The 57,671-nt window shown below is 65.2% G+C and carries 44 protein-coding genes and 1 pseudogene (2 of these 45 running past the window's edge); 24 read left to right on the top strand and 21 right to left on the bottom strand.

Going from position 1 to position 57,671, the window contains the following annotated elements; translation table 11 throughout:
• The 8 genes from ACV229_RS17350 to ACV229_RS17385 form a co-directional block, all read left to right on the top strand.
• Positions 1 to 158: the 3' portion of a hypothetical protein gene (locus ACV229_RS17350; RefSeq protein WP_448084333.1), read on the top strand. 115 nt of this gene lie to the left of the window's left edge; 158 of the gene's 273 nt are visible here — the last part of the coding sequence; its start codon lies beyond the left edge, outside the window; it ends in the stop codon at positions 156 to 158.
• 486 nt (positions 159 to 644) lie between these two features.
• Entirely contained in the window at positions 645 to 1,319 is a 675-nt protein-coding gene (locus ACV229_RS17355) for a response regulator (RefSeq protein WP_448084334.1), read from the top strand.
• A gap of 174 nt (positions 1,320 to 1,493) precedes the next feature.
• Entirely contained in the window at positions 1,494 to 4,559 is a 3,066-nt protein-coding gene (locus tag ACV229_RS17360) for an ATP-binding protein (RefSeq protein WP_448084335.1), read from the top strand.
• Between the two features lie 664 nt (positions 4,560 to 5,223).
• Positions 5,224 to 5,766 (top strand): fimbrial protein, encoded by a 543-nt coding sequence (locus ACV229_RS17365; RefSeq protein ID WP_448084336.1) that lies wholly within the window; start codon positions 5,224 to 5,226, stop codon positions 5,764 to 5,766.
• Between the two features lie 119 nt (positions 5,767 to 5,885).
• Positions 5,886 to 6,623 (top strand): fimbria/pilus periplasmic chaperone, encoded by a 738-nt coding sequence (locus ACV229_RS17370; RefSeq protein ID WP_448084337.1) that lies wholly within the window; start codon positions 5,886 to 5,888, stop codon positions 6,621 to 6,623.
• Between the two features lie 189 nt (positions 6,624 to 6,812).
• Complete coding sequence (locus tag ACV229_RS17375; RefSeq protein WP_448084338.1) at positions 6,813 to 9,428, top strand: fimbria/pilus outer membrane usher protein; 2,616 nt, start codon at positions 6,813 to 6,815, stop codon at positions 9,426 to 9,428.
• A gap of 236 nt (positions 9,429 to 9,664) precedes the next feature.
• A complete protein-coding gene (locus ACV229_RS17380) occupies positions 9,665 to 10,576 on the top strand; it encodes a fimbrial protein (protein ID WP_448084339.1) in 912 nt (303 codons plus the stop codon).
• A gap of 950 nt (positions 10,577 to 11,526) precedes the next feature.
• On the top strand, positions 11,527 to 11,817 hold the full coding sequence (locus tag ACV229_RS17385; protein WP_448084388.1) for a transposase: 291 nt from the start codon (positions 11,527 to 11,529) through the stop codon (positions 11,815 to 11,817).
• Positions 11,818 to 12,074: 257 nt separating this feature from the next.
• Here ACV229_RS17385 and ACV229_RS17390 read toward each other — a convergent pair.
• From ACV229_RS17390 to ACV229_RS17435, 10 genes and pseudogenes are all read right to left on the bottom strand, one after another.
• Positions 12,075 to 13,067: pseudogene (locus tag ACV229_RS17390) on the bottom strand (acyltransferase family protein).
• Complete coding sequence (locus tag ACV229_RS17395) at positions 13,060 to 14,199, bottom strand: hypothetical protein (protein WP_448084340.1); 1,140 nt, start codon at positions 14,197 to 14,199, stop codon at positions 13,060 to 13,062. The pseudogene ACV229_RS17390 and the gene ACV229_RS17395 overlap by 8 nt, the downstream one beginning before the upstream one ends.
• A complete protein-coding gene (locus ACV229_RS17400; RefSeq protein ID WP_448084341.1) occupies positions 14,189 to 15,472 on the bottom strand; it encodes a lipopolysaccharide biosynthesis protein in 1,284 nt (427 codons plus the stop codon). The genes ACV229_RS17395 and ACV229_RS17400 overlap by 11 nt, the downstream gene beginning before the upstream one ends.
• Before the next feature lie 16 nt (positions 15,473 to 15,488).
• Complete coding sequence (locus tag ACV229_RS17405; RefSeq protein ID WP_448084342.1) at positions 15,489 to 16,643, bottom strand: polysaccharide pyruvyl transferase family protein; 1,155 nt, start codon at positions 16,641 to 16,643, stop codon at positions 15,489 to 15,491.
• Positions 16,640 to 17,896, bottom strand: coding sequence for a glycosyltransferase (locus ACV229_RS17410; protein WP_448084343.1), 1,257 nt, complete (start codon positions 17,894 to 17,896; stop codon positions 16,640 to 16,642). The genes ACV229_RS17405 and ACV229_RS17410 overlap by 4 nt, the downstream gene beginning before the upstream one ends.
• The gene (locus ACV229_RS17415) at positions 17,893 to 20,193 is read right to left on the bottom strand and encodes a polysaccharide biosynthesis tyrosine autokinase (RefSeq protein WP_448084344.1); all 2,301 of its coding nucleotides are present in this window, start codon (positions 20,191 to 20,193) and stop codon (positions 17,893 to 17,895) included. Before ACV229_RS17415 ends, ACV229_RS17410 begins: the two co-directional genes overlap by 4 nt.
• A gap of 4 nt (positions 20,194 to 20,197) precedes the next feature.
• A complete protein-coding gene (locus ACV229_RS17420) occupies positions 20,198 to 20,686 on the bottom strand; it encodes a low molecular weight protein-tyrosine-phosphatase (protein ID WP_448084345.1) in 489 nt (162 codons plus the stop codon).
• Positions 20,683 to 21,825: a polysaccharide biosynthesis/export family protein gene (locus ACV229_RS17425; RefSeq protein ID WP_448084346.1), complete on the bottom strand. Its 1,143-nt coding sequence runs from the start codon at positions 21,823 to 21,825 to the stop codon at positions 20,683 to 20,685. The genes ACV229_RS17420 and ACV229_RS17425 overlap by 4 nt, the downstream gene beginning before the upstream one ends.
• A gap of 64 nt (positions 21,826 to 21,889) precedes the next feature.
• The gene (locus ACV229_RS17430; protein WP_448084347.1) at positions 21,890 to 23,302 is read right to left on the bottom strand and encodes an undecaprenyl-phosphate glucose phosphotransferase; all 1,413 of its coding nucleotides are present in this window, start codon (positions 23,300 to 23,302) and stop codon (positions 21,890 to 21,892) included.
• 631 nt (positions 23,303 to 23,933) lie between these two features.
• Positions 23,934 to 24,950, bottom strand: a complete 1,017-nt coding sequence (locus ACV229_RS17435; protein WP_448084348.1) for a 1-aminocyclopropane-1-carboxylate deaminase — start codon at positions 24,948 to 24,950, stop codon at positions 23,934 to 23,936.
• Between the two features lie 208 nt (positions 24,951 to 25,158).
• On the opposite strand from ACV229_RS17435, the gene ACV229_RS17440 reads away from it, so the two are divergent.
• Together ACV229_RS17440 and ACV229_RS17445 are read left to right on the top strand one after the other, a co-directional pair.
• Positions 25,159 to 25,659: an Lrp/AsnC family transcriptional regulator gene (locus ACV229_RS17440; RefSeq protein WP_448084349.1), complete on the top strand. Its 501-nt coding sequence runs from the start codon at positions 25,159 to 25,161 to the stop codon at positions 25,657 to 25,659.
• A gap of 294 nt (positions 25,660 to 25,953) precedes the next feature.
• Positions 25,954 to 26,661, top strand: a complete 708-nt coding sequence (locus ACV229_RS17445; protein WP_448084350.1) for a haloacid dehalogenase type II — start codon at positions 25,954 to 25,956, stop codon at positions 26,659 to 26,661.
• Positions 26,662 to 26,784: 123 nt separating this feature from the next.
• Here ACV229_RS17445 and mdeB read toward each other — a convergent pair whose 3' ends face one another.
• Positions 26,785 to 29,592, bottom strand: a complete 2,808-nt coding sequence (mdeB, locus tag ACV229_RS17450; RefSeq protein WP_448084351.1) for an alpha-ketoglutarate dehydrogenase — start codon at positions 29,590 to 29,592, stop codon at positions 26,785 to 26,787.
• 154 nt (positions 29,593 to 29,746) lie between these two features.
• Here mdeB and ACV229_RS17455 point away from each other — a divergent pair, with 154 nt between their 5' ends.
• Together ACV229_RS17455 and poxB are read left to right on the top strand one after the other, a co-directional pair.
• Entirely contained in the window at positions 29,747 to 30,274 is a 528-nt protein-coding gene (locus ACV229_RS17455) for an Lrp/AsnC family transcriptional regulator (protein ID WP_448084352.1), read from the top strand.
• 273 nt (positions 30,275 to 30,547) lie between these two features.
• Positions 30,548 to 32,269, top strand: a complete 1,722-nt coding sequence (poxB, locus tag ACV229_RS17460; protein WP_448084353.1) for a ubiquinone-dependent pyruvate dehydrogenase — start codon at positions 30,548 to 30,550, stop codon at positions 32,267 to 32,269.
• 98 nt (positions 32,270 to 32,367) lie between these two features.
• Here the strand turns inward: poxB and ACV229_RS17465 are convergent, their stop codons facing one another.
• On the bottom strand, positions 32,368 to 33,519 hold the full coding sequence (locus tag ACV229_RS17465; RefSeq protein ID WP_448084354.1) for a porin: 1,152 nt from the start codon (positions 33,517 to 33,519) through the stop codon (positions 32,368 to 32,370).
• A gap of 63 nt (positions 33,520 to 33,582) precedes the next feature.
• Between ACV229_RS17465 and ACV229_RS17470 the strand changes: the two genes are divergently transcribed.
• From ACV229_RS17470 to ACV229_RS17505, 8 genes are all read left to right on the top strand, one after another.
• Complete coding sequence (locus tag ACV229_RS17470) at positions 33,583 to 33,837, top strand: hypothetical protein (RefSeq protein ID WP_448084355.1); 255 nt, start codon at positions 33,583 to 33,585, stop codon at positions 33,835 to 33,837.
• Between the two features lie 282 nt (positions 33,838 to 34,119).
• A complete protein-coding gene (locus ACV229_RS17475) occupies positions 34,120 to 35,154 on the top strand; it encodes an ABC transporter substrate-binding protein (RefSeq protein ID WP_448084356.1) in 1,035 nt (344 codons plus the stop codon).
• 46 nt (positions 35,155 to 35,200) lie between these two features.
• Complete coding sequence (locus ACV229_RS17480) at positions 35,201 to 36,166, top strand: ABC transporter permease (RefSeq protein WP_448084357.1); 966 nt, start codon at positions 35,201 to 35,203, stop codon at positions 36,164 to 36,166.
• A gap of 298 nt (positions 36,167 to 36,464) precedes the next feature.
• Entirely contained in the window at positions 36,465 to 37,286 is an 822-nt protein-coding gene (locus ACV229_RS17485) for a quaternary amine ABC transporter ATP-binding protein (RefSeq protein WP_448084358.1), read from the top strand.
• A 626-nt stretch (positions 37,287 to 37,912) separates the two neighbouring features.
• Positions 37,913 to 39,169, top strand: a complete 1,257-nt coding sequence (locus ACV229_RS17490) for a hypothetical protein (protein WP_448084359.1) — start codon at positions 37,913 to 37,915, stop codon at positions 39,167 to 39,169.
• Positions 39,170 to 39,282: 113 nt separating this feature from the next.
• Positions 39,283 to 39,882 carry a hypothetical protein gene (locus tag ACV229_RS17495; protein ID WP_448084360.1) on the top strand — a complete coding sequence of 200 codons (600 nt, stop codon included), beginning with the start codon at positions 39,283 to 39,285 and terminating at the stop codon, positions 39,880 to 39,882.
• A gap of 3 nt (positions 39,883 to 39,885) precedes the next feature.
• A complete protein-coding gene (locus tag ACV229_RS17500; RefSeq protein ID WP_448084361.1) occupies positions 39,886 to 40,578 on the top strand; it encodes a C39 family peptidase in 693 nt (230 codons plus the stop codon).
• Positions 40,579 to 40,586: 8 nt separating this feature from the next.
• Complete coding sequence (locus ACV229_RS17505) at positions 40,587 to 41,126, top strand: hypothetical protein (protein WP_448084362.1); 540 nt, start codon at positions 40,587 to 40,589, stop codon at positions 41,124 to 41,126.
• Positions 41,127 to 41,137: 11 nt separating this feature from the next.
• Here the strand turns inward: ACV229_RS17505 and ACV229_RS17510 are convergent, their stop codons facing one another.
• The 5 genes from ACV229_RS17510 to aldA all read right to left on the bottom strand — a co-directional run bounded on the left by ACV229_RS17510 (position 41,138) and on the right by aldA (position 48,817).
• Positions 41,138 to 42,499, bottom strand: coding sequence for an acetate kinase (locus ACV229_RS17510; protein ID WP_448084363.1), 1,362 nt, complete (start codon positions 42,497 to 42,499; stop codon positions 41,138 to 41,140).
• Positions 42,500 to 42,997: 498 nt separating this feature from the next.
• Positions 42,998 to 44,668 (bottom strand): GMC family oxidoreductase, encoded by a 1,671-nt coding sequence (locus tag ACV229_RS17515; RefSeq protein ID WP_448084364.1) that lies wholly within the window; start codon positions 44,666 to 44,668, stop codon positions 42,998 to 43,000.
• Positions 44,669 to 44,684: 16 nt separating this feature from the next.
• Positions 44,685 to 45,902 carry a mandelate racemase/muconate lactonizing enzyme family protein gene (locus ACV229_RS17520; protein ID WP_448084365.1) on the bottom strand — a complete coding sequence of 406 codons (1,218 nt, stop codon included), beginning with the start codon at positions 45,900 to 45,902 and terminating at the stop codon, positions 44,685 to 44,687.
• The gene (locus tag ACV229_RS17525; protein WP_448084366.1) at positions 45,899 to 47,266 is read right to left on the bottom strand and encodes an MFS transporter; all 1,368 of its coding nucleotides are present in this window, start codon (positions 47,264 to 47,266) and stop codon (positions 45,899 to 45,901) included. Before ACV229_RS17525 ends, ACV229_RS17520 begins: the two co-directional genes overlap by 4 nt.
• 126 nt (positions 47,267 to 47,392) lie before the next feature.
• A complete protein-coding gene (aldA, locus tag ACV229_RS17530) occupies positions 47,393 to 48,817 on the bottom strand; it encodes an aldehyde dehydrogenase (RefSeq protein ID WP_448084367.1) in 1,425 nt (474 codons plus the stop codon).
• Between the two features lie 595 nt (positions 48,818 to 49,412).
• Between aldA and ACV229_RS17535 the strand changes: the two genes are divergently transcribed.
• From ACV229_RS17535 to ACV229_RS17545, 3 genes are read left to right on the top strand one after another with little or no spacing between them, the layout of a single operon-like run.
• Positions 49,413 to 49,889, top strand: coding sequence for a contractile injection system protein, VgrG/Pvc8 family (locus ACV229_RS17535; protein ID WP_448084368.1), 477 nt, complete (start codon positions 49,413 to 49,415; stop codon positions 49,887 to 49,889).
• On the top strand, positions 49,876 to 52,101 hold the full coding sequence (locus ACV229_RS17540) for a peptidase M23 (RefSeq protein WP_448084369.1): 2,226 nt from the start codon (positions 49,876 to 49,878) through the stop codon (positions 52,099 to 52,101). The genes ACV229_RS17535 and ACV229_RS17540 overlap by 14 nt, the downstream gene beginning before the upstream one ends.
• Before the next feature lie 16 nt (positions 52,102 to 52,117).
• On the top strand, positions 52,118 to 52,792 hold the full coding sequence (locus ACV229_RS17545) for a hypothetical protein (protein ID WP_448084370.1): 675 nt from the start codon (positions 52,118 to 52,120) through the stop codon (positions 52,790 to 52,792).
• 111 nt (positions 52,793 to 52,903) lie between these two features.
• On the opposite strand, the gene ACV229_RS17550 is transcribed toward ACV229_RS17545, so the two are convergent.
• Entirely contained in the window at positions 52,904 to 53,842 is a 939-nt protein-coding gene (locus ACV229_RS17550; RefSeq protein ID WP_448084389.1) for a LysR substrate-binding domain-containing protein, read from the bottom strand.
• A gap of 389 nt (positions 53,843 to 54,231) precedes the next feature.
• On the opposite strand from ACV229_RS17550, the gene ACV229_RS17555 reads away from it, so the two are divergent.
• On the top strand, positions 54,232 to 55,107 hold the full coding sequence (locus ACV229_RS17555) for a LysR family transcriptional regulator (protein WP_448084371.1): 876 nt from the start codon (positions 54,232 to 54,234) through the stop codon (positions 55,105 to 55,107).
• A 223-nt stretch (positions 55,108 to 55,330) separates the two neighbouring features.
• Here the strand turns inward: ACV229_RS17555 and ACV229_RS17560 are convergent, their stop codons facing one another.
• The 3 genes from ACV229_RS17560 to ACV229_RS17570 all read right to left on the bottom strand — a co-directional run.
• Positions 55,331 to 55,684, bottom strand: a complete 354-nt coding sequence (locus ACV229_RS17560; protein WP_448084372.1) for a hypothetical protein — start codon at positions 55,682 to 55,684, stop codon at positions 55,331 to 55,333.
• Positions 55,681 to 56,406: a hypothetical protein gene (locus ACV229_RS17565; protein ID WP_448084390.1), complete on the bottom strand. Its 726-nt coding sequence runs from the start codon at positions 56,404 to 56,406 to the stop codon at positions 55,681 to 55,683. The genes ACV229_RS17560 and ACV229_RS17565 overlap by 4 nt, the downstream gene beginning before the upstream one ends.
• A gap of 238 nt (positions 56,407 to 56,644) precedes the next feature.
• Positions 56,645 to 57,671 carry the 3' portion of an NAD-dependent succinate-semialdehyde dehydrogenase gene (locus ACV229_RS17570; protein WP_448084373.1) on the bottom strand. Its footprint extends 425 nt past the window's final position, so 1,027 of the gene's 1,452 nt are visible here — the last part of the coding sequence; the start codon falls outside the window, past its right edge; its stop codon occupies positions 56,645 to 56,647.

The raw sequence follows: 57,671 nt of genomic DNA on the forward strand, positions 1-57,671 counted from the left end.
TTGCGACGCTGTCCGAGAAGTCACGGAAGGAGTTTCTGACGATGATGAACGAGTATCTGCTGATGTCGCCGGCCCAGAGGCGGCGTGCGATCAACGAATGGAAAATGCGACAGGAGGGCGGCCAGCACGACGAACCCGGCGAGTCGATTCAGCGGTAGCGCGCGGCATCGGGCGTGAGCGCGTCGAGATAGCGCAGCGACCGTGTATCGCGTCGCACGGCGTACGATGTTGCGCGGGTAAGCCGAGCGGTTCAGGGGCGCCGGCCGTAAGGGCCACTGCTGTCACATACGGTCGGGTATGACTGCGGTCTTCTGCGGTCGCTCGGATTCGATCCAACGATCCAACGATCCGGCGCTCCGGCGCTCCGGCGATGCGGCGATGCGGCGCTCCGGCGATGCGGCGATGCGGCGATGCGGCGAGCCGCGAGAAGCGGGTGTCGACGCGCGCCCATCCCTTGGCGCGCGAGGTGCGCGGATCGTTGCGCGGGCAGCCAGAACGGCAAACGAAGCCGGATTTATCTTAAAATTGAGTCACTTTTATCCGGCGAGCCGATTGCGGCCGACCATCGACAGATGGCGCGAGCATGCTCCCCGTTGCGGCGGGAACCGGATGCGTGACTGAAAGCCTTGGGGAGAAACAGGAACATGGACGAATTCTCTGTGCGCGTGATGGTGGCGGACGATCATCCGGCATCCGCGCTCGGAATGTCGCAGGCGCTGCAAGGCAACAGCACGATCAAGCTGGTGGACGCCGTTTCCAACTCGACGGATCTGGTCGCGGCGCTCGACGCGCAGCCGAGCGACGTGCTCGTGCTCGACTACGTGATGCCCGGTGGCAAGTACGGCGACGGTCTCGTGTTGCTGTCGTTCCTGCAACGTCGCTACCCCGCGCTGCGTATCGTGACGATCACGATGATCGACAACCCGAGCGTGCTGCGTGCCATCCAGAAGCAGGGCGTGAGCTGCATCCTCAGCAAGTCGGACGCGATCTCGCATCTGATCGGCGCCGTGCATGCGGCGTACGTCGGCGCAAACTACATGTCGCCATTCGTCAAGCAACTGATTCAGGACGGCGATACCGTGCCCGTCGCGCGTGCGCTGACGACGCGCGAGATCGAGGTTGTCCGGCTCTTCGGCGCGGGCTATACGGTGGGCGAGATTGCCACCCAGCTGCATCGCAGCAAACAGACCATCAGTTCCCAGAAGTCGAGTGCGATGAAGAAGCTGGGGATCGTCCGCGACGCGGACCTGATTCGGTACGCGGACGAAGGCAATGTGCAGGATCCGCCCGCCTCGGGCGAACCCGCCGCACGTGACTGACGTGAACGCACCGCATGGCGCCGGCCGCGGGCAGGCGCGCGGCGCACGCGGCACGGCGCCGAGGCCGTTCCGGCGCGCACGCGTGCGGTGCGGTCGTCGTGTGTTCGGCGAGATGCCGCCAGCGCAGGCGAGTGCCGGCCTGCGCTACGCGAGGGCGAAACCACAGCGAATCGTATGCCCGACAAATTGAAAAGGCTGGCCGCGCACGCTGCCGCCGTCGGCGGCAAGTCGTTCGACCCGGGCCGGGTTCGGCGCCAGCAGCATGCGCTGCTGTATGGCGGCGGTGCGGCGATTACCGCATTCATCCTGCTGTGCGCGATGCTTGTCGTGCGGGTCGCCGTCGGCGACTACGTCGAGCAGATGCGCTCGTCGTTCCTGCGGGAGGCGGCGCAACTGCATGGCGAGTTGCAGGTGACGAAGGTGTTGTCGGCACGTCTTGCCGACAACGTGACCGAAGCCAACCGGCTCCCCGAAACCGTGCCGCCGGACGTCGTGCAGCAGTTGCTCGACAACGGTGGCCGGATGAGCTGGCCCAGGCTTGGCGAGCCCGCGGTCACCGTGTTCGCCGATATCGCGTCGGGGCAATCGCCCAACGCGTACCTGCGCCATATCGGCGCGCTCTACCGGCTGAGCAAATCCGCATCCATACCGTCGCCGCTTTCGATTGCCCCGAATTTCACGGCCTACCTGATCGGCGTGAACGGCGACTATGTGATGCTGTTCGGTGCCGAACTGGCCGGACGGGCGCCTGCACGGCTGACCGGGGCCGACCTGAAGGCGCTGACGCGCCGGCTCGCACCGGCGAATGCCGGCGACGGCGTCGTCATCGAGACGCGCGACGATCCGCTGCTCGGCAGGCCTGTCACCCGGTTCGAGCAACTGTTGCGCGACGTGGACGGAAAGCCGTTCGCATGGCTCGTCTTCAATGCTCGTCCCGAGTTCGACCGGATCGCAACGTCGCAGACGCCCGACGTTGAGAACGTGCTCGTCGACACGAGCGGGCATATCGTGATCGGACGGCCGCACGACAGCACGCTCGTCGCACGAACGCTCGAGCGCGTGCTGATTCGAAGCCCCATTCCGACCATCCCGCACAGCATCGGCGACCGGTTCGTGCTCGGCGATCGCCTGGCCGGGTCCGACCTCATTCTGATCAAGAGCTACTCGTGGCGAAGCGTGGCGATCGCCAATGCCGCGCGCATCGGCATCACATGCGGCCTGGCGCTGTTCGGCATCGCAGTGCTGTGGACCGGGATCGTCCTGTTCGACCGGCGCGTGCTGCGTCCCGCCAATCGGCGCGCGGTTCGCCTGATCGAAAGCGAGGCGCTCAACCGGACGCTGATTCGCACGGCGCCGGCCGGCCTGGCGCTGCTGTCACTCGCCGACGGCGACGCGATCGTGCGCAATGACGCGATGGCGGCCTACGACAAGGCCGTGTCGGGGCCGCCACTCGGCAAGCGACTGTGGCAGGTCTATCGCGATGCGGTGCGCGAGGGCAGCGTACGCAGGCGGGTCACGCAGGAATTCGCGATCGAGCAAGCGGACCACGGCACCGTGTATCTCGACGCGCACATGGTGCGCGCCAAGTACCGCGGCATCGACGTGCTGCTGTGCACGCTGATCGACATCACCGCGCGCAAGGAAGTGGAGGAGACGCTCCGTGAAGCGCGCGTGGCGGCCGAGGACGCGAACAAGGCCAAGTCGACGTTTCTCGCGACGATGAGCCACGAGATCCGCACGCCGCTCAACGCGATCATCGGCAATCTCGAACTGATGGCCCGCGCGTCGCTGCCGGCGGCGGAGCGGCGGCGCTTGAGGACGGTCGCGTCGTCCTCGGACACGTTGCTGCGCGTGATCAACGACGTGCTTGACCTGTCGAAGGCCGAGTCGAACCAGATGGTGCTCGAAAGCATCCCGTTCGATCTGCGCCGTGTATTGACCGATGTGACCGCGATTTTCCGGCCGCTCGCGGATGCGAAAAACCTCGGGCTTGCCTGTCGCGTCGCGCCGGAGCTGGCCGACGGCTACGTGGGCGACCCGACCCGGCTGCGTCAACTGGTGTCGAACCTCGTCAGCAACGCGATCAAGTTCACGAAGCGCGGCGGCGTGACGGTCGAGGCGCGGCTTGCGCCGGCCGGTGCGGCCGGGCGGCGCGTGGAGGTGGTCGTTCGCGATACGGGCATCGGCATTCCCGAGGACAGCATGCCGACGCTGTTCGACGTCTATATCCAGACCGACGCATCGGTCTATCGGCGCTTCGGCGGCACGGGGCTCGGGCTGCCGCTGTGCAAGCGCATCGTCACGCTGATGGGCGGTGAGCTGAGCGTCGACAGCCGTCTTGGCGAGGGCACGACGTTCACCGCCGCGTTGCCGTTGCTCGATGCGCCGCTCGGGTGGCGGGCCGACACACTGGAACTGCCGGCGTTCGCGGATGCGGTGCGCGGCTATGGATCAACGTCAGAGTCGGATGAGGAATCCGACGCGACGGCGGGTGCCGAAACGCACGCGCTGGCCGGTGAAGACGACGAACCGCTGCGCGTGCTCGTTGCCGAGGATCATCCAGCGGGCCGCGCGTTGCTGCGCGATCAGCTCGATGCATTGCGTTATGACGCCACGATCGTTTCCAACGGCGTGGAGGCGATGCGCGCGTTCTTCGAGCACTCGTTCGACGTCGTGCTGACGGATCTCGGCATGCCCGAGCTCGACGGGTTTGCGCTGGCGAATTTTCTGCGTGAGCAGGGCGCGAAGGTGCCGGTGATCGCGATGACCGCGCATGCGACCGACGAAGATCGCCGGCGCTGCGAGCGGGCCGGTGCAGTGGAGGTCGTGTTGAAGCCGTTGTCGATCGATACGCTTGAAGCGGTATTGAGCCGGCATGGCGGTCGGCGGGCGGTGGCGAGCGGTGAAGCGAAAGCGCCGGCGCATGATGGGCCGCCGGTCGTGACCGACGAGATGCGGCAGACGCTGCGCGCGGCGACGCTGCGTTCGCTGGTGGTGATCGAAGCGGCGTTGTCGGACGGTGAAATCGACTCGATCAAGGTCGAACTGCATTCGATGCGGGGCGGGTTCGCGATGGCGGGCGACGTGGCCGCGCGCGATGCTTGCGCCGAGATGGAAGTTGCCGCCAGCGAGGGGGAGGCAGACGCGCTCAGCGCGCGTTGGTCGGGCTTCCGGGATGAAATCCGGCAGGCATTGCGGCGGCTGGCTGAGCCGGGCCGTGAAACAGGAATACGCGAGTAACGTTGCTCGGTGAGAGGCCGCTTGAAACGCCGTCGAATCGCTCGCTTGTGACACATCAGTGGAACGGCGGGCGATGGCGTGATGGCCCCCGTCGTGCGATGCGCAAGCGGATGTTCTCGACAACGGCCGTGCGTGGCGCGAGATCCGGCACGGCGCCGGATGACTGACCGCACATCGTGAAAGCGGCAATCGCGTTGGCAGAGCCGGCCCTGCGTTTGCGGCCTGTCTTGATGTGGCGTGAGGTGAGCGGAATGTCGATATTTCCGTTGCCTGTTTCCGTGACGAACCCTTCCCCAAGGCGTTGGAGCCTCCACCAAATTCAGGTGGTTCGGCCGCGCCATATCCCCGCTTATTCGTAGCGCTCAACTGCTCCCGGTCCGGACAGTACAAGGTCGATTACGCCCCCCGTCCTGGGCGGCGCGTAAGAATCTGCGTTTTATCGCAATTAAATCAAAAGTAAATCAAAGTTAAATCGGAATCGATTTTTCTGATTTCGTACAAGTACGAGTTTTTTTTAGGATCTTATCGATCTTGTCCTATTAAAAAAATCAGCTGGAAAAATCAGAATTATGTCCGTGGGATCAATGTTCCACATCTTTCAGGTGTCGCTTTTATGGCGGCATGTCATTTTTAAAGCATGTTATTTTTTACGTAGGCCTACCACATGAAAAAGCAACTCCTTTCCGCACTCCTCGCTTCGGCCGGTCTGGTCATGATTGCTTCGAACGCTCATGCTGCCGATGGCACGATCACGATCAACGGTTCGATTCTGCAATCCACCTGCAAGATCAACGGTGGTGCTACCGGTGACGTGACGGTCGATCTGCCGAAGATCCGCAGCACGGCGCTGTCGTCGGTCGGCGCGGTCGCGGGTCGCACGCCGTTCACGCTGGCGCTCAGCGAATGCGGCTCGACGGGCGGCAAGGTCGGCGTGTTCTTCGAGACGGGCGCGAACGTCGACGCATCGAGCGGCCGACTGACGCTGGATGCCGCGGCAGATGCAGCCAAGGGCGTTCAGATCAACGTGCTGAATGACCAGCAACAGCAGATCAAGGTTGGCTCTGCAGGCGACCAGAATTCGCAAGTGGTCGATATTGCTGCCGACGGCACCGCCACGTTGAACTATTTCGCAGAGTACTACGCCAGCGACGCAGTGACGGCGGGTAGCGCGAACTCGAAGGTTCAATACTCGCTGACTTACCAGTAATCGAGACCGGGAGGGCCTTTCGGTCTTTGGGAAGGCCCTCCGCCAAATCGCGTCGAACCGGTTGTGGATCGACTCATTTTGTTGTGACTGTCAACTTATGAATAACCTGATCCGATCATATGAAACTTCCGAATATTTTTCGTACACTCGCGCTGACCGCTGCAGTTTTCGCGGCGCAAGCTGATGCAAGCGTGGTGATTTCCGGAACGCGCGTGATTTTCCCGGCAGCGGAACGCGAAGTGACGGTCAAAATCACGAACGACGGCAACGCGCCCGTGCTTGTTCAGACGTGGCTCGACAATGGCGACGCAAATGCGGCGCCGGAACAAATCGATGTGCCGTTCACGCTGACGCCCGCCATGTTCCGGATGGAACCCGGCAAGGGGCAATCGCTTCGTCTGATTCATACGAACGAGCCGCTTCCGAAGGACAAGGAAAGCCTGTTTTGGCTGAATGTGCTTGAAGTGCCTCCGAAGGCAGCCAACGACGATCGCAACAAGGTTCAGATCGCATTTCGTACCCGCATCAAAGTGATTTACCGTCCGGACGGCTTGCAGGGCAAGGCGGAAGACGCGCCGGCACAGGTGAAGTGGGAAGTGGTAGGCGAGAACGGAAAGTACGCGCTGAAGGCGACGAATCCAACGCAATATATCGTGAATATTGGAGAGATCGCACTTAAAGCAGATGGCCATAGTTATGAGGCCCCGGTCGGCGCCGTTTTGCCTGGTGAAACACAGATGTTTCCGATCAAAGGGCTGCACGCAGTTCCCGCGTCAGGCGCAACCGTCTCGTTCTCCAGTCTGAATGATTGGGGCGCAGGCAAGACCCACGAGCAACCGATCAAGCTCGGCAAGTAAGTAAGTCAAATCGTGCGGATCCGTCGCATCACGCAGGTGCGAAGGATCGCCACCGCACCTGGTTGAGCGCGTTGCCGCTTAAATCGAGCTGCTGAACCTGGTTATACGCATCGCATGTCGATGCGATGCCCAAGCGACTGATCAGCTTATCAATAATTTCGAAGTCCGAATTAAAATGGAGTGTCCGAAATGGTTTCGGCTGGCCATCAGAATCATGGCGCTGTCGTTGAGATGCCCCGCCTCAAGCCAATTAGCGCGTTGATGTTGTCGGGGCTCGCTGCCTGGCAAGGGCTGGCTCGTGCGGAAACGGCGTCGCCGACGGAAGTCGCGCCGATGCAACTCGCCCAAGTCGAATTCGATCCCGGCTTCCTCGGCAACGGGGCGGGCGGTCGTGTCGACCTGTCGCGGTTCGAGCGCGGAAATGCCGTGGCTCCGGGGACGTACAACGTCGACCTGTATGTCGGCGCGAAATGGGTTGGCCGGACGGACGTCTCCTTTCAGGCATCGCCACGCACGCTCGATGCGCAACCGTGTTTCGACGAACAGTTGCTGCGCCGTATCGGCCTCGACTTCAAAAAGCTTGAGCCCGGGCTCGTCAAGCAGATCACGATTGACAAGGCGTGTTTGCGGATCGGACAGCTTGTTCCGGAAGCGAGCGCGAGCTTCGACTTTGGCGAGCAGCGTCTGTCGCTGAGCATTCCGCAAGCTTCGCTGAAACGCAGCGCGCGTGGGTACGTGAGCCCGGATCAATGGAGCTCGGGCGTTACCGTCGGGATGCTCGGCTACAACGCGAACCTGTATAGCTCGAAAACGAGTGGCAACACGGCCAACACGCACGGTTACGTCGGCTTGACCACCGGCTTCAATGCGGGAAACTGGCATTTTCGCCACGACGGCGCATACACGTGGGATTCAAGAGGCGGCAGCCGCTATCAGGATATCTCGACCTATGTGCAGCGCGATCTCCCGTCATTGTCGTCGCAGCTCGTGATCGGCGAAACCAGTACGACGGGTGACTTGTTCGATTCGACGCAGTTCAGGGGCGTTCGAATTTCTACTGACGACCGGATGCTGCCCGAATCGTTGCGCGGATACGCACCGGTCGTCCGAGGTATTGCGAACAGCAATGCGAGAGTGACGATCGAGCAGAATGGCATCAAGCTTTATGAAACCACGGTGGCGCCCGGGGCTTTCGAGATCGACGATCTGTATCCGACGGGATATGGCGGCGACCTGGTCGTTTCCGTGACCGAGGCTGACGGTTCTGTCCACACGTTTTCGATTCCTTATGCGGCCGTGCCGCAGTCGTTGCGGCCGGGTATCAACCGCTACAGCTTTGTCGCCGGTACGGTGCGTGATCAGCAGGATTCAAGCAATCCGCTTTTTGCACAGGCCACATGGCAACGAGGTCTGTCGAACCTGATCACCGGATACGGCGGTGTCACGATTGCCGAAGGCTACGCGTCCGTTTTGCTGGGTGCGGCATTCAACACGTCCTTCGGCGCGATCGGCGCGGATATCACGCAGGCCAGTACGTCGATTCCCGGCATGAAGCGCTTCAATGGTTCGAGCATGCGCATCAGTTACTCGAAATCGATGCAGGCGACCGGAACGGATATCGCACTGGCCGCATATCGCTATTCGACGAGTGGCTACTTTGGCCTGAACGATGCGATGACGGCACGGCAGAGCGCGCGAGAAACGGGGACGATCGATTCGGTGTGGCGGCAGCGGAACCGCGCGTCATTGACGCTGAGTCAGAACCTTGGCGAGCGGCGGGGCAGCTTGAATGTGACGGCATCGGCGTCCAATTACTGGAACCGGTCGGGGTCCGACGTCAACTATTCGGTCGGCTATAACAATTCGTTCCGGAATATTTCCTATAACTTGTCCGCGACCAGGCAGCGAAACGTCGGCGGCCAGATGAGTACGCTCTATTACGCAAGCGTGATGATCCCGCTCGGCAAGACGAACTCGGTCAGCGTGACAGGCAACGTATCCCACGATACGAACGGCCGCACGAATGTCCAGTCGATTCTGTCCGGGTCGAGTGGCGTGGACAACAACCTGTCCTACAGCGTCGCCGCGAACCATGCTTCCGGCTCGGGCTCGTCGAGCACCGATGGCAGCGGCAGCATCGTCTATCGCGGTGCAAAGGCGGAGTTGAGCGCACGTGCGGGTGCGAGCCGCGATTACCAGCAGGGCTCGATCGGTGTGCGCGGTGCCGTTGTAGCCCATCCGGGCGGTGTCACGCTTTCGCAACCCTTGTCGGAGACGTTCGGCATCGTCGAAGCGCCGGGGGCCGATGGCGCCCGTGTGACGACAGCGTCCGGCGTGCGTATCGACAGTCGCGGCTACGCGGTCGTACCGTTCCTGACGCCCTATAGCCTCAACACGATCGAGCTTGATCCGAAGGGGTTGTCGATCGATGTCGAATTGAAGGAAACCAGCCAGCAAGTCGCACCGCGCGCGGGCGCTGTACCGCTACTCAAGTTTGGCACGTCCACGGGACGTTCGGCGATGATCCAGGCGCGATTCGCCGACGGCACGCCGCTGCCGTTTGGTGCGGCGGTGCTCGACGAAGAAGGGCGCGAGGTTGGCGTCGTCGCGCAGGCCAGCAAGATTTTTGCGCGGCAATTGAAGGACGCCGGAAATCTGAGCGTCAAGTGGGATGCCGATGGCACGTCCCAATGCCGTGTTGCCTACGCATTGCCCATCCGTGAGAAGGGGCAACCGACAAGCAACACGTACCCGCAGATCAAGGGCGTTTGCAAACCCGAGGGGGGGCGCAAGAGTGCTACCTGATTGCAGGCTTCAGTTGGCTAGCGGATTTGAGAAGGAATGAAGCATCAGGATTGATTTATCGTGACTGATGGGAATTTTTAACATTTTTGAAATCACTTGAGGTTCTCATGAATAGATTTTCAGTGGGCGCTCTATGCCGGGTTGCACTATTGGCTTGTGGATATTTTTACGCGGCACCAGTACTGGCTGACTCGTGTCATGGAGAAGGGGATGGTGGCAGTGGAAAGGAGGGAGTCTTGAAGGCATATATATCGATGCCGGCGAGTCTGACGGTGGATGCGTCAGTTCCTGATGGCACTGTATTGTGGAGTCATCTAGCGCAACCTGAATCTCTCGGAAGAATCAATGTTCGCTGCGAATACTACCCTTTTCAGGGTTGGCGGAGAATGATGGGCGTGAAAGCTAACTATTCTGCATACGAGACGTCTGTGCCTGGTATTGGAGTTCGGTTGAAGGGGTTGGGAAATACTATAATTTATTGGCCTGTTGGCGGGCCCAACGAGATTCAGGGGAAGGATAACTGGTGGCCGGATAGATGGGAAAAGACTACCGGGTTGCTGGTGGAACTGGTAAAAATCGGTCCAATTTATGGAACTGGAACGCTGAGTGGTTTGGTTGCAACGCATACGTATGTGGGAGATATCAAGGAAAAAGTAATTGCGGAACTCTGGTTTGACGATGTTTCAATTGGGCCGAGGAGGCCGTCGTGTGCTGTATCAACAAAGTCGGTTACGGTTCCTCTCGGTAATGTGCCGATACGGAAGTTGAACAGTGTTGGGGCGACGAGCGATGAGAAGTCCTTCAACGTGAGCATTCAATGTACCGGGGGCTTGAGCGGGGCGACAGTAAAAGCCCACATGACAATGACCGATGCGACAAATACGTCAAATCGAACCAATGTCCTGTCGTTGACGAAGGATTCCACTGCGACTGGTGTGGGCATCCAGATCAAGCGAACCTCGGAAAATGTCCTGGTAAATTATGGTGCGGATTCCTCTGCAGTGGGCAACGTCAACCAATGGGAAGTCGGATCGTTGGGGAACGGGGTTGTTACGATTCCGTTCAGTGCGCACTATATACGAACCTCATCCGATATCGGGGTGGGCTCGGCAAATGGCAAGGCGACCTTTACCATGAGCTTTAACTAGCAGTATCTTGCATGTGACCGCTGCGCGATTCATTATATTGAATCGCCACGATCCTCATCGGCGATATTGGCACCATCTACCTGGAAATCCGCAGTTTTGAATCTGGAAAATTCGGGGTCAGCGCGTCGCGAGTACGTATTGATCAACCTGATGCTCGATGACGAACTGTGGATCGCCGATATGGCCTTGTCTTGCTACGTGCGCTATTGGTAAATTGGTGGATTTTCCGGTTAAAGGTTGCATCGAATTCCTTGTCGGTCTCGCTCGGGAGTTTCCACCAGTTCGTAGTGGGCCGAATCGACCCAGCGGCGTACCGATGACGGAATTCTGCCGGCGTCATTCATTGCAGCACGGAGTGCCATTGCTCTCGTTATCGTACTCTTGTCGGATTTCGATTTATCATCCGGCACCCTCGCGCGAGAAGAACCCATGTGCATTGAGGCGTTTCTCGCGGAAGCACCTATTGAGGGATTCCGTTTTTGGCGTCTTGCTGCACCCTGCGGCAGACCATCGCTGATAGCCATCGGTCGCGATGTCAGGCTGATACCAACCCAATTCATCAAACTCTAACTGAAGTCGAACAAAGACGACACGCTCGACGCCCAAGCGATCGCCGAAGCCATGACGCACCTGACGACCCGCTTCGTCCCTGCCAACCGCCACGAACAACCTGACACGCAGGCGCCGCGCCGCGCCGCGTGCGAGCCCGTGTTGCTCACCAGCACGCCGCCATTGTGAGTTGGTTTCGTTGCCACCTGCTCGAATACGGCATTGCCATCCACGCTGGAGTCGGCAGGTTCCAGCGAGACGTCGCTCGCAGCCGCGCATACGGCTCTGACGACCTGACGCCGCTGATACGATGCTTCTCGTGGTTCAGCGGCCGGATTTCTTGCGCATGGATGAGCGCGTCACGTCACTTTCCGAGCCAATCGAATCCTTCGCCCAGCGGGATGACGTCGTGTATCGACTCACGACGATTCCCGGAACCGTGCGCCCTTGCCGCAAGTGCCTTGTGTGGGGCAGTTGGAGATGGCAAGCCATTCCGCACCGGACGAGATTTGGCCGCGTGGATCGATCTTGTGCCGCGTCAGCATGCAACGGGAGGCAAGCTGGCGTTGTCGGGTATCTGCAAGCGCGGCAATCAGTCCGTGAGCCAGGTTACGAGAACGGGGAGCCGGATCTTTCCCGATGCATCCGGACGGCTCCCGAGATCGACTCGGATGATGGCTCGATGCCCTTGAAGGCAGGACGCGTCACAACAAGATACGATTGTGCGGACGAACAAGCTCGCTCGGGTCCAGTGGGTCGCACTCACGCGTCCAGGAGCGCGGTACGAGAAGAGGGGCCCGCGTTTTTGGAAGCGACTTGACATCAAGATTGCGTCGACGCGAAATCGTGGGGACGCACTGCCAACTGGCGTGCTGCAAGCGTTGAATAAACGAGTGGAAATTGTGCGGCTTTGCGGGCTACGGTCAACGAGACAGCCGGAGCCTTCGACTCAATGCCACACTATCGGCCGCTCGATCCAGATGTGGCACACATATCCCGATAGACAGACCATGCAAAGCGTTGCGCACACGGTCGCGACACCAGACCAGCTCTGAAGATCCGCACGCAACCCGGCGATCTTGTCGGCTGCCCCGATCACGTACGGATGGATCAGATAGATCGAGTAACTGGCTGCGCCGAGCGAAGCCACGACCCGGTTCGTGATCGTCCAGTTCCGCATGTCGAGCGCGACCAGAGAAACGATCAGCACGCACGCCGGCACGCCCCATATCGCAATGCGCATGAACGCTTGTGGCGTACCGCACACAGCATAAGACAAAGGAACCGCTACGACCGCACCAACTGCCGCGATCGCCCACGCCGGCGCGGCGATTCGGCACACGATGCCGGTTTGCAGCACCCGATACGCCAGGACACCGAGGCCGAACTCCAGCACGAACGGTTGCCCGAGGTGATGGGCGACGGTGCCGGGTGTGCCGTCGATTGCCACCCATAGGCAGAGCGACGCGAGCATCAGCGCTGCAAACGCCGTCGCGCGGCGTGCGCGGACGACCCAGAGGCTTGCCGCAACGGCGAGATAGAACAGCATCTCGTACTCGAGGGTCCAGCCGTTCAGGTTCAGCGGCCCCCAATGACCGTTTTCCTTGACCTACGGCACGAACAGCAGCGATTTGACGAGGTATTCGGGCGCAGCCGTCGTCGTGTTCAACCAGTGCGGACGCAGCACGGCAATCGCGTAGATGCCGAGCGTCGTCAGCCAGTAGAGCGGCACAACCCGGACCAAGCGCTTGCGGAAGAGCGCGCGCCCTTCGTCCGGCGCGACCCACGACATGATGAATCCGCTGATCACGAAGAAGACGTCGACGCCGGCCTGGCCGAACGGAAGCACGTGCATGTGATAGGCGACCACCGCGAGAGCGGCGAGTGCGCGCGCAGCCTGGATGTTCGGGAAGAACGCGCGTTGATGCATGTTTTCACGCATGTCGGCCTTCGGACGGAACACGACGATATGTTGCGGCGTAGCTGCGGGGGCCAGCGGCCGCGCGTCGGACGACGGCGGCGCCGGGTGCGTCGGCTGTCCGGCCCGGCCCGCGCACCGGGCGCGAGAACCTCGCGAACTGCACCGCGCACAGCAGGGACACGCTCGACAGATGGCGCGTGTAGCTGCCCAGGTCGGGTTCGAACAGCATCGACACCGCGATGTGTCCGACGACGAGAGCGGCGAGCACGTCGCAGGCAGGATGCTTGTCGCCGCGCGCACGGCGCCACACGGCGGCCAGCGCGATCCAGACGAACACCTGCATCGCGATTTCCTTCGGCCCCGGCGAGAACAGCACCGGCAGATTCAGCCGCGACAGCGCATACAGGTAGTTCATGCAGAACGCGCTGAACGAATCCGGCACGACGAGGTTGTGGAAGCTGGTGCGTGCGCCGAACGGGGAGCCGTACGCGAGATAGTCGGCCGCCATGTCGCGCGGATGCTGCAGCAGATAGTAGACGTCGTTCGGCAGCAGGAAGAGCGCGAGCGGCGCGGCGAGCATCAGCCATGTCCTGCGGCCCCATGATCCATGCCGGAACAGCAGCACGGCGATCGCGATCGCGAGAATCAGCGCGAAATAGCTGCGCACGACGGCCGCGTAGCCGCCGTACAGCACGACGGCGGCTGCGATGGTGACGAGCGTTGAGCGGCGCAGCGCAACCCGGACGAGCACGATGGCCATCAGCACGACGAGCGTGTCCTTGCTCGCAACGAACAGATTGAAGAACACGCACGGTGCGAGCAGGACGAGGTTCGCGACGAGCGACCCGACGCGGCGCGCCTGCGCGATCATCAGCCAGATGAACAGCGCGCCGATCACGGCGGTCAGCACGTGCGTGCCGGATGCGCCCAGCATCGCGTACAACTTCGCGACGGCATCGAACGACGTGCCTTCGTAGTCGCTGGATCCGCCGATCTGGCTCTGGATTTTCTCGGCGTCCCGGAACACATATTCGGGAAGAAACGCGCCGGCCTTCACATAGACGATCCAGTAGAGCGACACGGCCGCCGCCGCGATCGCGGATCTCAATCCCCGGCTGAGCGCGGGCCCCGCTTCGATCAGCTTATGAAGCATCGGATGGGGTCTCCATGATTGAGCGTGGCGCGCAGGTTCGTGCGCCGCGCCCGACGAGTCGTGCCAGCACGGCGACGATCGCGATGCTGGCCGCCAGGTGCGCGAGCGCGGCGCCAGGCATGCCGAAACGCGCGATCAGGAACCATGCGGCCGGGACGCAGGCAGTCGCGACAACGCCCATCGACAGCATCGTTGCGAGCCCCGCGCGCAACGCGATCGCCGCGGCCCACAGCACGTCGGCGACCGCGCGCAGCACGAACGACGCGAGCAGCACCGCCAGCAACGCGACTTCCCGCGCGCCGCTTCGTTCATGCGCGAGCTGGAATATGTCGCCATGAACCGCAAGGATGGCGACGCCGAGCAGGATGGCAACGCCCGCGCTTGCCGCCGTCGCGCGTCGAAGCTGTCGGCGGAATCGGTCGGAGTCGTCCCCGAGCGCGCGCACGAATCCCGGACCGGCCGCTACGACAATGGTCGCAAACGCAACCGTCTGAACGGCATTGGCGATCGACCATGCAAAGACGTAGCGGCCGAGTGCGTCGGCGTCTGCATGACTGCCGGCGACGAAGCGCTCGAGATATTGCAGCAGCGACAGCACGATGCCCGCCACGTAGAACGGCAGGCCGTTCAGCCAGACGGCGAGCATGCGGCGCGCCGGCGGCGATGTATCGGGCCGCGCGGCGCGGTGCGCGCGACGCGCAAGCGCGCTGATGAAGCACCACGACGCGGCGACGGCGCACACATTGCATGCGAACCAGAGCGCGAAGACGACGTCGATCGAGCGCACCACGCCGGCGAGCAGCCCGGCGCACGCGGCGCCGGCCCATGCGCCGGTACGGGCGAAGAGGAGCAGCGAGCCGGCGCGCGGCCGATGCAGCGAGTAGACCCATGCATTCGTTTCGAATGCCGCATGCTCGGAGAGTGCGACGAGCACGACCCACGTCAGCACGTCGGGCGACATGCCGAACGCGTCGACGCGGATGCCGGCAATCGGCGCGACGACGAGCACCGCGCAGACGACGAAATAGAGGGCGCAGAACGCGATGCCCAGTACGCGCGCGTCGCGGATCGCGGGCAGCGGATCGCGCGTGCTGAGGCGTCGGTTGAGTTCGGTGCCGAAGCCGAGGCCGAGCAGTTTCGACGCGATGACCGACGCGGCGACCGCGAGTCCGTAGGCGGCCACGGCGTCGAAGCCGAGCGTGCGCGCGACGACGAGCGTCAGGCAGAACTTCAGGCCGAGCGCGGCGAACCGGAGGAAGAGTCGAATGAGCATCGAAGATCCGCCGTCGTCACGCGCGCCGTGCGGCGCGCAGCGCGTCGATCACGCGTTCGCGCGCGACACCGATCCGGTCGAGCCCGGTTTGGGCCGCGTGCCAGAACGCGGTGGCCGATCCGGGCGCGAGTATCTTGCGGGCGGCCTCGTCCGGATCGAACCCGGCGCCGTTGACGACCCAGTCGTCCAGATGAAGATCGCCATACGCGCCGAAACCCTTGCGTTCGTAGCTGACGTGGAACGCAGGCACGCCCTGCAGCACCGATTCGAGCGCGCCGTGCAGGCGCACCGACACGACCCGGTCTGGCCGATCGTGGGCGAGCAGCGTCCTGAGCGGCACGAGTGCATCCCGAATGCCGATGTCGTGGTAGTACGCGGCGTCGTCGTTGCCGCGGCCCGTGCTCTGCACCGCGAACGTGACGCGGCAGTGTGCACTGACGAGTTCGACTAATCGCGCGATCGACGTGGCGTACCGTGCGCGCTGCGCGCGGCTCCATGCCGGCGCGCGGCGCAGCACGAACGCGACGTGGCGAACCTCGTCGCCGGCGCGTGCGGCTCGCCGCAGGATCGCGTCGCGACGGTGTTCGAATTCGAGGACCGCGAGATCGGGCGCGCGCTGCGTGTTCCCGTTCGCAGACAGAAACGCGAACGAACGGTCGTCGCGCACGAAGACGCTGTCGAACGACGCGAGCATCCCGCGCAGGTGCGCGCCCAGCGGCCATGCGGGATGCGCCGGGCCGATGCTTTGCGGCAGATAGACGACGGGCTTGCCCGACGCCTTCGCCGCACGCATCTGCAGCAGATGCCCGGCTTCAAGCTTGAGCGCCTCGACGGCATGGCGCGCGCGCAGATAGCCGCCGCCGACGCCGGCGATCAGGTCGACGCCGGCAAGCAGGCGGCGCAGTTCGCGCAGGCGTCCGTTCGCGCAGACAGGCAGCGCGAAGCCGGCCGCGCCGCGCACGCGGGCGGCGCCGCGATCCGCGAGCACGGGGGCCGCCCGCACGTCGTCGTATTGCGGAAACGATGACGGATCGGCCGCGACGATCGACACGCGCGTCGCGTCTCCGAATGCTTCCTTCAGCAGCTTGACGGACAGATCGACCAGCAGGCCGTCCCCCGAATTGCACGCGCTGTACGCATGCAGCAGCGCGACGTGCATCGTCGAGGTCATGTCGCCTCCTTGTGAACGAGACTGCGGTAGAGAATGAGCGTGCGCCGGACCATCGCGGCCGCGGAGTAGCGTTCGACGGCCGCCGTGCAATTCGCGCGCATCGTGCGGCGCAGCGGCGCGTCGCCCGCCAGCGTGACGACGGCGTGCCGGAAGTCCGTCGTGTCGTCGTCGTTCGGCACGACGAGGCCGATCTCGGTCGAGCGGATCAGCTCGGCAGCGCCGGCCACGTTCGACGCGACGATCGGCACGTGTGCGGCCATCGCTTCGAGGCACACGTACGGAAAGCCTTCGTAACGGCTTGGCAGCGCGAACAGGTCGAACGCGGAAAAGTAGCGGGCGGCGTCGTGGAGCGGACCGACGACGTGCAGGTTGCGCGGCAGGTCGTCGGCTTCCGGGCCGGCCGCCGCGCCGAAATCGCCGGGGCCGATCACCGCGAATTGCACGGCGTCGCCGCACTGCCGGAAGACGCCGCGCGCGATCCGCACGAGGCGGTCGACGCCCTTCTGATAGTCGAAGCGCCCGACGAAGCCAACGACGATCGCGTCGTCAGGCAGGCCGAGCGCGCGCCGCGCGTCGGTGCGCGGTATCGGCGCGGCAGGCGGCACGCCGTTGACGATCGTGTCGATGCGGTGCGCGGGAATGCCGAGCGCGTCGTGCAGGTGGGCGGCTTCGTCGCGCGACACCGCAATGATCCGGCTCGTGCACGCGCGGCCGAGCAGGCGCTCGATCGCGCCGTAGAAGCGGCGCTGCCGGGGGCTCAACAGCGGGTTGAGCGTGTAGACCGCATGCGGCGTATAGACGTGCCGCCACGGTCCCGCGCACAGTCGCGCGATGGCGCCCGCTTTCGAGCTGTGGCTGTGCACGATGTCGGGGCGGATGCGCAGCAACAGCCGGTAGACGTGCATGACGGCGAGCGCGTCGCGCCAGCCGACCGCGCGCTGCATCGGCACCCTGTGAACCGACTTGCAGCGGGCGAGCACGCGGGCGTCGAGGATCGACGCGTCGAAGCGCGGCCCCTCGGGCACGACGAGGTGGAGCTCGATGCCTTCGGCGGCGTGCAGCCCGTCGATCAGGCTGGCGAGATGGACCGCCACGCCGCCGCCCGCGGCTTCCGCGACGAGCGCGACGCGCAGGCGCTGCGCCGTGGCGTGCTTGTCGCGCTTGTCTGCGGTGCGCGCGGGGGTGTGGACGGCCGGCGTGGTGGCCTCGATGCCGGAACGGACGTAGCCGTCGATGCGGGGCGTATCGCTCATCGCGCACCTCCGCGGCGAATCCGGCCAGCGAGCGCGTGCAGCGCGCGCATCGCGGGCGAGCCCGAGCCGCGGTGCTGCCGCGGCGCGTAGTCGTATTGCGTGTAGTGGTACGCGCCGTACCGGGCGCCGTATCGGCCCGCGCGCGGGTCGACGCCGTTGAGCAGCACGCCGCTCGCGGCGACGCCGTTATGCGCGAGGCGCCGGGCCGCCTCGCCGAGCTCGGCGAGGCGTGTGGCGCCTGCGCGCGCGACGAGCAGGAGCGTGCCTGCGTGCCGGCTGAGCGCGACCGCGTCGGTGACGGCGAGAATCGGCGCGGAGTCGATCACGACCGCGTCGTAGCGTGCGGACAGCGTATCGACCAGTGTCGCGATGCGGTCGTGCGCGAGCAGGTCGGCGGGGTTCGGCGGCAGCGTGCCCGTCGACACGAAATCGAGGTTCGGGACCACGTTCGCGTGAATCGCGTCGTGCGGCGCGACTGCGCCCGTCACGAGCTCGGCGAAGCCGCACTCGCGCGCGACGCCGAAATAGTCGTGCAGGTAGCCTTTGCGCAGGTCGCCGTCGATCAGCAGCACGCGCTTGCCGTTTGCGGCCAGCAGCGCGGCGAAATTCGCCGACACGAACGACTTGCCCGCGCCTGGCACCGGCCCCGTCAGCAGCATCACGTTGTTGCGCGCGCCCTGCATCGCGAAATGGACGGCGGTCCGCAGGCTGCGCAGGCTTTCGACCGCGGGCTCGTGCGGATGCGCGACGCTCAGCAGATGCGTGCCTGGCGTGCGTGCGTCCAGTTGCCGTGCGATCTGACGCTGCGCCGGAGAGTCCGGGATCGTCGCGTAGACGCTCAGGCCGAGGTGCCGCTCGATTTCGTCGGCATTGCCGATGCCGCCGAACAGGAAGCTGCGCGCGAACGCGAGCGACGTGCCGAGCAGCAGACCGAGCAGCGCGGCGGCGCCGATCACGACCGGCCGGTTCGGGCGCACGGTCTCCTCGGGCACGACCGGTGCATCGACCAGCCGCACGCTGCCGGTCCGCCCGGCCTTCACCAGCTCGAGCTGCTGCGCGTTGGCGAGCAGCGCCGTGTAGAGATCGGTATCGACCTTCACGTCGAGCATCAGCCGCACGGCATCCTGCTGGAGATCGGGCAGGCGCTTGACCTGGCGTTCGTAATCCTGCTGCTGGCCGCGTAGCGTGCCGATCTGCGCGTCGAGCGCGGCCATGTCGGGATGGCCCGGCGCAAAGCGGGTGGCCATCTCGTCGCGCTTTTGCTGCAGTTCCAGCAGGCGCGTCTTCGCGTCGGCCGTCTGCTGCAGGATCAGTTTCGATTCCTCGGTCAGGTCGATGGTGCCGTTCGCGTTGCGCATGTTCGTATAGCGCTGCTCGGAATGCTCGAGCTGCTGCTTCAACGTCGGCAACTGTTTGTTGAGAAACGCGAGCGATTGCGCGGCGTCGGCGGATTTGCGCTCGAGGTGCTGGCGGAGGTAGTGATCGGCGATCGTCTGGAGCTGCGCCTGCACGCGCTGCGGGTCCGGGCCGCGCAGTGTCGCGACGATCACGCCCGACTGCTTGATCTTTTCCTGCACGTCGAGTGCGCGGCGCAGCGTATCGATCGTCTCGGCGCGGGAGTGCCGCACGAGCGCGAAGCGGGTGCCCGGATTCGCATCGAAACGCGTGACGTCGACGACGAGCGGGCCGTATGCCGTCTGGAATCGCTCCGCGCGGCCGACGGTGCCGACGACCGCCGCGGGCATCGCGGCGCCGGAAAGGCGGTAGCGTCCGCCGTCGAGCATCGTCAGCTCGAAGCGGTCGCCTTCGAGCGGCTTCGGCACGTCGAAGCGCGCGATGTCGACGCGCTCGTCGCCCCACGCGTAGCCGCCGATGCCGAACACGCCGGGGCGCGCGATGCCCGTGTTGAAGCGCGAGACGAAATCGCCGACAACGGGAAAGCGCTTCGGCTGCGCGACGATATAGCTGCGCAGATCGTCGACGGCGCGCGCGACGACGAGTCGCGACGCGAGAATCTGCGCCTCGGCCGCTGCCGTCGACTTCACGTCGAACAGCGACGACACGTCGCCGAGCAGGCTTTTCGCCGCGGACGCGTCGCCGCTGTCCTCGACCTGCACGAGGATGTCGGCCTGGTATTGCGGGTGGCTCAGGAACGCGTACAGCGTGCCGGCGCCGACGCACGCGGCGGTCACGAGCGCGATCAGCCAGCGATGGGAGACGAGGGTGTCGACCACGGCCGCGAGGTCGATCTCGTCGGCTCGGTCGGGCGGATGTTGGGTCGAATGGGGGGAAGTCATCGGTTCAGTCCGGAAAGCGGGAGGTGGAAACGGGCGGCGCGATGCGCGTGCACCATGCGTCGACGCCGCGCTCGATGAGCCGCAGGCTGTGCTCGAACGACGCGCGCGTGCCGAGATACGGATCCGGCACGTCGAAGCCGCGCTGCGTGGCGTCGGGCGATGGGCTGCAATCGCCGAGGCGGTACACGCGGCCGCACAGCGACGGATGCCGGCGCTCGAGCCAGCGCTTCTGGTCGAGATCGGTCGTCAGGATCAGGTCGGCCCGCGTGCCGAGCCACGACGAGAACGGGTGCGCGCGATGCGTGCCGACGTCGAGGCCGCGCTCGCGCATCAGCGAGACCGCGTGCGGATCGGCGGGCCGGCCCTCGAGCGCGCCGATGCCGGCCGACCGCACGTCGACGCCCGGCAGCCGCGCGCGAAACAGCGCTTCGGCCATCGGGCTGCGGCAGACATTGCCGACGCACACGACGAGGAGCGTGGCGACGGCGATCATTTGACGGCGAGCGCCGCGGTGGCGCTGGAATTGACGCCCGGCAGCAGCAGGCTCAGCACGCGGCTGAAGCGTACGAGGCTGTTGCCGTCCACGTAGACGATGTCCTTCGGCTGCAGCTCGAACTCGTTGGCGAGCACCATCGAGACGGGCGAGCGCGCGTCGAGATGGAACACCTGCGGACGATCCGTCTGCGAGCCGCGGACCACGAACATCTGGGCGGCGTCGGCGGTATTGGCGTTCACGCTGCCGGCCTGCGACAGCGCATCCGACAACGTCAGCCGGCCGTCGCGCAGCGGCCGCGCGAGCGACGGCTTGTTGACCTCGCCCATCACGTAGACGCCGTAGTCGCTGCGCGCCGGCACGTGCAGCAGGTCGCCGGCCGCGAGCACGACGTCCGCCGGATTCTGGCCGTCGCGCAGCATCCGGGTCAGGTCGAGCGGGTGGGTGACGCCGCCGCGCACGAGCGCGATGCGGCTTTGATCGGCCTCCGGGCTCATGCCGCCGGCGCGGCCGAGCGCCTCGTACAGCGTCATCGGCACGTCGTTGACGGGCTGGCCGCCGGGCGTGCGGACCTCGCCGTCGATGTACACCTGCTTCGACCGGAACGACGCGACACGCAGTGTCACCTGCGGGGCGCGGTAGACGCGCGACAGCGCTGAGGCGATGCGGGCCTGCGCGGCGTCGGCGGTCAGCCCGGCCACCGGCACCGTGCCCGCGAACGGGAACGACACCCCGCCCTTCTGATCGACGACGAAGCCCGCGGCGGGATCGGCCGCGCGCGGCGTCGCCTGCGTCGCGGCGCCCTGTGCCGCCGCGAGCTCGGGGTGATCCCAGACCGTGATCTGCAGCACGTCGCCCGGGCCGATCCGGTAGGCGGCCGGCGGCGCGGCCAGCAGGCCGGCTTGCGCGGTCAGTTGCTGATCGGCCCGCGCTTTCAGCGCGCGAATAAGGCCGGCGTCGATTTTCGTGATTTCGAAGTGCGGCTGGTCGCCAGCCGATTGCGTATCGGCCGACGGCGGCGGCGGTTCGCTCATCCGCATGCCGGGAGCGAATGCGCACGCGGAAAGCGCGACGCTGACGGCGACCATCAGTCCGATGCAGGCGCCACGCGGGCGCACGTTGCCATTCCGCTCGATCATGGCGGTTTCCATAAGTAGTCCTCTTGGTTGAAGCGGCACCGCGCGGAGCAGCGCCTCGCGCGCGTCAATACGCGTTGCTGTGTATCCAGCCGTGAGTCACGGTGGCGACGACGATGCGCATGTCGAGCCCGAACGACCAGTTGCGCAGGTAATAGAGATCGGCTTCGATCCGGCGCTGCATCTTCTCGATGCGATCGGTTTCGCCGCGCAAGCCGTTGATCTGTGCCCAGCCGGTGATGCCGGGCTTGACGCGGTAGCGATGGATGTAGCCGTCGACGATCGTCTGGTACAGGTTGTCGTGCTCGATCGCGTGCGGACGCGGCCCGACGACGGACATGTCGCCGCGCAGCACGTTGATGAACTGCGGCAGCTCGTCGAGGCTCGTGCGGCGCAGGAACGCGCCGACCCGGGTCACGCGGGGATCGTTTCGCGTCGCCTGCTGCACGTTGCCGGCGGTTTCGGCATGGACCCGCATCGTGCGGAACTTGTAGATCGTGAATGTCTTGCCGTCCGCGCCCTTGCGTCGCTGACGGAACAGCACCGGGCCCGGCGACGACAGCCGGACCGCCGCCGCGATCGCGAGCAGCAGCGGCGCCGTGCCAACCAGCGCAGCTGCGGCGAACAAGCGGTCGAAGATCGCCTTCTGCGTCTGCGCATGCGGCGGCAACGGCGACGCGACAAGATTGATCGCCGGCGCGCCGACGAGGTCGACCATCCCGGCGTCGAACATCGCGAGCTGGCTGACGTCGGGCATGAAACGGATGTTCACGAGGTCGTGCCGGAACGCATCGAGCACCCGTTCGACGCCACGTACGTTGGTGATTGGCAGCGCGATCCAGACTTCCGGAATCGGATGCGATCGCACGTGTTCGGCAAATGCATCGAGCTCGCTGAAGCGACGTAGGCCGTCGTGCGCATCCTGCGCCGCGCACGACGCGCTCGCCACGTCGAGCACGGCCGCCGCGCGATACCCGGACGGCGATTGCGTGATCCGCTCGAGGATGGCGGCGCGATGCGTGCCGGTGCCGACGACGGCGACCAGCCGGTCGCCTTCGTGCTTGCGCCCGAGCGTTCCATGCACGAGGAGCCGCGACGCGACGAGCGCAACGCCGCTCGTCAGGGTCCAGATCACGAAGCAGGACACCGGGACGAACAGTGCGCCACGCAGCGAGAACATCAGGAGAGCAGAGCCCGCTTGTGCGAGCAGCCACGCACACAACGTAAGGATCGCGATGCGGTGCATCGGGCGCTCGTGCGGGGCGCGATAGATGCCGAATGCGGGAAACAGGATCATGGCGAATGCTGCTCCGCTTGCCACGGTGGCAATGTCGGCAGACCGGTGAATGCCATCACCGTGGAGCATCCAGGCGGCCACTACGGCGCTGGATGCGATCAACGCGACGTCGGACAGACGTGCGAGCAGCCCGCGGGCCGCCGACGGCGCTTCGGTTCGCCGTTCCGCGAGTGTCGTATGCATATACCCTTCTGGTTGCGTGTTGTTTGACGTGGCGTCTGACGCGTCGCGCACGGCGCAACGCATGCGCCGGACGAAAGCCGGTGCATTGCTGCGGGTTCCGTTTCACGGGAATGCGGGCGTGGAGATGAGACGCTGCCTGCCTGATCGGTCGGTCGCGGATGCCGCTGCGGCACAGTCCTTTAGCAACTGTTAAATGCCGACGCTGTAACGAGCGACATTTAAATCAACTCGACCGGCATCAATTTTCGGGAACCAGGGGGGAGATTTAAATGGGACGGGTATTAAATCGGGTGGTTGATTATTAATACACGTACGAATGATTTGTTTGAGCGCGTCCCGTTCGTGATCGGCATTCGGCGCTTGCGTGCCGGAGGGCATTTCCGTCCGGGTGGTATTCGTGGTGCGTAGCGGTGACGGCACCGGTTGGGGAGGGGCGGGCGTGGAGGAGGGAGGGGTGTGTCCGGGCGCTTTCGGGAACCATGCCCGGACCAAGTGGATAGGACGTGACTTATGTGTTGTTTGATGTAGGGACGTAGGGACGTAGGGACGTAGGGATGTGGGGATGCGGGCGCACAGGCGCGCGGGCCGCGCATCGTGTCTCGGCACGTGATGCGCGGCGCGTCGTCGCGCGTCAACCTTCCTGGAAAATGGCGCTGTACGCACTCAACGCCGGCACCCCGCCCAGATGCGCATACAGCACCTTCGACCCCGGCTCGAATTCACCGCGCCGCACCTTGTCGATCATCCCGTGCATCGACTTGCCTTCGTAGACGGGGTCGGTCAGCATGCCCTCCAGCCGCGCGCACAGCCGGATCGCCTCGAGCGTGCCCTCGCTCGGCAAGCCGTACTCGGGGCCGCCGTAGCGCGTATCGAGGATCACGTCCTTGTCGGTGATGTCGCGTCCGAGGTCCACCAGCTCGGCGGTATGGCGCGCGATCCGCGTGATCTGCTCGCGGGTCTGTTCGGGCTTTGCCGACGCGTCGATGCCGATCACGTGATCCGCGCGCCCGTCGGCCGCGAAGCCGACGACCATGCCTGCCTGCGTGCTGCCCGTCACCGAGCACACGACGATGTAGTCGAACTTGAAGCCGAGCTGCGCTTCCTGCGCGCGCACTTCTTCCGCGAAGCCGACGAAACCGAGCCCGCCGAGCGGATGTTCGGAACAGCCCGCCGGAATCGGATACGGCTTGCCACCGGCCTGCCGCACGCTCTCCATCGCCTCTTCCCAACTGCGGCGGATGCCGATGTCGAAGCCGTCCGATACGAGCCGCACGTCGGCGCCCATCATGCGCGAAAGCTGGATGTTGCCGACGCGGTCGTACACGGGATCTTCGTAGTTGACCCAGTGCTCCTGCACGAGCACGCATTTCATCCCGAGATGCGCGGCGACGGCTGCGACCTGTCTGGTCTGGTTCGACTGAACGCCGCCGATCGACACGAGTGTGTCCGCGCCCTGCGCGAGCGCGTCGGGGACCAGGTATTCGAGCTTGCGGGTCTTGTTGCCGCCGAATGCGAGGCCGCTGTTGCAGTCCTCGCGCTTCGCGTACAGCTCGACCTTGCCGCCGAGGTGTTCGCTCAGGCGCTTGAGCGGCTGGATCGGCGTCGGGCCGAAGGTTAGCGGATAACGGGGGAAGCGTTGCAGGTTCATCGAATGTCTCCGAATGGCGCGGCAGATAAGTGACGGGAGGTGACGGGATCTGAGCAGCCGGCACCGGCCGACAGATGACGCCCCGACGAGAAAATGATAGGCAGACGCGCGAGAAATGAGCTTGCGAAATAAATTACGTCGGCCTACGTTTAAGACATCATCAGGTATTCATGAACAATCGGATTTCGTCGAACTGGAGGCAGACGCAATGAAATTAGGCAGACAACCGGCACAGGCGCCGGAAGCCGCGCCGGTGCTCGATCGCATCGATCGCGCGATCCTCCGGCAACTGCAGCAGGACGCATCGATCTCGAACGTCGCGCTGGCCGCGAAGGTCAAGCTGAGCGCACCGGCGTGCCTGCGGCGCGTCGAACGGCTGAAGGAAATGGGGCTGATCCGCGGGATCGTCGCGCTGCTGGAACCGAAGGCGCTGGGCGCGGGGATGCTGGTCGTGATCGGCTTCGTGCTCGACCGCTCGACACCGGAAGCGTTCGCCGCGTTCGAGAAGGCCGCGCAGAAGGTGTCGGGATGCGTCGAATGTCATGTCGTGACGGGCGAATTCGACTACTTCATGCTGGTGCGCACGCGCGACAGCGAAAGCTTCAACCGGCTGCATGCGGAGCAGTTGCTGTACCTGCCGGGCGTGCGGCAGGTGCGCAGCTTCATGGTGCTGAAGGAGATCCTGTCGACGCATGTGCTGCCGATTTAGCGTGCAATACGGACGCGTGGACGTGCGTCGAGATGCGCCGTGTCTGCACGCGCATCCCGACGCGCAATCGAATAGGATGATCCGTCAGACATAACCGGTGCGGCCCGACGCGTCGCCTTCGCGGGCGGTGCTGCCAGCGTGCCGCTCGGATTCCGGTCAATTGTTCGGGTTCGCGCGTGCTGAATCGAAGGCACGGCGAATCAGCGATAGTCGCCCTGCGTCGCAATGGTTGCCGACGATACGCGCCGCTATCGTCGGCGGCGGCACGCAGCGCATGATCAGAGTGAGAACGCGATGGATACCCTTCAGGCACTCATCTTCGACGTACAGGGCACCGCCACGGATTTCCGCACGACGGTGAGCGCCGCCACTCGCGAGATCGCCGGCGAGCGCGCACCCGGTATCGACTGGGGGCGCTTCGTCGACGACTGGCGCGGCCGCTATCGCCCCGCGCTCGATGCGATTCTGGCCGGCGAGCGGCCGTGGTCGTCAGTCGACCGGATCTACCGGGATGCGCTCGATCGCGTGATCGATGCGTACGGCGTGGCCTTCCTGACCGACGACGAGCGCGAACGTATCAACTTCGCGTGGCAGACGATCGAGCCATGGCCGGACGCGGTCGAAGGCCTGCAGCGGCTCAAGCGCAAGTTCAAGCTGGCGACGTTGTCGAATGCCGACGTGAGCGCCGTCGTCAACATCTCGAAGCGGGGCGGGCTGCCGTGGGATGCGATCTTCGCGGCGGAAATGGTGGGCACGTTCAAGCCCGATCCTCGCACTTACCGGATGGCGCTGCGTTACCTCGGCGTGGAGCCAGGCGCCGCGATGATGGTCGCATGCCACAAGTACGACCTGCACGCGGCGCGCGCGCTCGGCATGAAGACCGCGTTCGTCGCGCGGCCGCTGGAGTTCGGGCCGCACGGCAAGGTCGATACGGCGTTTGAAGACTGCTTCGACGTCAACGCACGTGATTTTCTCGATCTCGCGGCGCAACTGGGCTGCTGAGCGAAGCGGCCTCGGCCTCGGCCTGGGCCGCGGTCGGATTGGCCGGATTGAACGGATCCGCACGTCGTTCGGATCCGTCCTGTTGTTTTCAGGCTCGCCCGTGTTCGGTACGGATGTCGCCGCCTATCGTTGCCACGGCGCGCTACCCGGCTGCGCGGTTTTCCGATAGCGCTCGCGCGCGGCGCGCACGACATCGGCGCCGATTTCGCCTTCATCCGCCAGTGCTTTCAATGCGGCGATCACGATGCTCGCTCGATCGACCTCGAAGAACGCGCGCAGCGCTTCACGCGTGTCGCTGCGTCCGAATCCGTCGGTGCCGAGCGTGACGTAGCGGCGCGGCACGTAGGCGCGGATCAGTTCCGGCACCGCGCGCACGTAGTCGGTCGCGGCGATCACCGGCCCGCGCGACGCGGCGAGCACCTGCGTGACATACGGTGCGACATGCGGCGTCGCCGGTGCGTCGTCGAGGCGGGACAGCCGTTCGGCCGCCATCCCGTCGCGCTGCAGCTCGGTGAAGCTCGTGACGCTCCACACGGCCGCGTCGATGCCCCAGTCTTCCTTCAGCATGCGCTGCGCAGCGATCGCCTCGCCGAGGATCGCGCCCGCGCCGAGCAATTGCACCTGTGCGGCCGCGTGCGATTCCGCCGGCAACGGATACATCCCCTTCAGAATCCCTTCGCGCAACGCATGCGCATCGCCGCCGGGCATCGAAGGCTGCGCGTAGTTCTCGTTCATCACCGTCACGTAATAGAACACGTCGCGCTGCTGCTCGACCATCTCGCGCATGCCGGCGTCGACGATCGTCGCCACTTCATACGCGAACGCCGGATCGTATGCCCGGCAGTTCGGAATCGTCGACGCCGCGAGCTGGCTGCTGCCGTCCTGGTGCTGCAACCCCTCGCCGCCGAGCGTCGTGCGCCCCGAGGTCGCGCCGACGAGAAAGCCGCGCGAGCGCTGGTCGGCCGCCGCCCAGATCAGGTCGCCGATCCGCTGGAAACCGAACATCGAGTAGTAGATGTAGAACGGCAGCATCGGCAGGTCGTGCACGCTGTACGACGTCGCCGCGGCGATCCACGACGAGATCGCGCCCGCTTCCGAAATGCCTTCCTCGAGGATCTGGCCGCGCGTGTCCTCGCGGTAGTAAAGCATCGAGCCGAGGTCCTCCGGCTCGTAGCGCTGGCCGAGCGGCGAATAGATGCCGACTTGCCGGAACATGCTGGCCATGCCGAACGTGCGCGCTTCGTCGGCGACGATCGGCACGACGCGCGAACCGATGTCGCGATCCTTCAGCAATGCGGTGAGCATGCGCACGAGCGCCATCGTCGTCGACATCTCGCGGCCGGCCGCGTCCAGCGCGAATGCGCCCCAGGCCGGCATCGGAGGGACGGTCAGCCCCTCCGATGCCGCCATCCGCCTTCTGGGCAGATAGCCTCCCAGGGCAGCCCGGCGAGCATGCAGGTAACGCATCTCCGGGCTCTCTTCCGCGGGCTTGTAGAACTTGAGCTGCTCGACGTCGTCGTCCGTCAGCGGCAGCCGGAAACGGTCTCGGAACGCCTTCAGGTCGTCGACGTCGAGCTTCTTCTGCTGATGGGTTGTCATCCGGCCCTGGCCGGCCGCGCCCATCCCGAAGCCTTTCATCGTCTTCGCGAGGATCACGGTCGGCTGGCCGCGGTGCGCGAGCGCGCGCGCATACGCGGCGTGCAGCTTGCGCGCGTCGTGGCCGCCGCGGCGCAGGCGGTCGATCTCCGTGTCGGTCAGTTGCGCGGCGAGCGCGTCGAGCGCCGGGTCCTGGCTGAAGAAGCGTGCGCGGTTGTACGCACCGTCGTTCGCGGAGAAGGTCTGGAACTGGCCGTCGACGGTATCGGCGAACGCGCGGGCCAGTGCGCCCGCATGATCCCGCGCGAACAGCGGATCCCAGTCGGAGCCCCACAACACCTTGATCACGTTCCAGCCGGCGCCCGCGAACAGCGCTTCGAGCTCGTCGACGACGCGGCCGTTGCCGCGCACGGGGCCGTCGAGCCGCTGCAGGTTGCAGTTGATCACGAACACGAGGTTGTCGAGCCCTTCGCGCGCGGCCAGCGACAGTGCGCCGAGCGATTCGGGTTCGTCCATCTCGCCGTCGCCGAAGAAGCCCCACACCGTGCGGCCGGCCGTAGCGGCAAGCCCGCGATGTTGCAGATAGCGCATGAAGCGCGCCTGGTAGATCGCGTTGATCGGGCCGATGCCCATCGAGCCGGTCGGGAACTGCCAGAAATCCGGCATCAGCCACGGATGCGGATACGAGCACAGGCCCGGCCCGGCGATTTCGCGTCGGTAATGCTTCAGGTGATCCTCGGTGAGGAACCCTTCGAGATATGCGCGTGCATAGACGCCCGGCGACGAATGCGGCTGGAAGTAGACGAGGTCGCCGCTCTCGCCGTTGCCATTGCCGCTGCCGCTGCCGCGCCCGTTGCGGTCGCCGTTGCCGTTCCCGCTGCTAGTGCCAGTGCCGTTGGCGGTGCCAGTCGCAGTCGCGGCGCGGAAGAAATGATTGAACCCGACCTCGAACAGGTCGGAAGCGGACGCATAGCTCGCGATGTGGCCGCCGAGTTCGCCATACGCGCGGTTCGCGCGCACGACCATCGCAAGCGCGTTCCAGCGCAACGCGGCCGACAGCCGCTCCTCGATGTCGAGATCGCCCGGATAACGCGGCTGCTCGCTGGCGGGGATCGTATTCACATAGCCCGTGACGGGCGTGCGCGCGGACGCCAGGCCGCTGGCGCGCGCATGCGCGGCCAGCCGGCTGTACAGGTATTGCGCGCGTTCCTTGCCGACGTGCGCGACAACGCCGTCGAGCGCGTCCAGCCACTCGGCGGTTTCTTCGGGGTCAGTGTCGACATGCGCCGCGTCGGCGCGCTGTTTCGCTTCGATACCGCTGGATAAATCCGTCATCGCAGGTCTCCCGCACGCCGGGTCCGGGAGGCGCGCATCAACGGGATTCATGCTACGCGCCGGTCTGCAAAATTTGCGTCTGATTTCATTGGGATTTTGCGCTGGAATAGTATAAATATTCTGGTTGTGGCGACGATCAAGGAATATTTCAACGATGAGTACCCATCCCCGGCGGCTCGACCGCATCGACATCGGCATCCTGAACCAGCTTCAGCAGAACGCGCGGATCACGAACGCGGAACTCGCGCGCGCCGTCAACCTGACGGCCACGCCGTGCTTCAACCGCGTGCGCGCACTCGAGAAGCTCGGCCTCGTCAAGCAGCAGGTCACGCTGCTCGACCCCGAGCCGCTCGGCCTGCGGATCAACGTGTTCATCCAGGTGAGCCTCGAGAAGCAGGTCGAGGACGCGCTGCGGCGCTTCGAGGAAGCGATCTCGCAGCGACCCGAGGTGATGGAGTGCTACCTGATGTCGGGCGACGCCGACTATCTGCTGCGCGTCGTGATGCCCGACATGCGCACGCTCGAGCGCTTCATCATCGAACGGCTGACGACGATTCCCGGCGTGTCGAACATCCGGTCGAGCTTCGCGCTCAAGCAGGTGCGCTACAAGACCGCGCTGCCGCTGCCGGCGGCGGGGCTGACGCTCGCCGATCCGGACGAGGCCGCGTCGGACTGGAGCTGAGCGCGGCACCGGCCAGCCTGTTTGCCGGCCTGCTTTTCAGCCGGCTTGCCAGCCTGCCCGTTCGTTGACTGAAGGGTGACCGAGCGGTGACCGGCGCGCGTCATCGCCGGAACGGATCGAACGAATCTCACGCATCTGCCTCATACGGCAGTCGGCGCGTTCGCATCGTGGCGACGCGGCGCGAGCCAGGCGCGTATGCTCGTCGGGTCGGCGGTGTCGGCCATCGCCGGGCCGCTACATGTGTGTCTCGATCCATCAATGAGTGAGGGCATCATGGCAAGACAGACGATTGCGGAATATCTGGCGAAGACGCTCGCCGCAGCGGGCGTCGAGCGCATCTGGGGCGTGACGGGCGACAGCCTGAACGGGCTGTCGTTCAGCCTGAGCCAGCTCGGCACAATTCGTTGGATGCATACGCGTCACGAGGAGAGCGCTGCGTTCGCGGCCGGCGCGGATGCCGCGTCGACCGGGCGGCTCGCGGTCTGCGCGGGCAGCTGCGGGCCCGGCAACCTGCACCTGATCAACGGGCTGTACGACTGCCATCGCAATCATCAGCCGGTGCTCGCGATCGCCGCGCACATTCCGTCGACCGAGATCGGGCTCGGCTACTTCCAGGAAACGCATCCGCAGGAATTGTTCCGCGAGTGCAGCCATTTCGCGGAACTCGTGACCAACGCGTCGCAGTTCCCGCGCGTGCTCGCGCGCGCGATGCGCACGGCGATCGACGAGCGCGGCGTTGCGGTGATCGTGCTGCCGGGCGACATCGCGCTCGGCGACGGGCCGGACGAAACGCCGTCGTGGACCGACGCGCTGCCGCCGTCGATCGTGCCGGCCGATGCCGATCTCGACCGGCTCGCCGCGCTGCTCAATGGGTCTGACGCCGTCACGCTGCTCTGCGGCAGCGGCACGCAGGGCGCGCACGACGAGGTGGTCGCGCTGGCCGACGCGCTCGGCGCGCCGGTCGTGCATGCGCTGCGCGGCAAGCAGTTCGTCGAATGGGACAACCCGTTCGACGTCGGGATGACGGGGCTGATCGGCTTCAGCTCCGGCTATCACGCGATGGAGTCGTGCGACACGCTGCTGATGCTCGGCACCGATTTCCCGTACCGGCCGTTCTACCCGTCGAACGCGAAGATCGCGCAGATCGACTGGAAAGGTTCGCAGCTCGGGCATCGCGCGCCGCTCGCGCTCGGCCTCGTCGGCACCGTGAAGGAGACGATCGCGGCGCTGCTGCCGCGCATCACGCGCAAGACCCAGCGGCGGTTTCTCGAGAACGCGTTGAAGGACTATGCGTCCGCGCGCAAGGGGCTCGACGATCTGGCGGTCGCGGAGCCGCCGGGCCGGCCGATCCATCCGCAGTACCTGACGAAGCTCGTCGACGAGTTGGCGGCCGACGACGCGATCTTCACGGCCGACGTCGGCACGCCGACGCTGTGGGCCGCGCGCTACCTGACGATGAACGGCAAGCGGCAACTGCACGGCTCGTTCAACCACGGCTCGATGGCGAACGCGATGCCGCAGGCGCTCGGCGCGCAGGGCGGGCATCCGGGCCGGCAGGTGGTGTCGCTGTCCGGCGACGGCGGGCTGTCGATGCTGCTCGGCGACCTGCTGACCGCGCGGCAGCTGAACCTGCCGATCAAGATCGTCGTGTACAACAACAGCCTGCTCGGCTTCGTGTCGATGGAGCTGAAGGCGGCCGGCTACCTCGACACGAACGTCGACCTGAGCCCGACCGACTTCGCGGCGATCGCGAAGGGCGCCGGGATCTTCGGCGTGCGCGTCGAGCATTCGGAGAACGTCGGGGAGGCGCTGCGGACGGCGTTCGCGCACGACGGGCCCGCGCTCGTCGACGTCGTCACGTCGAAGTACGAGCTCGCGATGCCACCGAAGATCGAGCTCGCGCATGCGAAGGGGTTCAGCCTGTTCATGCTGCGCGCGATCCTGAGCGGACGCGGCGACGAGATCGTCGAGCTCGCGAGGACCAATCTGCGGTAAACGAAAAAACCCGCCGGGGCGCACTCGCGCACCTCGGCGGGCAAAGACACCCCGGCGGGCAATCGCGTCGCGGGTGTCGCGTGAAGCTCGGAGACGCTTCAGAACTTGTGGCGCAGCGCGAGACGCACGGCAACCTGGTTCGACGTCGACGACGGCGCATCGGTGCCCGGGATGAACGCCTGGTCGAGGATCGAGTGGGTCTTGTCGCCGGCGATGTGCTGGTACGCGGCCTGCACGTAGACGTCGGTGCGCTTCGACAGGTTGTAGTCCGCCATCAGGCCGACCGAGTGGATCTTCGGCTTCGCGTCGCCGGCCGACGAATCGTATTTCTCGAGCGACAGCACGTACTGCGCGCCCACGAAGAACGCCGGCGTAATCTGGTACTGGCCGTTCACTTCGAAGTTCTGGTACTTGATCGCGCTGACCGTCGTGCCCGGCGCGATGATCGCGCCCGGGTTGCCGAGATAGCCGTTGCCGGTCGGGTTCTTGTAGTTCGAGTTCGTGTACGCGAAGCCGACCGTCGCCGGGCCGAACGTGTAGTTGATGCCCGCGCCGAACACGCGCATGCGCTCGGCGATGAAGCTCGCGTCGTTCGCGGTGATCGCGCCCGCGGAGCCGTCGCCCGGGTGGTTCGCCTGCAGGTACGCGGCGCCGACGAGCAGCCCGCCGTTCTGGTATTGCGCGCCGACGCTGTACGCGCGGTTGTCGTTGAAGTTCGTGTTGTTGCTGAAGCTGTACGCGCCGCCGAACTGGAACCCGTTGAAATTCGGACTCGCGTACTTGACCGTGTTGTCGAGCCGGAACGAGTTGTCGGTGTTGTCGTTGTCGAACGGGTGCGCGAGCAGGTAGCCGCCCCAGTTGCCGTTCGCGGTCGTCGGCGCGAGGTAGTCGACGACCGAATCGTATTGCCGGCCGAACGTGACGGTGCCGTACTGCGCGCTGCTCAGGCCGACGTAGGCCTGGCGGCCGAACATCCGGCCGCCCTGGTTGAGCCGGCCGGAATTCAGGTCGAAGCCGTTCTCGAGCTGGAAGATCGCCTTCAGCCCGCCGCCGAGATCCTCGTTGCCCTTCAGCCCCCAGCGGCTGCCTTGCGCGTAGCCGCTCGCCATTTCGTACACGTGGCCGGTGCCGACGTTGTTCGTGTAGTCGAGGCCTTCGTCGATCACGCCGTACAGCGTGACGCTGCTTTGCGCAAAGGCGGGCGCGGCGAAGGCGGCCAAAACGGCGAGTGCCGTCAGTTTTTTGTTCATGGAGATCTCCGGGTAGCCTGTCTGTATCGATTGTCGTGAGCGCGCGCGGAATGCCTGATTGCAATGCGTGGCGATTTCCGCGCGCGTCCCGTCATCCGGAGCGATGCGAAGCCGGCGGCCGGGCGCGCGCGGATCGCATCCGGCGCGCCGCGAGCGGCGGCGAACGGTCGTGTCTCCTCCGATGACAAGCGCATTCTTGCCAACCGGGTCCGGAACCAAAAGCGAGAAATTTCAATCGTTGAGATCGGCAACGCCAATGCATCGGCCGTTGCTTGTTGTTTCGGCTGCCGAAACAAACGGCAGCGGACGTTTTCGTGACGCGCGCGGCGGCGGGCACCGGCGATCGCAATCGATGCGCCCATCGGCGGCTGCACACGGCGATGCGGCCGATCGCGCGCCCCCGTCGCGGCGCGGGCCTGGCGGCGTGTTCCCGGATCGATTGGCGAACCTGATCACACCTATCGGAATTACTCGCTTCCATAAAGAATTTGGCGGTCCAAACATGCACCATGGGTCGAGTACGGACGTGCAACCGATCGACGACCCCCGAACCGTTTTGCAGCGCACAAACACCACATCGCACATTGGAGACATCCGACCATGCAATTTCGACGACTGAAGGCCGTCCTGTTCGCCGCCGCGGCGGTGCTGTCGGCGCCCGCGGCCCATGCGGCCGGCGGCACGTGCCAGGGCAAGACCGTGCATTTCGCGGGCATCACGTGGGAGAGCGGGTCGTTCGCGACGGAAGTGCTGCGTCAGATCATGGAGAAGGGCTACGGCTGCAAGACGGACGTCGTGCCGGGCAGCACCGCCGCGACGGAAACCGCGCTCGCGCGCAATGACCTGCAGATCTGGGCCGAGCAGTGGACGGGCCGCAGCGAGATCACCGCGAAGGCGGTCGCGTCGGGCTCGGTGAAGCTGATCGGCGACACGCTGCCGGGCGGCACGAAGGAGGGCTGGTTCGTGCCCGAATACGTGGTCAAGGGCGATCCGGCGCGCAACATCAAGCCGGTCGCGCCGGGCCTCGCGTCGGTCGACGACCTGCCGAAATACAAGCAGGTGTTCGCGGACGAAGAGGAGCCGGACAAGGGCCGCTTCCTGAACTGCCCGACCGGCTGGGACTGCGAGCGCGTGAACACGCGCCTGCTGAAGGTGCTGAAGCTCGACCAGTCGTACACGAACTTCCATCCGGGCACGGGCGCGGCGCTCGATGCGGCGATCGCGTCCGCGTACCAGCGCGGCGCGCCGATCGTGTTCTACTACTGGGGCCCGGCCGCGCTGATGGCGAAATACAAGTTCGTCGCGCTGAAGATGCCGGCCTATAACGAAGCATGCTGGAAGACGCTGCGCGACGAGAGCAGCACGCAGCAGTGCGCGTCGTCGTACATGGTGTCGCGCCTGACGGTCGGCGTGTCGAAGCCGTTCGCCGACGCGAACCCGGACATCGTGTCGATGTTCGAGAAGGTGCGCTTCCCGATGGACTACCTGAACCAGACGATCCTCGACATGACGACGAAGAAGATCGACGGCTCCGCGATGGCGACGCAGTTCCTGCGCAGCCGTCCGGACATGTGGAAGCCGTGGGTGCCGAGCGACGTCGCGCAGAAGATCGAGAGCAGCCTGAAGGGTGCATGAATGCCGCCGTTGTAGGGCGCCCGCGCGGCGCGAAGGAGAGTAGACAATGAATGGCTTCTTCCTGCACCTGTCGATTGCCGACTGGGTGAACGGCATCCTCGAGACGTTCGTCGCGCAGTACGGCGACAGCTTCCATCATTTCAGCGCGCTGCTGCTGCGCTACCTGCTCGTGCCGCTCGAAAGCACGCTGCGCGCGGTGCCGCCGTGGCTGCTGCTGCTCGCGGTCGGCGCGATCGCGTGGAACGCGACGCGCCGCGCGAGCCTCGGCGCGCTGTTCATGCTGCTGCTCTATGCGATCGGCTGCTTCGGCCTGTGGGACAAGCTGATGCAGACGCTCGCGCTGATGCTGGTCGCGACGGTGCTGTCGGTCGCGCTCGGCGTGCCGCTCGGCATTCTCGCGTCGCGCAGCGCGTGGCTGCGCCGGATGCTGCTGCCGGTGCTTGACGTGATGCAGACGCTGCCGAGCTTCGTGTATCTGATTCCGGTGCTGATGCTGTTCGGCCTCGGCAAGGTGCCGGCGATCCTCGCGACGATCATCTACGCGCTGCCGCCGCTGATCCGGCTGACCGATCTCGGCATCCGCCAGGTCGACCCGGACGTGACGGAAGCCGCGCGCGCGTTCGGCACGACACGCTGGCAGCTGCTCGTCAACGTGCAATTGCCGCTCGCGCGCCCGAGCATCATGGCGGGCATCAACCAGACGACGATGATGGCGCTGTCGATGGTCGTGATCGCGTCGATGATCGGCTCGCGCGGGCTCGGCGAGGACGTGCTCGCGGGCATCCAGACGCTCGACGTCGGCAAGGGCACGCAGGCGGGCATCGCGATCGTGATTCTCGCGATCGTCATCGACCGGATCAGCCAGGGCTTCGGCCAGGAACGGCGCGCGCGCCGCCGGCTCGCGCAGCAGCGTCGGCAGAAGGGGGCGTCGCGCGTCCCGTACCGCACGCCGCGCAACGCGTCGCCGTCCGGCGTCGATTCGAATCAACCGGCGCAATCGTCGCAAGCCTAGGGCCTGTTCCCGCTAATAACGGGCTTGCGCTGGCCGCCAGAAGGGCCGAGCGCAAGGAATGGGACGCAGCGAATACCGGGCGTATTCGCAAGGAGCATGACGCAGCGATCGGCCCTTCTGGCGGCCAGCCCCAAGAAGGAATTTCTAGTTACGGGAACGTGCCTTGCCGGCCGCATTGCGGCGTCGCGCGTCGCTTGTTTGGCTCGGCCAAACGGCGCTCCTTGCTTCTTGCACTGCAGCCGGCAAGGCACGTTCGCAAGCCCGTTATTAGCGGGAACAGGCCCTACCGGAGACAGACATGGCGACCATCGACGTCAAACACGTGTACAAGCTGTTCGGCCCGGAATCCGCGCATCCGCGCGTGCTCGACCTGCTGCGCGGCGGCAAGCGCAAGGCCGACGTGCTTGCGGAGACCGGCTGCAACGTCGGGCTCAACGACGTGAGCCTCAGCATCGGCTCCGGTGAAATTTTCGTGATCATGGGACTGTCGGGCTCGGGGAAATCGACGCTCGTGCGGCACTTCAACCGGCTGATCGAGCCGACGGCCGGCGAGATCGTGATCGACGGCAGCGACGTGATCAAGCTCGACCCGCACGGGCTGCGCGAGCTGCGCCGCTACAAGGTCAGCATGGTGTTCCAGAACTTCGGGCTGCTGCCGCACCAGACCGTGCTCGACAACGCTGCATACGCGCTGCGCACGCGCGGCGAAAAGCGGCACGACGCGGCCGAGGCTGCACGCAACTGGCTGTCGAAGGTCGGGCTCGACGGCTATGCCGACCATTACCCGGACGAGCTGTCGGGCGGCATGCGGCAGCGGGTCGGCCTGGCGCGCGCGCTCGCGGCCGATACCGACGTGCTGCTGATGGACGAGGCGTTCTCCGCGCTCGACCCGCTGATCCGCACCGAGATGCAGGACCAGCTGCTCGAACTGCAGGCGACGCTGTCGAAGACGATCGTGTTCATCACGCACGATCTCGACGAGGCGCTGCGGATCGGCGACAGGATCGCGATCCTGCGCGACGGCACGCTCGTGCAGGTCGGGGCGCCGGACGACATCCTGTCGAGGCCGGCAGATGATTATGTGCGGCGGTTCGTGGAGAAGCGGACGAGCGTGACTTGAGCGGCTGAATCGAACCGATGAACGAAGCGTGGCGCACCGCTCATTGCGGTGCGCCATTTTTTTGGGCCGATCGCCGGAAGCGTGGGCGGCCGCCACCGCAATCCTCTTTTCATATGAACCTGATGCGCGTTGGCAATGCTTGACGCGGGCGGGATGCGACGAAAACGGAGCCGCGATCGCAGTTGATACGTTTCTGATAAGCCACTGCGCGCGGCCTTTGCCTCCTGTACGGAACGAATCGTGCGCGCCCCGCCCTTGCCTGATGCGCGTCTGCGATCGAGGCCGAATATCCGTCGATACGGGTGAACCCGGACCCGGGAGCGGACAGTGCCAAAAGTGAAACACTTTGCGTTCTTCAGACCGGTATCGGAAAGATCAGGCAGGTGTTTGAAACCAAACGGGATTTGAACCACGTATCAGGGAAGTCCCGGGGCAGCGCCCATCGACGCGTTTCAGACATGAAACATTTTTCGCGCGTCGAAATCGGGCGGGTCGTGTCATATCGCGTAACAAATCCAGATTTCGCTTTGCATTCAGGCGCTTGCAGGGTTGGCATTGCCGATGCGTGGCGTTGGCCGGATTGGCGTGTTCGGCCAAGCCGTCCCTCGTTACTTCAGGAGGTTTTCATGCGCAAAACTTTATTGGCGTCCGCTGCGATCCTCGCCTTGGGATGCAGCGGCTACGCGATGGCCAACCCATGCAGTAGCGATACCAGCTCGACATGCAGTCAAAAGGCAGATGACGGATCGAACAGCCTCACCAACACCGTAAGCTCCACCCAAAGCAGCAGCACCGGCTCAAACGCCAATGAAGTCTCGCCCGGCGCAAGTGTCTATCAGGATTCCTACAATTCCACCAAGGTCATCGCGCTCAGCAAGCTCGACGGCTACGTGAGCAACGTCCAGGTCTCGGGCATCGGCAACCAGGCGACCAACTCGGGCAACGCGACTGGCGGAAGCGGCGGCAGGGGCGGCTACGGGTATGGTTACGGCGGCAAGGGTGGCGCAGGCGGTAACGGCGGCGCCGGCGGCGCCGGCGGCAGCGGCGGCATCGCGGTGAACGGCAGCGCGACGGCGGGCGACGCCAGCAACGGCAGCGCAACGGCCGGCACGGGCAACGGCGGACGCGGCGGACACGGCGGTGCAGCCGGGGCCAGTGGCGCAGGAGGCGGCTATGCCACGGCGAGCGGCGGCTACGGCGCCGGCAAGGGCGGCGGCGCGGTCGCGGCATCGGTCGGCGTCGGCGGCGACGGCAAGGGCAGCGGCACGGGCGCGGGCACGGGTAGCGGCACAGGCACGGGCGATCCCGGTTCCGTCGGCGTCACGACGCATGGCGGCGGAAACGTGACGGCATCGGTCGGCAGCGGCACAGGCACCGGTACGGGTACCGGCGCGGGCTCGGGCACCGGCACCGGCACGGGCGGCCCAGGGACGGCGGGCGCGTCGTCGGCTTCGGCCGGATCAGGCACGGGCACGGGTGGCACCGGCACAGCGTCGGGCGGCGCAGGCGGCGCGGCGACGGCCACGGCGGGCAATGGCGCTGCGGGCGGCGCGGGCACGGGCGGCAGCGCGGCCAACGGAGGCGCGACGACGACGGCTAGCAACGGCGGCGCGAGCGCAGGCGGGGGCGCGGTGGGCGCGATGGGCGCAACGGGCGGCGCAGGCGGCACCGGCAACGGCGGCGTCGGTAACGGCGCAGTCGGCGGCGCGGGTGGCGCAGGCGGAGCCAACGTGGTCGACGCGGGGACGTTCAACATGACCAACGCGATGACGAGCGTCGGGCAGTCCGCAGCGGGCATCATGATCGCCAACCAGAACAGCGGCATGGGATCGCTCGTGCAGCAGGCTGTGACCGTGCAGGCGAACCTGACCGTCGGACATTAGAACAGCCGGCCAGCACTGGCGAAACGTACGCATGGCCGCGGGGTGCAGACGATCCCGCGGCTTGCGTTCCATCGCCGGACGGGAAACACGGCCGGCGAAGACGGGATGGCCGAATGGCCGCCCCGTTTTCGCCGGCGTATTCCGGCCTGATTTCCGTCGATCGACGGTCACGCAGATTCCGCACCCTGCGCGCCGGGTTCGAGCAATCCCGCGCGGGGCCCAAGGAGACAGCCATGCGAATCCGAAAGGCATTTTCGCTGGTGCTATTGCCCGCGGCGCTGCTGCCGGGCCTGACGGCCCGGGCGGCGCCTGACGACACGTCACGATCCATTGCCGTGGATGCTGCCGTCAGCGCTGCGCCGACTCCCGCGCCTTCCCCACCCGTCGCACTCGCGAACGGAGCCGCGTCCGCTCCGGCCGCAATTGCGGCATTGCCTGCGACCGGCGCCGCGACCGCGCACGACGACAGCTTCGGGGCCGCGATGACACCCGACCAACTCGACGCGCACCGGGGCGGCGATGCGCTGATCGGCCAGAACTATCTGACCGGCGCGGTTTCCGACAACGTGGCGAACCGGATTTCGACGGGCTCGAATTCGATCGCCGACGGCTCGTTCGCCAATTCGAGCGGCCTGCCGACGGTCATCCAGAATACCGGCGCCAACGTGCTGATTCAGAACGCAACGGTGCTCAACGTGCGCTTCGGGAACTGAGCGATGACACGGATTGCTGCAATGTGGATGGCGGCGCTCGCGTGCGTGCTTTCCGGCCCGGCTGCGCAGGCGGACGAGATGACCGTCGTCGATCCGGCAGGCGCCGGCTACACGATGCAGGTCACGAGTCTCAAGGAAGCGCGTTTCAAGCGCACCATCAAGCAGCAGTACGACTTCAGCTGCGGGTCGGCCGCGGTCGCGACGCTGCTGACCTACCACTACGGCTATCCGGTGACCGAGCAGACGGCCTTCGCCCAGATGTGGGAGAACGGCAATCAGGAGAAGATCCGCCGGCAGGGATTCTCGCTGCTCGACATCCGGCGCTTTCTCGAAGCGCACGGCTTCGTCGCGGACGGCTACGAACTGCCGCTGCAGACGCTCGCGAAGACACACACGCCGGCGATCGTGCTGATCACCGAGCACGGCTATCACCACTTCGTGGTCGTGAAGGGGCTGCGTGACGGGCGTGTGCTCGTCGGCGATCCGGCTACCGGCACGCGGCCGATGTCGCAGGCGAGCTTCGAGCGGAAATGGGAAGACCATGTGATTTTCGTGATCCACAACAAGCCCGAGCTCGCGGTGTTCAACGACCCGCGCGACTGGCGCGTTGCGCCGAGCGCGCCGCTCTATACCGGCGTCAACCGCGATGGCCTGTACTACGTCGTGGTGCCGAAGCACGGCCCGAGCGATTTCTGAGGAATGTCATGAGATCCGAGACCAGAAAGATCGTCGGCATCGCAGCGATCGCGTGCGGCGGGATGGCGTCGATGGGCGCAGCGGCGATGCAGGACGGATCGACGGCCGCGACCGTCGAGGGTGTCGTGCAGACGACCGGCGCGGTCGCGCTCAGCGACGCGCGCCTCGATGCGATGCGCGGCGGCTTCGATCTGCCGGGCGGCCTGCAGGTGTCGTTCGGCATATCGCGTGTCGCATTCGTGAACGGCAGCCTCGTCACGACGACCAACATCAACATTCCGGATATCAGCCAGATCACCGCGCAGCAGGCGCAGGCGCTGGCGGCCGCGAACGTGGGCGCATTGATCCAGGTCGGCCCCGGCAATGCCGCGCAGCCCGGCGCGCTGCCGGCGCTGACCGGCGCGGTGATCCAGAATACGCTCGACAACCAGCGCATTCAGGCGCTGACCACGATCAACACGACCGTCAACACGCTGTCGACGTTCAAGAACCTGAACATCATGTCGACGCTCAACAACGCGCTGATCGGCGGTTTGCCGGGCAGGTGAGCGGCCGGTGATCAGAACGCGATCGGCACGCGCATCGTCACGACCACGTCCGGCGTGTCGCGCGTGAGGCCTGCGCCGATCGACAGGTTCAGCGTGGTCTTCGGCGACAGCCGATACGAGTAGCCGACGAGCAGCGTGCCGAGGATCACGCGCACCGAGCCCGGCACCGTCTGGCCGTTCTGTGTCGTCGGCAGCACGATGCTCTGGTCGTAGCCGAGGCTCACCGATGCCTTCTCGTTCAGCGCGAGGCCCATGCCGATGTTGAAACCCCAGATATCGCCGGGCTGCACGCTGCCGAGGAAATCCTTCTGCCCGTTGAGAATCGTGAGGCTGAGATTGTCGCGTCCGAAGCTGTGCAGATAGCTGAAGTTGCCGAAGAACACCACCGGGTCGCTCGGAAAGAGCCAGGTGAGGCCCGGCTGGATCGCATAGAAGCCCGAGCCGGTCGGCTGTTCGAGCGGCAGGCCGGTGCCGGTGGTGTTGCCGACGCAGCGCGTGACGCAATCGGTGACGACGTCGAACGGGCTCTTGCCGGTGGCGGTCTTGAAGCGGAGCCAGCCGATGTAATAGAACTTGTCGGGACCGCCGTTGTTGAACTGGTAGCGCAGCGTCATTTCGACATCGCCGAGACCTTTGCCGTGGCTGTTGAACGCATTGTCCTGCGCCGAGCCAGTGAAGATCTCCCGGCTGACCGTGTCGGTCGTCGAATACACGTAGGGAATGCGGACTTCGACTTCCATCCGGTTGCTGATCCCGTAACGCGCGGCGACCGCAGCCGTGAGCGTCGTCGTCTTGACTTCCCGCACGTCGATCAGGCCGATCAGCAGTGCCGGGATGATCGTGTAGCCGACGAGTGCGACGCGGTCCGACGACGAATAGCCGAACTGGAACGACGGCTCGACGACGAACGTGTGCTTGGGCGTCAGCACGCCCGGCTGATCGAAGATCGGCGCGACGGGCGGTGGCGCGGTGTCCGGCACCGGCGCCTGGCCGACCGGCTGGCTCGGCGCCGGGACGGATTCGGCCGCGGCCTGCACGTTGCCGGAGGTGCCGGCTGCCGCTGCGGCGCCGGTAGCGGCCGGTGGCGCGGAGCCGCCGGCGCCGCCTGTATCGCCGGTGCCCGCGCCGCGCCTGGCCGAGAGCTCGCGGGCGTCGAGCGCCCGGCTCAGGCGCGACAGATTCGCTTCTTCGTCGGCCAGCTTGCGCTTGAGCGCGTCCAGCTCCTTCAGGTGGTGATCGACTTCCTGGCGCAGCGCGGAGATGTTCTCCTGCGTCGACTGAGCGTCAAGCGATTGCGCCTGCGCTTCGGCTTGAAAGAGCAGCACGCTTGCATAGGTGATGGCACGGATATGGCGAAATGGCATGCGCTTCACGGTGCGTCTCCATGATCAGGCTTGCAGATTCACCCCCGGCGCACGTCGCTCCGGATCGCTTCGGATCGCATCACGGGTCGGCCGAACGCGCATCACGTCACATGCCGGCCAAAGGATGTCTCTCTGGCGGCATCGACGTGTGCGCGATCGAGCGCGATGAAACTTCGGCAACGAGGCTGCGCGCCGATACGGGATCGTCGCGCGCAAAACGTCACCACACTGTCACTTTCCGCCGGTCGAACAACGCGGCGGCAGACTTCACGAAGCTAGTTCAGGCAGGCGTCGAAAGCCAACCAGACAAACCCTTGCTCGCGCGCGGAACGCGACACGGACACACCTGTTTCCCCCGGGGGATACTTTCAAAACCGAATGCACGTTTCGCGCCTGTGGAACGCGTGTCGTGAGCCTGATCGCGAACACCATGCCGGTCACCCTCTCGTCCGGATTTGCCCGTATGCGAGCGAGATCGACAAGCGAGGGGGAGCCGATCCTGCAATTTCACGCGGTCTCGCGTTCGCCCGCCGGCACGCCGGCCGCCTTGCTTCCCGGCGCATCCGCTAGGATCAGGTCCGCGCCTTTCTCCGCCACCATCATCGTCGGCGCATTGATGTTGCCCGCCGTGATGTTCGGGAACACCGACGCATCGACGATCCGCAAGCCTTGCAGCCCATGCACGCGCAGCGACGCATCGACGACCGACGTCGCCGCGTCGGGTCCCATCGCGCACGAGCCGCACAGGTGGTAGATCGATCCCGACTGCTCGCGGAAGTATTGCAGCAGCGCGTCGTCCGACGCGACCTGCGGCCCCGGCGAGATTTCCTCGACCGTCATCGCCTTCAGCGCCGGCGCACGCATCAGCGCGCGGATCACCTTGCTGCCCTGCACGGCTTCGTCGAGATCCTTCTGCGTGGTCAGCGCGTTGATGTGGATCTTCGCGGCATCTTCCGCGCGGTTCGACGCGATCTCGATCGAGCCGCGGCTCGTCGGCCGGCACGGGTTGAACGCGATCAGGAAGCCCGAGTACGGCTCGGGCTTGATGCTCGCACGCTCGCTCTTCGGAATCCGGTACGACAGCGGGTTGAAGTAGAGCTGGAGGTTCGGCTCCTGCGCATCGGCCGACCCGCGAAAGAAGCCGCCCGCCTGGTTCACGCTCATCGCGAGCGGGCCGCGCTTCGTCAGCAGGTAGCGCAGGCCGATCTTCAGCTTGCCGACGAGCGTGCCCATCTCGTCGTTGAGCGTCGGCCGGTTCGCCTTGAAGTAGAAGCTCACGCACAGGTGATCCTGCAGGTTGCGGCCGACGGCCGGCAGCGCATGCACGACCGGCACCCGATGGCGCGCGAGCAGCGCCGGATCGCCGACGCCCGACAGTTGCAGCAGCTTCGGCGTGTCGACCGCGCCGGCCGCGAGAATCACCTCGCGCGCGGCGTCGATCGTCTCGTCGCCATCCCCACCGTCTGCGCCGGCCACGACGACGCCCACCGCGCGCGTGCCGTCGAACTTCACGCGGCGCACGAGCACGCCCGAGCGCAGCGTGAGGTTCGGCCGGCTCAGCGCCGGACGCAGGTACGCGAAGCTGCTCGAACAGCGTTCGCCGTTCTTCGTGTTCAGGTCGTAGATGCCCGCGCCTTCGAACTGCGCGCCGTTGAAGTCGTCGCTGCGCGGCAGCTTGAGCTGCTCGCAACCCTTCAGGAACTCGTGGACGATCGGATGCACGTCCGCCTTCATCGACGTGATGTGGATCGGTCCGCGCGTCCCGTGGTATTGCGGATCGGTCGCGCCGGCCGGGTGCGTCTCGAGCTTGCGGAAGTACGGCAGCACGTCGTCGTACCCCCAGCCCGGATTGCCGGCGGCTGCCCAGTCGTCGTAGTCGCTGCGCTGGCCGCGCACATAGACCATCGCGTTGATCGAGCCCGACCCGCCGACGACCTTGCCGCGCGGGCAGTACAGCTTGCGGCCGGCAAGCTGCGCTTCGGGCTCGCTGTAGTACATCCAGTTGTAGTGGCGGTTGTAGTAGGTCTTCGTGAAGCCTACCGGCACCTTGAACCAGAAGGAGTCGTCGTTGCCGCCGGCTTCGAGCAGCAGCACCGAATGCCGGCCCGATTCGCTCAGCCGGTTCGCGAGTATGCAGCCGGCCGAGCCGGCGCCGACGATGATGTAGTCGTAGGTCATGTCGTGTCCTTCGGCGTCAGCCCTTCGCGGGCGCGAGATCCTTCACGTCGACGGGCTTCTCGCCCATCTGCAGGTGCAGCCGCTCGCCCGTGTACGGCGCGTTCCGCTTCACGACGTCCATGTCGAGCTCGATCCCGAGCCCCGGCTCGGTCGACGGGATGATGTAGCCGTCTTCCCAGCGGATCGGCGTCTTCACGACTTCCGCATGGAAGCCGCCCCACGTCATGATGCTTTCCTGGATCAGGAAGTTCGGCGTGCACGTCGCGAGCTGGATGCTCGCGGCCGCGCCGACCGGGCCGTTGTACAGGTGCGGCGCGATCTGCGCGTAGTGCACTTCGGCGAGCGTCGCGATCTTCTTCGCTTCGAGCAGGCCGCCGACGCGCGCGACGTTCAGTTGCAGGATCGACGCGCCGCCCGCCTGCAGCAGCGTGTGGAATTCGTACTTGGTCGTCAGGCGTTCGCCGGTCGCGATCGGAATCGACGTGTGCTTCGCGACCTGGGCGATCGCTTCTTCCTGCCCCGGCGGCACAGGCTCCTCGAACCACAGCGGATCGTATTGCTCGAGCCGCTTCGCGAGCCGGATCGCCGACGACGGCACCATCTGCCCGTGCGTGCCGAACAGCAGGTCGGCCTTGCTGCCGACAGCTTCGCGTACCTTGCGGCAGAACGTCTCGCAGCGGTCGAGCACTTCCAGCGACAGCTGGTGGCCCGAGTAGGCCGTGTACGGGCCGGCCGGATCGAACTTGACCGCCGTGAAGCCGAGCTTCACGTTCTCGGCCGCGCACTCGGCGGCGAGATCGGGGTCGTCGTAGTCGTATTCGCCTTTCGCATTCTTCGGGTACAGGTACGTGTACGAGCGCAGGCGCTCATGCACGCGGCCGCCGAGCAGTTCGTACACGGGTTTGCCGGCGGCCTTGCCGATGATGTCCCAGCACGCCATCTCGAGGCCGCTCACGACACCCATCATCGTCAGGTCGGGCCGCTGCGTGAAGCCGCTCGAATACGTCTGGCGGAACAGCCGCTCGACGTGATGCGGATCGTGGTTCAGCAGGTAGCGTTCGAACACGTCTTCGATGATCGGCGCCATTGCCTTCGGATGGAACGTCGCCGCGTAGATCTCGCCGATGCCTTCGATCCCGTCGTCGGTCCTGAGCTTCACGAAGATCCAGTACATCCCGCCGACGTGCGGCGGCGGCACGGCGACGATGTGGGTTTCGAGCGAGACGATCTTCATGCGGACTCCTGGTGGCGGTTCAAGCGTTGTTTGAGGATGGCCGCCGCGCCCGCGCCGCAGAGCGCGATCGCCGCGATATAGCCGAAATACAGCTGGTAGCCGTGCGCGCCGGGATACGCCTGCGTCACGTAGCCGTTGATCAGCGGCACGAACACGTCCGGCGAATAGCCGATCACCGAGATCAGCCCGATCGCGAGGCCGGCGCAATGGGGCGGCACCTTGCAGTCGTCGAGCAGCGACCAGTACAGGCCGCGCACCGCGTAGGTCAGGATGCCGATGAACAGCACGAGCACGACCAGCATCGCCTGCGGGCTGTGCGGCGGCGCGGCGATCAGGCCGACGAGCGACAGCGCCGCGAGCACGAGCGCCCAGAACAGCACGGACACCTTCGATACGCGGTCGCCGAGAAAGCCGCCGCCGATGCCGCCGACGGGGCGCATCCACAGCTTCAGCGTCGTGATGAAGCCGGCCGCCGTCACGCTGAGTCCGAAGTTGCCTTCGTGCAGGTAGGCCGAGAAGCTGAAGGTCGCCCAGAACACCTGGTAGCCGCAGAACACGATCGCCGCGACGAGCCACAGCTCGGGGATCGCCGCGAGCGTCTTCAGGTCGGTGAGTACGTTGCCGGGGCGGCCCGTGCCGCGGCGGCCGCTTGCTCCCTTTGCTGTTGCCGTGGCGGCGGCGCGCTGCGCATCGTGCGCGGGTTCCTTTACGAGCGCGAGCAGCACGCCGAGCGCGATGCAGACGAACGCGTACAGATGCACGACGAGCGTGAAGCCGGCGGCGTCGGTGCTGCCGCGCGTCTGCGTGACGTATGCGAACAGCGTGATCGCGATCGTCGCGAGCAGCGCCTCGACGAGGCCGCGGCCGCCGTCGAGCAGGCCGAAGAAGCGCCCCTGCTCGTCAGGGCCGGCAATCATGTTCACGCGCTTGATCACGGCCGCCCAGAACGTGAGGCCCGTCGTCAGGCCCCAGCCGCCGAAGATCAGCACCAGCGCGTGAAACGATGGCCCCGTCGCATAGACGAGCCCGAGCGCGCCGGTCGCGATCAGCGAGAAGCAGATCAGCCAGCGCGGCGACAGACGGTCCGCGAGCCAGCCGCTCGGCAGGTAGCTGACGAGGAAGATCGTGCCGAGCGACGAGTACAGGTAGCCGAGCTGCACGTCGTCGATGCGGAAGAACTGCAGCATCGTCGGCTGGTACACCTGCCGCAGGTACAGCATCGGGTAGATCGCACCGGCGGCGATCACGAGCAGCAGCAACTGCAGGTAGCGTTGCGCGCGGGAATCGTGCGCAGCATGCGCATCGGCGGTTGATGCGAGCGACGGCGGAAGCGCCGGCGCAGGTGTCGACGGTTGGGTCGGCATGGTGTCTTCCTCCGGGAGATCGCCGCGATGCGGACGTCTCCGTGTCTCTTTGTGGTGATGGATCGGGGGGGCCGGTGCGCGGGGCGGATTCGCGCCGCGTGCCGGCAGTCAGCGGCCGGTGGCCGTTCAGTACTTCATGACGACGAGGCGCGTCTGCGTGAATTCGAGCATCCCGTGCTTGCCGTCGTCGCCGCCGAGGCCCGAGCGTTTCCAGCCTGCGTGGAAGCCCTGGTACGGATCGGCGGGCGTGCGGTTCACGTACAGCTCGCCGGCCTCGATCGCGTTCGCGACCTGCATCGCGGTGCGGTAGTTCTCCGTGTAGAGCACCGACGACAGCCCGAACTGGTGGTCGTTCGCGAACGCGAGCGCGTCGTCGATCGTCCGGTAGCGGAGCACGGGCATGATCGGGCCGAAGGTTTCCTCCTGCACGATCTCCATGTCCTGCCGGCAGCCGGTCAGGAGCGTCGCCGGATAGAAGAAGCCGGGGCCGTCGGGCACGACGCCGCCGGTTTCGAGCGTCGCGCCGTCCGCGATCGCGCGCTGCACCATCCCGTGGATATGCTCGCGCGCCGACGCGCTGACGAGCGGCCCCATCCGCGACGGATCGGCCGCGCGGTCGCCGATGCGGATCGCGCCCATCTTGTCCTTCAGCAGCGCGACGAAGCGGTCGTGCACGCTGTCGTGCACATATACGCGTTCGATCGCCGTGCAGAGCTGGCCGCAGTGCGTCGTCTTCGACGCGACGAGCGCGGCGGCCGCGCGTTCGAGATCGGCGTCCGGCTCGATGATCGCGGGCGTCTTGCCGCCGAGTTCGAGCGACGGCTTCGCGATGTTCGCCTTGCAGTAGTCGAGCACCTTGCGGCCCGCGTTCACGCTGCCCGTCAGCGTGATCATCCCGACCGCCGGGTGGGTGCACAGCGCTTCCGCCGTCGCGTGGTCCATCGTCAGGATGTTGACGACGCCGGCCGGGAAACCCGCGTCGTCGACGGCCTTCGCGATCTCGAATGCGGACACCGGCGTGTGGTTGCTCGGGCGCACGACCACGGTGTTGCCGGCGATCAGCGCGGGCGCGACCTTGCGCAGCAGCGTGTAGACGGGGAAGTTGAACGGGATCAGGCACGCGACGACGCCAATCGGCTCGCGGTGCAGGAACAGGTTTTCGTCGGGCGTGTCGCTCGGGATGATCTCGCCTTCGATCCGGCGCGCCCATTCCGCGTGGTAGCGGGTGATCTGGCCCGCGTAGACGGCCTCGTTCGACGCGTCCTCGACGCTCTTGCCGGATTCCAGCGCGAGCGCCGCGCCGATCTCGGGCGCGCGGGCGGTCAGCGCGTCGGCGAGCTTGTGCAGGTACGCGGCCCGCTCGGCGCTCGGCAGCTTGCGCCATGCCTTCTGCGCGGCGGCCGCGGCGTCGACGGCGGCGAGCGCTTCGGCGGGCGACGCGGCGGGCACGCGCGCGAACGGCTCATCGGTGGCGGGATTGCGGACAGCGATGAATGCGTCGCTTACAGGGGCGACGAATCGGCCGTTGACGTAGTTGCGTTCGGTACGCATGAAGAGGCTCCTCCGATGGATGGCGGGCGGATCGCTGCGGGTGGCGAAACGCGCGTCACGGGACTGGAGTCATTTTGGTCATGCGTTTAATGCACGACAAACGACTTATTTTCTCGGAAAACGTGAGAAAAACGCATGTTAATCGGTCGATCGGGCGGAATCGCCTGTCTGGCGGGCGGCCGGGCGTTACGGTGTGCGCGGCGAGGGGGGCGCGATAGTTCGAAATCAAATTCGAACTCGTCAGATGGACATTGTTCTGATGAATTGTTCTACTGCGCTGGGTTCGACGGCATCGGGTTCCCGGAACTGCGGCGGACGCCAGTGCCGCCACGCAACTCTTCCGAGCAATAGCCGCCATGCAAAGCATCCAAGATGTGCTCAAACATTCGAGCACGATCGTTACCCAGTCTTTCCATCTTGAGATCGCGACGATGGCGTCTCCGCTCGCCGCGTACGCGTTCGAACCCACGGAGGCGATCAACATGCCGTTCTGGCCGGCCTCATTAACTTCGACGAACAGACACGGTGGGTCAGTGTCGAGCGGCTGGCGGTCTTCATTATCGACGAGCACGTCTCAGCGCCGTCAACGCCGGGGATGATTGAGCCGATTCTTCACACCGCACGCATCGTGCACGGCATCGTCACGCCGTGGACGCGAATCAAGACGACACGGGACGAATCGACCTACCAGCTGCGTCTGAAGCCGTTCCTCGCGCTCCTCGAATCGGTCCATGACTCGGCAGTGTTCGTGGACCGATCGTTTCGCGAACTGAATCGCCGATGCGATCGTCGATCGCAACCTGTTCGAATCCTGCGACGTCGAATTCGCGCTCGAAGGACTCGACGACAAATTCGAGCAGCCCCTTATGTGCATTCAAGATCAAGGCTGGATCGTCCGCGTTCGAGCAGTCCGGCAGCGCCCGCTCATCATCGCCCACGCTACCCCAAAGTAGCCCGAATCCACTCGACAACTGCTCTCTCTCGCACTGACGCCCATGATTATCAGTCCGCCTTTCCTGCCCCATGTTCCTGCGGGTTCAACGGCAGAAGATCCGTTGATGGATGTACTTGACACGATGACCGACAACGACGGCACCTATCCGATCGCTTTCGATCGCCGCTGGCATGCCGGCCTGCATCTCGTTCCGTGGGATGACCGCTCGCTGCCGGTGCGCGCCATCGCGGACGGCGAGGTCGTCGCGTACCGTATTTGCCAGCACCCGATCGCGGATGTTCATAACAACAAGAACACCAACGCCGGGTTCGTGCTGCTCAAGCACAGGACCGAGACGGGCGAAGGCAGGACGCTTACGTTCTATTCGCTGTACATGCACCTGTGTGACCTGACTACCATGATGCAGGACGGCATTCTGCCGCCGTCGAGCATGCCCGAGTGGCTTCGGCACGACACCGAGGGCCCGGTCTCCGGTGACGGCAAGAAAATTCGCCGCAAGGACATCCTCGGCTACGTCGGGCAGTGTCAGGATGGTCAGTGGCATGTGCACTTCGAGATCTTCATGAAGCCGGGCGATTTCGAAGCCTACTTTGGCGCGACACAGTTGGGGCATCAGTCGGTCGAGACCGCGCAGGGGGACGACTGCTGGGGGCACTGCCACTACATGATTCCCACAGATCAGACCTTTTTCGCACAGCCGCCGGGTGTGGACGCGCTCAACAAGCTCAACGAAATCGAGTTTCCTCGGAAACTGAGCGGGCAGAACGAACATCCGTTGCATGTCGAGGTGTTCTTCCACAAGGGAGACAAATGCACGAACGTATGGAGCGTGGCAGACGACGGAAGCCGGACGCTGTTGACCGACAAGCCAGTCAGCGAGCCTGCATTTGAATATGACATGTACGAGCGGGCGAGTGCGCTGTATCCGGGTTGCCCGAGCGATGGCTACGAGATGCTGCGGTTCGGGCGGATTCTCGGAAAGACCGAATCTCCCGCGACATGGTATTGCATCCCGTTCGCCAGTGGGCAGCAGGGCTATCTAGACATCAGCAAATCGGCGATCAAAAAGCTGTCGGACTCAGATTTCCCGCCCTTCATGGGGTGGCGGAAGATACAGGCGTCGGCCGATTCGCCGTTCGACGCGAACGGTCTGTGGGATCTGGATAAGCTCAAGGCCCTTGTCCGTGCAGCCGTCGGAAACGTCGAACTTCCCGGAGCCAACTCGCCGACCGACCCGCAGACTGCACCGCAGAAGAACGAGGCGATGCGGCACTACGTAAGTGACTCGGACCACCGGGCGGTCCGGGACCTGCTGCGTGGATTCATCTGCGAGGCGCCGAGCGAATGGGACAGCGCGAATCTTGAATCTCGCTACCGAAACCTGCTGGACGAAGGTGAACACTTCGAGGGCAACCAGGATGCCTACAACCAGTTTCTGGAATTCGTGACAGAGCTTCAGTTCTGGGATAAGACCGACCTGCCTTCCGGAGGGAAGGTGTGGTTCTTCCATCCACTTGCGTTCATTCGGCATTTCAGAAGATGTAGGTGGTTAAGCGCGGCAGATCTAAGAAGAGTGTTTCCACCAACAGCTCTGCGTCTGGCGTCCGCCTCGAAATGGGTTTCAGAGCCGGTGCGCCCGCAGATAGCCGCCGTAAATGAGTTTTCCATCGAACTGAATAAGGCGATGCGCAAGTATGGTATTCAGACTGCATTGCGGCAGGCAGCATTTCTGGGTAATGCGACACAGGAAACGCAATGGTTTCGGCTGCTGGCAGAGGGCTCGCCTGACCGTCAGCGATACTTCCCGTGGTTCGGTCGTGGATGCTTGCAATTAACTTGGCCCGACAACTACGTTAAGTACTGGCGTTTTCGCGGTCGAAAGGTGGACCAAACACTGGCGGACCGACTGCACCATGCTGCTTCTACGTCGAATCGCATGCGTAACAATGCGGGCTTGGTGGCTGCGGACGCCTATGTGCCTACTGATATGAAGAAGTGGCGGGACGATGTGGCGACGCTAGAATTTGACGCATCTGACAGTGCTGGCGCGTACTGGGCATGGTCGAATGCGGCCAGGCCTGCCGACGAGCCGCCGGCTTTGCGACGTGAGACGAAACATGTCGGCAACACGTCGAGGCCCTTTTACAGTAGCGAACCGTTCGGAAGAGTTGCGGCCACGGTGAATGTCGGGTATCCATCAAGCAATTTTTCTGCAATCAATGGTCTTCAGGCGCGATATCAGGCGTATACGGCTGCGCTTGTCATATTAACGGAAGGGATTTGGTTCCCTGGTGCGGATGGGGCGATGAAAGAACTTCCTGACTGGTAACGCGGGGGTTATTCAGATGAAGAAACTGATTCTTGGCCTCTGTGTAATTGGCTTGGCCGCATCACAAACCTTCAATACTGTTGGCGCTTGCGAATCCATTCACAATTCGACCGAGGAATCGACAACGGTTGAGCATGTTGTCGGTTCATGTAGGTTCAGTATCGCGAATATGTTTGGTGGTGAGTTTCGGGCGCCTCGCCCTGATAGCTCGCCGCCACGGCAGGGCGCGTACTACCTCCCCATAACCGGTCCGATGGCCTTTCGAGCTGGTGGTTTCGGCATGGTCTGTGTAGACGCCAACGAAGAGCGAATTACTACAGCCCAGAATGCGAAGTACGTTGATGGCCAATGGTTGAGGTATGGTCCGGTTGATGGACCTGAGTTTGTTCCATTCGATAAGCAGGCGAATGCTCGAACGATCCCGCTGAAGGGGAAAAATTGGGCCGGGATAGCGTACACCGAGGATGAGACTACGGGTGACGAGCGGCGTCGGGCTCGCGTTTTCCATTTCTGCCTGACTCACGACACCCATGCGTTGTGCGGAAACACTCCGGTTCAGTGGCTAGCAGATCGAAAGATGCGCAGCGATCTTAATCGGATTAAGGCGATTCTTGAATCCGTCGAGTTTGTTGACATCCCGACGCCGACCGGTGCCAGTGACGCAGCCGGCACAACAACCCTCGATAGATAAAGCAGGCGTTGTGATGCATCGCCCTGTTCGCGTTCGCGATCAATTGAAGCACGGCGACCAAAATTATTTTTGAAAGATGTATGAAGTCTCTACGGGCAACGTAGCGCCCAGTCAGCCCAGCGGCGGTTGCGGCAGAGGCGACGACGGCTCGAGGTGGCGCTTCGACAGCCACACTTCCTGCTGCAGCCAGTCGCGGAACTGCACGATGTGCGGCAGGTTCGTCTGCTCGGGGCGGGTGACGAACCAGTACGACTGGTGGCCGTCGACATGCACGTTGAGCACCTGCATCAGCTGGCCGGTTGCGAGTTCGCGCGCGACCATGTGGCGGTCGGCGATCGTGATCCCGAGGCCGTCGATCGCCGCGCGGATCGCATGGTCGAGCAGGTCGAATTCGTAGCCGCCGCGCGTGTCGACGTCGGCGATGCCGGCCGCCTTCAGCCAGTGCTGCCAGGTCAGGTAGCGCTGGTCGTCGGTCGCGAGCACGTGCAGCAGCGTGAAGCGGTTCAGGTCGATCGGCGCGCCGTCCTGCCGCAGCCGCGCGTACAGCGCGGGCGCGCAGACGGCGATATGCTGCTCCTGCATCAGCAGCGCATTGTCGAAGCCGTCCCATTCGCCGTCGCCGAAACGGATCGCGCAGTCGAGCACGCGCGATTCGCCGAGGCTGTCGTGGATCCGCGTGGTGAGGCTCAGTTCGAATTCCGGATGCGCGTCGCGCAATCGGCCGAGACGCGGCATTAGCCAGCGCGCGGCGAAGGTCGGCGGGACGTTCACGCGCAGCCGGTTCAGGTGCGTCTTTTCCTGCAGGCTGCGCACCGTCAGCTCGATCTTGTCGAACGACTGCTGCAGCGCGCGCAGCAGCACGCGGCCGGCCGCGGTCAGCTCGAGCTGGTGGTGACGGCGTTCGAGCAGCGTCTCGCCGAGTTGGCCTTCGAGCTGCCGGACCTGGCGACTCACCGCGCTCTGCGTGACGTTGAGCAGTTCCGCGGCGCGCGTGAAGCTGCCGGTGCGGCCGGCCATCTCGAAGGCTTTCAGCGCGTTCAGCGCCGGCATCTTGCGTCTCACGGGCGTCGTTGTCGGTCAGTGAAGGGATGCTTATTGTAGGCGCGCGGGCGGCGGTGGATGGCGTGCGACGGGGCTTTGGCGCGTGGGCGGCGGTGAATCGCATGCGACGGGGCTTTGGCGCGCGGGCGGCGGTGGATAGCATGAGCGGGGCCTGGCGCGCAGCCGGGTGGTGCACGGCATGCGGCTGGCTGCGCCCCGCGCGAGCCGCTTGACGCGTGCGTCCGGCGAGCCGCGCACCGCCCGCGGAAACATCGCGCGCGGCGCGATATCAGGGTTTTCACTGCCTGCCGGGCGTTGCGCTTATCTGCCATAAAGCTGCCCGCATCCATGCCGGCGGGGCCACCCGGCAGAACGACGGAAGAGAGGAAACGGACATCATGCGACGCTTGCCATCGCTGCTTGCCTTGCGATTTTTCGAGGAGACCGCGCGTCATTTGAGCTTCAATCGCGCGGCCACGTCGCTGTGCGTCACACAGGGCGCGGTGAGCCGGCAGATCCGGCTGCTCGAGGACGCGCTCGGCGCGCGCCTGTTCGAGCGCGATCACAAGGGCGTGCGGCTCACGGACGCCGGCGAGCGGCTGTTGCCGTTCATCGAGCAGGCGTTCGACACGATCGAGCGCGGTGTCGGCGCGATCGCGGCCGCGCGGCCCGGCGCGAAGCGTCGCCTCACGGTGTCGCTGCCGCCGACGTTCGCGACGCAATGGTTTTCGCCGCGGCTCGGCACGCTCGCGGAGGCGCTGCCCGACGTCGACCTGTCGATCCGCACCGAGCCGGCCGACGACTGCGATTGCCATATCCGCTTCGGCCGCGCGGCGCGGCCGGGCATGCAATCGGAACTGCTGTTGATGGAGCGCCACGCGCTCGTCGGCGCGCCGCGCTTCCGGGGGGCGCCGCTCGACACACTGTTCGGCAGGGTGCCGCCGCTGCATGTGCTGCACGAAGGCAAGCGCCTGACGCTGTGGGCGGACTGGTGCGCGCAGGCCGGCGTGAGCATCGACAGCATCGGCGACGGCATCGAATTCTCGACGCTCGAGCAGGCGATCCATGCGGCGCGCAAGGGCGCGGGGCTCGCGGTCGTCGACCTGAACATGATCGAGGAGGAACTCGGCGAGGGCAGCCTCGTGCGGCTGTCGCCGGTGCAGGCGATCGGGCCGTTCGGGTATTGGCTCGATGTCGCGCCGGTTGGCGTCGCGGTCGAGCACGTGCGTGCGTTTGCCGAGTGGTTGAGGGAGCAGGCGGCGAGGAAGGGGTAGCGGTGCGGAACGGATCTCGTCTCGCGCGGTCGGTTGGTTTGTTGCTTTGGCAAGGATGGCTTGCCGATCGTTTTGGCGGCGATTTCCCAATCTGTCAGAGACTGTTACCAACTGGAGATCATCATGATCAGTGTCGAACTGGGACGATGACTGGAGCAAGAATGCCGCTCAGTAGTACGACTGAACGGCATGATGACTATGGCCTTCTCGTTGCCGCGGCAAGCTACAGATCGGGATTCTGTCCGAAGTGCATGAGCGTTTCCCGGCGAGCCATGGCCTCGGCCTCGGCGTCCGAGAAAATGGGCAACTTGCACTTCGCGGGATCGATGCGCCCCACGTTGAAGACTTTTCTTGGCGGCTGGGGTGCCGGCTCGCTGGCCGGCCGTGCGACAGGTTCGACGGCGGACGTGCGCATGACGCTCGCCAGGCTCTGACGGAGTTCGTTCGCGACGAGCTCTTCAATGAGTTGCCTGACTTCCGAGCGAAGAACGGGACGATGCTCGCTCATCGTGCGACCGCGCCGCGCCGCAGGCCGCGCGATTCGGAATCCAGCGATCGGACTGTGCTTTTCGGTCATCCGTAAATCCCCTTTTCGATCAAGTAGGCTTGCAACGCCAGCACGGACTCGCCATGCGGCGCAACGTCGAATGTGACCCAGCGATGAGATCCAACTGCTCGCCAGAAGTCTCTCCCGAACCGAGTTGCGTAGAGTGCGCGCAGTGACCGAAGTGACCCGTCGGCTAACCCGACCGGGTATCCCTGGAAATACTGGAAAAGTGTTGCTTCGTCGCTGTGCTCGCCGGGAATGGGCGCGTCGAAGCCGAACCTCGGCCACGCGTAGTATCCATAGAGCCGCGGGCCGCCGGGTTCCGGCGCCGCCTTGCGGCCGCCCATTGCCAAAGCGCTGATCCGGGCGATTCCCAACGTATCACATGCCCGAACAATTCTCCAGAGCATCGCCGCTCCGAGTCCGGCGATTGCGTTGTCAGCCAGGTCGATTGTCCTGAGTTCGAGCACCCGTGCGTCAGAGATTTGGACTACCGATATGCGATTCTCGGACCGAATCAACGTGGGGTGAGTGACGGCGAATGTCAGTCTGCCCGCGCTGTCGAGATAGGCCTGGATGTCCGACCCGGCCGGCGCTCCGCATAACGAGACGAGCAGTTCGTCGGAGACTTCACCCTCCACGCCAAGCAACGCGGCGATGTCCAGATCGTTTCGATCGATTGCCAGTCGATCGTCGAAAAACGTCGTCTCGTACGGCAACGTATGGCCGAGATCGACACGTTTGGTAACCATAGTGGAGACGTTGAGCGGAAAGATCCCAGCATATCGCCGCGAATCCGGCAGGCCGAGTCCACCAAATGGCCAGGTGGAAGACGGGGCGGCTGACCTTGTCAGCCGGAACCCGCTTGCTTTTCGTCTATGCCCCGACGCCTCCTCGAGCGTCGGATACCGCGTCTCCGGCACCCACGCGATCGACACGATCATCCCGACGAGCAGCACGCCCGCGAGCGTGCACATCGTCGCGTGAAGATCAACGGCCAAGCCCGGCCATCAGCGTGTACTTCAGTTCGACGTATTCGTCGATGCCGTACTTCGAGCCTTCGCGGCCGAGCCCCGACTGCTTGACGCCGCCGAACGGCGCGACTTCGGTCGAGATGATCCCGTCATTGACGCCGACCATCCCGCTTTCCAGCGCGCCCGCGACACGCCACGCGCGGCCGAGGTCGCTCGTGTAGAAGTATGCGGACAGCCCGAACGGCGTGTCGTTCGCGGCGGCGATCGCTTCGTCCTCGGTCGCGAAGCGGAAGCATGCGGCGACCGGGCCGAAGGTTTCTTCGCCGGCGATCAGCATGCCGGGCGTCATCCCCGTCAGCACGGTCGGCTCGTAGAACGTGCCGCCGAGCGCGTGACGCCGGCCGCCCGTGAGCACGTGTGCGCCCTTGGCCGTCGCGTCGGCGACGTGCGCCTCGACCTTCGCGAGCGCCGCCGCGTTGATCAGCGGCCCCTGTTCGACGTCGCCCGTGAGCGCATTGCCGACGCGCAACGTGCGCACGGCCTCGGCGAGCTTGCGCGTGAACGCGTCGTACACGCCGTCCTGCACGAGGAAGCGGTTCACGCATACGCAGGTCTGCCCCGTATTGCGGAACTTCGATGCGATCGCGCCAACGACTGCCGCGTCGAGATCGGCATCGTCGAACACGATGAACGGCGCGTTGCCGCCGAGTTCGAGCGACAGCTTCTTCAGCGTGTCGGCCGACTGCTTCGCGAGCAGCTTGCCGACGCGCGTCGAGCCCGTGAACGACAGCTTGCGCACGGCCGGCGATTCAGTCAGCACGGAACCGATCGCCACAGCGTCGCCGGACACGACGTTGAACACGCCGGCCGGGATGCCCGCGCGCTCGGCGAGCACCGCGAGCGCGAACGCGGACAGCGGCGTCTCCTCCGACGGCTTCAGCACCATCGTGCAACCGGCCGCGAGCGCGGGGCCGGCCTTGCGCGTGATCATCGCGAGCGGGAAATTCCACGGCGTGATCGCCGCGACGACGCCAACCGGCTCG

Source organism: Burkholderia sp. MR1-5-21, assembly GCF_053427715.1.

Excerpts from the sequence above, each read along its gene's own strand:
- ACV229_RS17355 (WP_448084334.1), top strand. The coding sequence starts at position 645 with ATGGACGAATTCTCTGTGCGCGTGATGGTGGCGGACGATCATCCGGCA.
- ACV229_RS17360 (WP_448084335.1), top strand. The coding sequence starts at position 1,494 with ATGCCCGACAAATTGAAAAGGCTGGCCGCGCACGCTGCCGCCGTCGGC.
- ACV229_RS17365 (WP_448084336.1), top strand. The coding sequence starts at position 5,224 with ATGAAAAAGCAACTCCTTTCCGCACTCCTCGCTTCGGCCGGTCTGGTC.
- ACV229_RS17370 (WP_448084337.1), top strand. The coding sequence starts at position 5,886 with ATGAAACTTCCGAATATTTTTCGTACACTCGCGCTGACCGCTGCAGTT.
- ACV229_RS17375 (WP_448084338.1), top strand. The coding sequence starts at position 6,813 with ATGGTTTCGGCTGGCCATCAGAATCATGGCGCTGTCGTTGAGATGCCC.
- ACV229_RS17385 (WP_448084388.1), top strand. The coding sequence starts at position 11,527 with ATGACGTCGTGTATCGACTCACGACGATTCCCGGAACCGTGCGCCCTT.
- ACV229_RS17395 (WP_448084340.1), bottom strand. The coding sequence starts at position 14,199 with ATGCTTCATAAGCTGATCGAAGCGGGGCCCGCGCTCAGCCGGGGATTG.
- ACV229_RS17400 (WP_448084341.1), bottom strand. The coding sequence starts at position 15,472 with ATGCTCATTCGACTCTTCCTCCGGTTCGCCGCGCTCGGCCTGAAGTTC.
- ACV229_RS17405 (WP_448084342.1), bottom strand. The coding sequence starts at position 16,643 with ATGACCTCGACGATGCACGTCGCGCTGCTGCATGCGTACAGCGCGTGC.
- ACV229_RS17410 (WP_448084343.1), bottom strand. The coding sequence starts at position 17,896 with ATGAGCGATACGCCCCGCATCGACGGCTACGTCCGTTCCGGCATCGAG.
- ACV229_RS17415 (WP_448084344.1), bottom strand. The coding sequence starts at position 20,193 with ATGACTTCCCCCCATTCGACCCAACATCCGCCCGACCGAGCCGACGAG.
- ACV229_RS17420 (WP_448084345.1), bottom strand. The coding sequence starts at position 20,686 with ATGATCGCCGTCGCCACGCTCCTCGTCGTGTGCGTCGGCAATGTCTGC.
- ACV229_RS17425 (WP_448084346.1), bottom strand. The coding sequence starts at position 21,825 with ATGATCGAGCGGAATGGCAACGTGCGCCCGCGTGGCGCCTGCATCGGA.
- ACV229_RS17430 (WP_448084347.1), bottom strand. The coding sequence starts at position 23,302 with ATGCATACGACACTCGCGGAACGGCGAACCGAAGCGCCGTCGGCGGCC.
- ACV229_RS17435 (WP_448084348.1), bottom strand. The coding sequence starts at position 24,950 with ATGAACCTGCAACGCTTCCCCCGTTATCCGCTAACCTTCGGCCCGACG.
- ACV229_RS17440 (WP_448084349.1), top strand. The coding sequence starts at position 25,159 with ATGAAATTAGGCAGACAACCGGCACAGGCGCCGGAAGCCGCGCCGGTG.
- ACV229_RS17445 (WP_448084350.1), top strand. The coding sequence starts at position 25,954 with ATGGATACCCTTCAGGCACTCATCTTCGACGTACAGGGCACCGCCACG.
- mdeB (WP_448084351.1), bottom strand. The coding sequence starts at position 29,592 with ATGACGGATTTATCCAGCGGTATCGAAGCGAAACAGCGCGCCGACGCG.
- ACV229_RS17455 (WP_448084352.1), top strand. The coding sequence starts at position 29,747 with ATGAGTACCCATCCCCGGCGGCTCGACCGCATCGACATCGGCATCCTG.
- poxB (WP_448084353.1), top strand. The coding sequence starts at position 30,548 with ATGGCAAGACAGACGATTGCGGAATATCTGGCGAAGACGCTCGCCGCA.
- ACV229_RS17465 (WP_448084354.1), bottom strand. The coding sequence starts at position 33,519 with ATGAACAAAAAACTGACGGCACTCGCCGTTTTGGCCGCCTTCGCCGCG.
- ACV229_RS17470 (WP_448084355.1), top strand. The coding sequence starts at position 33,583 with ATGCGTGGCGATTTCCGCGCGCGTCCCGTCATCCGGAGCGATGCGAAG.
- ACV229_RS17475 (WP_448084356.1), top strand. The coding sequence starts at position 34,120 with ATGCAATTTCGACGACTGAAGGCCGTCCTGTTCGCCGCCGCGGCGGTG.
- ACV229_RS17480 (WP_448084357.1), top strand. The coding sequence starts at position 35,201 with ATGAATGGCTTCTTCCTGCACCTGTCGATTGCCGACTGGGTGAACGGC.
- ACV229_RS17485 (WP_448084358.1), top strand. The coding sequence starts at position 36,465 with ATGGCGACCATCGACGTCAAACACGTGTACAAGCTGTTCGGCCCGGAA.
- ACV229_RS17490 (WP_448084359.1), top strand. The coding sequence starts at position 37,913 with ATGCGCAAAACTTTATTGGCGTCCGCTGCGATCCTCGCCTTGGGATGC.
- ACV229_RS17495 (WP_448084360.1), top strand. The coding sequence starts at position 39,283 with ATGGCCGCCCCGTTTTCGCCGGCGTATTCCGGCCTGATTTCCGTCGAT.
- ACV229_RS17500 (WP_448084361.1), top strand. The coding sequence starts at position 39,886 with ATGACACGGATTGCTGCAATGTGGATGGCGGCGCTCGCGTGCGTGCTT.
- ACV229_RS17505 (WP_448084362.1), top strand. The coding sequence starts at position 40,587 with ATGAGATCCGAGACCAGAAAGATCGTCGGCATCGCAGCGATCGCGTGC.
- ACV229_RS17515 (WP_448084364.1), bottom strand. The coding sequence starts at position 44,668 with ATGACCTACGACTACATCATCGTCGGCGCCGGCTCGGCCGGCTGCATA.
- ACV229_RS17520 (WP_448084365.1), bottom strand. The coding sequence starts at position 45,902 with ATGAAGATCGTCTCGCTCGAAACCCACATCGTCGCCGTGCCGCCGCCG.
- ACV229_RS17525 (WP_448084366.1), bottom strand. The coding sequence starts at position 47,266 with ATGCCGACCCAACCGTCGACACCTGCGCCGGCGCTTCCGCCGTCGCTC.
- aldA (WP_448084367.1), bottom strand. The coding sequence starts at position 48,817 with ATGCGTACCGAACGCAACTACGTCAACGGCCGATTCGTCGCCCCTGTA.
- ACV229_RS17535 (WP_448084368.1), top strand. The coding sequence starts at position 49,413 with ATGATTGAGCCGATTCTTCACACCGCACGCATCGTGCACGGCATCGTC.
- ACV229_RS17540 (WP_448084369.1), top strand. The coding sequence starts at position 49,876 with ATGGATGTACTTGACACGATGACCGACAACGACGGCACCTATCCGATC.
- ACV229_RS17545 (WP_448084370.1), top strand. The coding sequence starts at position 52,118 with ATGAAGAAACTGATTCTTGGCCTCTGTGTAATTGGCTTGGCCGCATCA.
- ACV229_RS17550 (WP_448084389.1), bottom strand. The coding sequence starts at position 53,842 with ATGCCGGCGCTGAACGCGCTGAAAGCCTTCGAGATGGCCGGCCGCACC.
- ACV229_RS17555 (WP_448084371.1), top strand. The coding sequence starts at position 54,232 with ATGCGACGCTTGCCATCGCTGCTTGCCTTGCGATTTTTCGAGGAGACC.
- ACV229_RS17560 (WP_448084372.1), bottom strand. The coding sequence starts at position 55,684 with ATGACCGAAAAGCACAGTCCGATCGCTGGATTCCGAATCGCGCGGCCT.
- ACV229_RS17565 (WP_448084390.1), bottom strand. The coding sequence starts at position 56,406 with ATGGTTACCAAACGTGTCGATCTCGGCCATACGTTGCCGTACGAGACG.